The sequence below is a fragment of the Glacieibacterium frigidum genome, assembly GCF_007097155.1.
Taxonomy (GTDB): Bacteria; Pseudomonadota; Alphaproteobacteria; order Sphingomonadales; family Sphingomonadaceae; genus Glacieibacterium; species Glacieibacterium frigidum.
Map to the genome: position 1 here is coordinate 898,044 of NZ_VJWA01000002.1, position 54,899 is coordinate 952,942.

Genomic DNA, 54,899 nt, shown 5'->3' on the forward strand with positions numbered 1-54,899 from the left:
ACGGCCAGCTTTCGTTAGCGCGCAGCGGCTTCCGCCATCGCCAGCACGCCGCGGACGTGCCGCTCGGCGATCACCCGCACGTCGCGGCCGTAGCCGCCGCCCAGCGTCGCGGCGACCGGCACACCGCGGGCGCGGCATGTCGTCACGACATGGTCGTCGCGCAGCCTCAGCCCCTCGTCGCTGAGCGCGAGCCGCCCCAGCCGGTCGTCGGCGTGCGGATCGACGCCCGCTTGGTACAGCACGAGGTCGGGCCGATGCGCGTCGATGAGGGCAGGCAGCTCGTCGGCGAGGATGCACAGATACTCGACATCGCCCGTGCCGTCGGGCAGGTCGACGTCGCGCGTCGAGACGGCCTTGCGGACGGGAAAGTTCTTCGCGGCGTGCATCGAGAAGGTCGCGACGCGCGGCTCGCCGGCGAAGATCGCGGCGGTGCCGTCGCCCTGGTGGACGTCGAGGTCGACGACCAGCAGCCGGTGGACGGCTCCCTCCGCCAGCAGTCGCGCGGCCGCGACGGCGAGGTCGTTGAATACGCAATAGCCTGCCCCGCCCCCCGGCCCGGCGTGGTGGCTGCCCCCGGCGCTGTTGACCGCGAAGCCGCTGGCCAGCGCGAGGGTGGCGGCCAGATGCGTCCCGCCGCAGACCAGCCGCGAGCGGCGCGCGATGCGGTCGGTGACCGGAAAGCCGATGCGACGCTGGATTTCGGGCGCTAGGCTGCCGTCGAGCACCGCGGCGACGTAATCGGGGTCGTGCACCGCCTCCAGCCACGCCGGCGGCGCAGACTCGGGCACGTGCAGGTCGCAATTCGCGCCCTCGAGCAGGCGCATCACCGCGCCGTACTTGTCCATCGGGAAGCTGTGCCCAGGCGGCAGCGGCGCGGTGTAGTCTGAGTGGTGGACGAGCGCGAAGGTCATGCGACCCATCATACTTCGTCATCCCCGCGCAGGCGGGGACCCAATGTCACAGCCACCGCGCTAGGCTGTGATTGCCTAGACCAAGATCGTGACCTTGGGTCCCCGCCTGCGCGGGGATGACGGAAAAGGACGGTCAGCGCGGCCCGTCGCGTCCGGTATTGCTCGGGTCGCCGCCGGCGCTCGATCCGCCGGCGCCGACTGCGCCGATGTTGCCGAACAGATCCTCCAGCAGCGACTTGTCCCGGCCCAGCGTCGGGGTCTTGTCGCTCTCGGGGTCGATGCTGGCGACCTGCTCGAGCCCGCGACGATCGATCGCGCTGACGTTGTTCTTCGCGTCGAACTGGACGCGGATGATCGACTGGGTCTTCGCCTTTGGCGCGGCGAACGCCAGCTGCGTCGTGTTGCGCGACACATAGTACCAGCTGTTGCCGTCGAACTCGCTGGCGAACGTCGGGCGGCCTAGCGTCTTCGCGACCGAATCCTTGTTGTCGACGCCCGGCTGGATCGCCGCGACGAGGGATTCGTCGACGATATAACCCTGGTTCTGCTGGATCCGGCTGCACGCCGGCAGCGCGACGAGCGCCGCGACCACGATGATTGTTGCTGCCCGCATGGGCTGAACTCCTGCACGCGGGCCTGCGCGCACGCTTGCGCCGCCGCTTCGCCGCCTCAATATGGCAAGGCATGACACCCGACAAGCCGCAGCCATGAAATGGCCCTTCCGCCTCCGCAGCGCGCCGCCGCTCGACGCGCTGTACCGCAGCATCGTCGTGCAGGCGCGCGAGCCCGCCTGGTACGAGGCGGGGCAGGTGCCCGACACCACCGACGGCCGCTTCGACATGGTGGCGCTGGTCACCGCGCTGGTGCTGCTCCGGCTGGAGAGCGTCGGCACCCCGCAGGACTCGGTCGACCTGACCGAGCGCTTCATCGCCGACATGGACGGGTCGATGCGCCAGCTCGGCATGGGTGATCCGACGGTCGGCAAGCAGGTCGGGCACATGGTCTCGGCGCTCGGCGGAAGGCTGGGGGCGTATCGCGACGCGCTGGGCGGAAGCGCCGATCTGGCCGAGGCTCTGGAGCGCAACCTGTACCGCGGCACCGTGGCGCCCGAGGCGCTGGCCTGGGCCGAGGCGCGGGTTCGCGACCTGGCGCGCCGCATCGACGCCGTGCCGCTCGACACGCTGCGGCAGGGGAGCCTGTGATGACACCCGAATTCTCGCACATCCTGCACGCCCACGAGATCGGCGCTGCACCGCGGACGCAGAGCCTCGCGGCGACGGAGAAAGAGCGCACGGCGCTGGCGAAGCGCTTCGACCTGCTGGCGCTCGACCGGCTGGAGGCGAATGTCAGCGCGCGCGCCGTCTCGGGCGGAGTGCAAGTCACCGGGCGGTTCCGCGCGGGCGGCGCGCAGGCGTGCGGGCTGACCGGTGCGCCGGTGGCGTTCGACCTCGACGAGCCGCTGGAGCTGCGCTTCACCGCGGTCGCGCACGTCGCGGCGGACGAGGTCGAGCTGACCGACGCCGACCTCGACACGCTGCCGATGGACGGGGACGACATCGACCTGGGCGAGGCGGTAGCGCAGAGCCTGGGCCTCGCGCTCGACCCCTACCCCCGCGCCGACGGCGCCGCCCTGCCCCCCGAGGTCGTGCCCGAGGACCAGGTCGTACCGCTCAAGCGGCCCAATCCGTTCGGGGTGCTGAAGGGCAGCTGAGCCCTCAGAACGGCACGTCGTCGTCGAGGTCGTCGGCGAAGTCGCTGCCGCCGCCGTACGCCGGCTTCTTCGCCGGGCCGCTGTTGCCGTTGAAGCCACCGCCGCCGCCGCCCGAGCGCTCGCCGCCGCCGTAGCCGCCGCCACCCGACCGCTCGCCGTCGCCGCTGTCACGGCCGCCGAGCAGCGTCATGTTGGAGTTGAAGTTCTGCAGCACGACCTCGGTCGTGTACTTGTCGGCGCCCGACTGGTCCTGCCACTTGCGTGTCTGCAGCGAGCCCTCGAGGTACACCTCGCTGCCCTTCTTCAGATACTGGCTGGCGATCTTGCCGATGCCTTCGTTGAAGATCACGACGTTATGCCACTCGGTCTTTTCCTTGCGCTCGCCCGAGTTCTTGTCGCGCCACGTCTCCGAGGTCGCGAGGCTGAACTTGACGACGCGGCCGCCGTTGCCGAACTCCTTGGTCTCGGGATCCTTGCCCAGCCGGCCGACCAAAATGACCTTGTTGACGCCCATGTGCAGTGCCTTTCGATCCAAAAGAACGTATAATGAACATTAAACCGCAGGGTGCGACTCGTCGAGTCCGAAATCTAGGCGTCGCCGCTTGAAAAGGCGACGCCCTTGCGTCACGCTTGCCGCAGCGGCGGGGAGCCCGGGCGAATGAGTAACGAAATCGAAGCGTTCGGGGCGCTTGCGACCGCCGGTCTGGCGGCGTCCGAGCTCGACAAGCCGTCGGTACGCCGCCGCCTGGCGCGCGAGGCCGCGGCCGAAAAGGCGCGCTGGTGGAAGCCGAAGAAAGCGGCGCACGTCGTCGAGGGGCACACCGAGGGCGCCTGCGCCAACTGCGAGACCGTGCTGGTCGGCGATTTCTGCCACGCCTGCGGCCAGCAGGGGCACGTCCACCGCAGCGTCGGCCATGTCTTCGAAGAGTTCCTGCACGGCATCTGGCACTTCGATTCCAAGGCATGGCGCACACTGCCGCTGCTCGCCTTTCGCCCGGGCAAGCTGACCTGGGATTATATCCACGGCAAGCGCGCGCGCTACATCGCGCCGATCGCGCTGTTCCTGCTCAGCATGTTCCTGATGTTCTTCGTCTTCGGCTTCGTCGGCGCACCCGATTTCGGCAGTGCGCCGGCAAAGGGCTCGAATGTTCAGACGGTTGCCGATGCGCGCGAGGCGGTCGACGGCATCAAGGCCGACATCGTCGGCAGCGAGGTCGAGTTGGCCGAGGCGAAGACCGGCGGAGATGCTGAGACGATCCGCACCGCGTCGAACAATCTCGCCGCCGAGCGCCTCGCCTTGCGCATCGCCGAAGCCAATTTGCGCCGCTTCGAGACCGCGGAGGCGAAGCAGACCGACGGCAAGGGCAAGCTGAGCGTCGAGCCCGGCAAGGTCGAGGTCCAGTTGCCCGCCAAGAGCTGGAAGGAGGAGTTGGCCGAGCAGGCGCGCACCGGCCAGCTCAACATCAATTCGGGCATCCCTGGCGCCAATGAGAACATCCGCAAGGCGCTGGAAAATCCCGATTTCGCGCTCTACCGGATCCAGCAGAAGGCGTACAAGCTGAGCTTTCTGCTGATCCCGCTGTCGCTGCCGGTGCTGTGGCTGATGTTCTTCTGGCGGCGCGACACGACGACCTACGACCATGTCGTGTTCACGCTCTACTCGTTGTCGTTCATGTCGCTACTGCTGGTGCTGGCGGTGCTGCTGGTCAAGGCGACCAACGCGCTGGAAGGCATGGGCGGCCCGGCGATCGGCAGCATTGGCCTGCTCACCCTGGTGCCGCCGGTGCACATGTATTTCCAGCTGAAGGGCGGTTACCGCCTGTCGACCTGGGGAGCGCTGTGGCGTGCCGCCGTGCTGAGCCAGGCGACGATCGTCATCCTGGCGCTCTTCGCGACGCTGATCGTCATCCTGGGACTGGCCGACTAGCAGGCGGCCGATCGACGACGAGCAGGCGCGTCCGCTCGCCTGGAGCTATTCCTCGCCCTTCTTGCCGACTTCGTTCGCACCGATATGCATGACGTAGATGATGGCGCCGTTCGCGTCGGTCACATCGACCCGCCAGTCCTCGTCGACCCAGATCTGTTCGGCATGGTCCCTCAAGAGCTCGCCGACGAAGCGCGCCATTTCGAGCCGCAACCCGGTCAGGTCGTCACGCTCGACGTCGATACACTCGGCGATGTGCGATTCGGTCCGGATATTGATGTGATAAAGCGCCATGTGCAGTCCCCAGCCCGTCAATCGCCGGCGAGCAGACGTGCCCGTCGATCAGTGCCCGTGTCCGCCACCAGATAATCAGCCTCGAATTCGCCCGTCTGCGCCAGCCGTTGCCAGTCGTGAATCTTCACGCTGTACCGCTTCACGGTGACCAGCCCCTCCTCGCGAAGCGCCTTGAGCGACCGGTTGACGTGGACGCCGGTCATGCCCGCGGCCTCGGCCAGCCGCTCCTGCGACACCGGAAAATCATATTCCTGCAGGATCTGGCGGTCGCCACCCAGACGGATCGCCATCTCGCAGAAGATGTGCGCCAAGCGCGTTTTTGCGCGCTGCTTGCCGACGTTCACCACCCACTGCATCAGGATCGCCGCGTCGAGCATGGTGTCGCGCCAGAACGCCTCCGCCACCGCCGGGTAGCGCACTGCGAGGGCGCGGATCGCGGTATGCGGCACCTCCAGAATGGTCGTGTTGCACAAGGTCGTCAGCCCGCCGACGGCGATCGGCCGCACTACCGAGTTCAGGTCGACCATGTCGCCGGGAATATGGAACGCGGTGATTTGCCGCTGCCCGTCGCGGGTCTCGCCGAAGCGGGCGACCATGCCCGACGCGATGAAGCAGGCGCAGGAGGTCTTTTCATTGACCTGCACGAAGTCGGTCTGGCCGCGCACTTCGACGGGATGCACGGGCAGGGCAAGGATTGCCTGGATTTCATCGGGGGTCAGGACCGAGCGCGCCAGAAGGCGATCGACGAAAGGCTGAAGATTGGTCGGATCGCTGCGGCTCATTATCGCTCTTGGCTTACGGTGGTCACGCAGACTGCCGACCTCCCTACACGCGCCACTGCGGCACTATCATAAACTAGGTTAACTCGCGTGGCGTCTGGCGGTCGGTCGATCTACAGGCGCATCAGCCAATGTCCAGCGAGGCGATGCGACCGCCCGTCAGTTCGAAGCGGTGATCGAGCATCACCGGACTGCCCGGAAACGTACCCGACACCTCGGCGCGGACGACGACTGCATGACCGGCGGTGCGTTGCTCGAGCGGCCGGACGGTAAACGGGGTTCTGGCATAGGTCTCGACACGCCACGCGCGGATCGCGTCGATCCCGACGTGATCGTGCGCCTCGTCGCGGACATGCGCGTCGTCGGTGAAGATCGCCCGCAGCATGTCGGCGCCGGCATCGGGCGGGGTGCCGAAATAGGCGGCGATGACAGGGGGAATTTCGGGCATGCTGCACTCTCCTGACCGGGCAACGCGAAGGTCGTTGCGACGCCAGTCAGGTCGGCCTAGCCAGCGGGAATGACAAGAACGCACGAAAAAGTAGGGTACTGACCCGTGGGTAAGCCCGTCGAGCACACGCCGCTCTCCGCCGCCGCCGGGGTCGAGGAGGCCATCCGCATGCTGGAGGGACGGTGGAAGCTGGTGATCCTGTTCCACCTGTTCGGCGGCAGGCTGCTGCGCTTTTCCGACCTCGAACGCGCCATTCCCGCGATCTCGCAGAAGATGCTGATCCAGCAGCTGCGCCAGATGGAGTCGGACGGCATCGTCACGCGCACCGTCCATCACCAGGTACCGCCCAAGGTGGAATATGGCCTGACCGAATGGGGTCAGTCGCTGTGCCCGGCGCTCGATGCGCTGCTGCAATGGGCCGAACGGCGGGATGAGCCGGCCGGAAATCCGGCCCGTGCCTACAGCAGCGCGCGGGCGATCCAATAGGTCGCGCCTGCCGCCAGATAGGCCATGGCGAACAGGTAGACGAACATGAACGCCGGCCATTTCCACCCGCCGGTTTCGCGCCTGACCACCGCCAGCGTCGCGAGGCACTGCGGCGCGAAGACGTACCACGCGAGGAACGCCAGCGCGGTCGGCAGCGACCACGACCCGCGCAGCCGCTCGACGAGCGACTGGGCGACCTGATCCTCATCGCCGTCGAGCGCATAGACGGTGCCCAGCGCCGCGACCGCGACTTCGCGCGCCGCCAGGCCGGGGACCAGCGCGATGGCGATCTCCCGATTGAAGCCGATCGGCGCGAAGATCGGCTCGAGCGCGCTGCCGATGCGGCCCGCGGCCGAATAGCTGAGCGGCGTTACGGCACTGCCTTCGGGCGGCTTGGGGAAGCTCGCGAGCGCCCACAACACGACGGTGATCATCAGGATCAGCCCGCCCGCGCGCTGCAGGAAGGCGCCGGCGCGCTGCCACAGGCCGATGCCGATGTCGCGCGGCACCGGCCATTGATACTTGGGCATCTCGATCAGGAAGGTCGGCGTCGGACCCTTGGTCACGGTGCGGCGCAGCGCCCACGCGGCGACCAGCGCGCCCGCCACGCCGAAGACGTAAAGGCCGAGCATCACCAGCCCCTGCAGCCCGAACCAGCCGACGTTCGTCGCCGGGATGAAGGCGGCGATGATCACCGTGTAGACCGGCAGCCGCGCCGAGCAGGTCATCAGCGGCGCGATCAGGATCGTCGTCAGCCGGTCCTTGGGATCGTCGATCGTCCGCGTCGCCATGATGCCGGGGATCGCGCACGCGAAGCTCGACAGCAGCGGGATGAAGGCACGACCGTTCAATCCGACACCCGCCATCAGCCGGTCCATGATGAATGCCGCGCGGACCATGTATCCCGACTGTTCGAGCAGGATGATGAACAGGAAGAGGATGAGGATCTGCGGCAGGAACACCACCACCGCGCCAACGCCCGACAACACGCCGTCGTTCAGCAGGCTGCGCAGCCAGGTGTCGGGCAGCAGCGCACTGACTTGCGCCTGAAGCGCGGCAATCCCCGCCTCGATCCAGCCCATCGGCACCTCGGCGAACGCGAAGACGCTCTGGAACATGACGAAGAGGATGGCGATCAGCAGCAGCGGCCCCGCAACGGGATGCATCGCGACGCCGTCGAGAACCTGCGTCCAGCGCTTCGCCGCACCGTGCTGCGCGGTCACGGTGTCGGCGATGACGCGGGCCTCGCGCTGCAGCAGGCGGATATCGGCCTCGGGGCTCGCCAGCGTCGCGGGCGCGGTGCCGAGCAAGGGACCGATCTCGGCGGCGAGCTCGGTCAGCCCGCGCCGACGCACCGCGACCGTCGGCACCACGGGCAGTCCCAGGATGCGGCTGAGCTGCTCGACGTCGATGCGCGTGCCGTCGCGCTCCGCCAGGTCGACCATGTTGAGCGCCACGACCATCGGCAGGCCGAGACGGCGCAGTTCGAGGACGAAGCGGAGGTGGTTGCGCAGGTTGGTCGCGTCGATCACCGCGACGATCGCGTCGGGCCGCCGCTCGCCCGCCTGGCGGCCGAGGACCATGTCGCGGGTGACGGCTTCGTCGGGAGAGCGCGGAGACAGCGAATAGGTGCCGGGCAGGTCGACGAGTTCGGCGATGCGCCCGTCGGGCAGCGCGAGTCGCCCCGACTTCCGCTCGACGGTGACGCCGGGATAATTGCCGACCTTCTGGCGGCTGCCGGTCAATGCGTTGAACAGGCTGGTCTTGCCGGCGTTGGGATTGCCGACCAGCGCGGCGAGGAGCGCCGTCACTCGGCCGCTTCGGCGAACGCGGCAGCGGCTTCGATCTCTATCATGCCCGCCAGCGCCTTGCGCAGGCCGACCACCATGCTGCCGACCCGCAACGCCAGCGGATCGCCGCCGACGGGCCCGCGGTGGAGCATCTCGACCTCGACGCCGTCGTCGAAGCCCATTTCGTGGAGGCGGCGGACGGTGATTTCGTCACCGCCGACGCCGGCGATGCGCGCGATCACCGCGCGTTCGCCGCGCCGCAGGTCGTTCAGGGTCCGCATGACCCCGATATAGACCCGCGGCGGATGAATTGCGAACGATTATCAGCGAAGACTATTCCTCGACGACGTCGGCGTCCTCGAAGTCCTCGTCGAGATGCTCCTCGATGGCTTCGGCGATCAGGTCGAGCTGGTCGTAGGTGGCGGTCAGCTCGACGGTGTTGCCGTCGTCGCCTTCGATGCGCAGCAGGAACTGCTCGTCGTCCTGGGCTTCGATATTGAAGCGCGCGAGAGTGGCCATGTCGGGTCTCCTGGGGTTGTGCGAGGGCCGAACGTGCGCGTCAGACCAAAGTTGCGAGCGCCGCCCGGTCGAAACCGCGCAGCTCCCCCGTCCGCCCGTCGCGGACCTTCTGCACCCAGTCGGGGTCGACGATCAGCGCGCGGCCGACCGCCACCAGGTCGAACTCCTCCCGGTCGAGCCGCTCGACGAGGGCATCGAGCGACGCCGGCTGCGACGCTTCGCCGCCGAAGCCGGCGATGAAGTCGCCGTCGAGGCCGATCGACCCGACGGTGATCGTCGGGGTGCCCGTGACCTTCTTGACCCAGCCCGCGAAATTGAGGTCCGACCCTTCGAACTCGGGCTCCCAGAAGCGTCGCTGCGAGCAGTGAAACATGTCCGCGCCCGCATCGGCCAGCGGCTGCAGCCACTCGCCCAGCGCGGCGGGGTCGGCCGCCAGCTTGAAGCCGAAATCCTGCTGCTTCCACTGCGAGACCCGGATGATGACCGGATAGTCGGGGCCGACCGCGGCGCGCACCGCCTTCAGGATCTCGGCCGCGAAGCGCCCGCGCTCGGGCAGTGTCTCGCCGCCGAAGCCGTCGTCGCGCTGGTTGGTGACACCCCAGAAGAACTGGTCGATCAGATAGCCGTGCGCGCCGTGCAGCTCGACCGCGTCGAAGCCCAGCCGCTTGGCGTCGGCGGCAGCGCGCGCGAAGGCGGCGATCGCATCGGCGACATCGGCATCGCTCATCGCATCGCCGTTGCTGCGACCCGCCATGTACAGGCCCGACGGCGATTCGGCGGTCACCGGCTTGGACGTCGTCGCGCGGTTCGGCATGCCACCGACGTGCCACAGCTGCGGTGCGATATGTCCGTGCGCGCCGTGCACGGCGTCCGCGACGCGGCCCCAGCCGGGCAGTGCCGCGCCGAAGAAATCGGGGACGTTGGGGTCGTTGACCGCGCCGGCGCGCTCGATGCCCGTGCCCTCGGTGACGATCAGTCCGACCTCGCCCTCGGCGCGCTTGCGGTAATATTCGACGACATCGTCACCCGGGATGCCGCCGGGCGAGAAGCTGCGCGTCATCGGCGCCATGACGATGCGGTTGGGCAGGTTCAGCCCCTTGAGGCTGTAGGGCTGGAATAGCGGATTGGTCATGCAGGGGTCCCCGGATCGTTACCGCGCCGATGTAGGGGGCGCGGGGGCGATCGGGCAAGGCGGCCACCCCCAAGCTTTTCTTTCCGTGCCCCTCCCCCTACACCGCGCGGCTGCCCGAAGGACCCCCACCGTGACTGCCGCGACGCATGCCCAGATTCGACTATCCGCCCTGCTCGGCCTTGCCGGGCCGGTGGTCGCGTCGCGGCTGGGCATAATGGCGATGGGGCTGGTCGATACGATCGTCGTCGGGCGTTATTCGGCGACCGAGCTCGGCTATCACGCGCTCGGCTGGGCGCCGACGATGGTCGTGCTGACCACCTCGATCGGGCTGCTGAGCGGTGTGCAGGTGCTGACCAGCCAGGCGATCGGCGCCGGCCGGGCGAGCGAGACCGGCGCGGTGCTGCGCCGCGGGCTTACCTACGCCTTCTGGCTGGGGATCGCGGCGGGGCTGCTGCTGACCATCGCCGGGCCGCCGCTGCTTCACCACGTCGGGCTGGCGCCGGACCTCGCCGACGGGGCGGGGCCGGTGCTGCAGATCTTCGCGCTGTCGCTGCTGCCGATCCTGGTCGCCGACACCGGCATCTTCTGGCTGGAGGCGCACGGCCGCCCGGTGCGCGGCGCGGTGTGCATGTGGGCGGCGAATATCGTCAACCTGGTCCTCAACCTGTGGCTGGTGCCCGGCGATTCGGGCTTCCCCGTCGACGGCGCGGTGGCGAGCGCCTGGGCGACCTTCATCAGCCGCTTCGCGCTGCTCGCCTTCGTCGCCTGGGTCATCCTGGCGTGGCCCGAGGCGCGTGCGTTGGGGGTGCGCGCCAAGCCGCCGCGCGATGCGCAAGCCTCGGCCCGCCTGCGCCGCATCGGCTATGCGGCGTCGCTCAGCTACTTCGTCGAGACCGCGGCGTTCGCGTCGATGAGCATCGTCGCGGGCTGGTTCGGGGCGATCAGCGTCGCGACCTGGGCGATCGTGCTCAACGTCGCGGCGATCATCTTCATGGGTCCGCTGGGGCTCGCGACCTCGACCGGCGTGCTCGTCGGCCGCGCGTTCGGCGCGCACGACCGGGCCGGGGTGCGCCGCGCCGGGCTGCTCGGCTTCGGCACGACGCTGGCGCTGACGCTCGGCATCTGCGCGGTCGTTGCGCTGGGCAACGAGGCGATCGCCAGCGCCTATACGCGCGACCCCGCGGTGCGCGCGATGACCGCGGCGGCGCTGCTGCTGTCGTGCCTGTTCTTCGTCGCCGACGGGCTGCAGGTCGTCGGCGCACAGGCGCTGCGGGCGCAGAACGACATCTGGGTACCCGCCGCGACGCACTTCTTCAGCTATATCGCGGTGATGATCCCGTGCGCGTACCTGTTCGCGGTGACGATGGACGGCGGCGTCAGCGGCATCGTTTGGGCGGTGATCGTCGCCAGCCTGGTGTCGGCGGGGCTGCTGCTGGGGCGGTTCGCGTGGATGGTCAGGCGGGCCTGAAACCCGTCTGTCGCGCAATCTCGGCCCACATCGCTTCGCCCAGCTTGCGCGTCACCGGACCCGGGTTGCCGTCGCCGATCGTGTGACCGTCGACGCGCACGACGCCGATCACCGGCGCGGTCGTCGCGGTCAGGAAGGCCTCGTCCGCCGCGAAGGCCTCGGCCAGCGTGAAGGGCCGCTCGTCGACGCCGATCTGCAGGTCCCGCGCCAGACGGATGACGCCCGCGCGCATCACCCCGGGGAGGATCCGTGCCGACAGCGGATGGGTGATCAGCCGCCCGCCGCGGACGATCCAGGCGTTGGTCGATGCCCCTTCGGCGACGGTGCCGGCATCGTCGACCAGCCAGGCCTCAAACCCGCCCGCCGCCTTGGCGCTCGCCTTCGCCAGCACGTTGGGCAGCAGGCCGACGGTCTTGATATCGCAGCGCCCCCAGCGCTGATCGTTGACGCTGGCGACCGCGACGCCCTTCGCCTGCATGCCGACGCGGCCTGCGAGATCGAACGGGCGGACCGTCATCACCAGTGTCGGGCGGTCGGGGCGGAAGCCATGGTCGCGCCGCCCGGCACCGCGCGTCACCTGGATATACAGCAGCGCCTCGCGCGCGCGGTTGGCCGCGATCAGCCGCCGCGCCTGCACCAGCAGCGCCGCCGTTCCCAGCGGTGCCGCGATGCCCAGCGCCGACAGGTTGCGCGTCAGGCGCGCGGCGTGCAGGTCCCAGTCGAACAGGCGGCCGTTCGCCACCGCGCAGACCTCGTAGACCGCGTCGGCGAACTGGAAGCCGCGGTCCTCGACCGACACGCTCGCGTCCGCCAATGGCACGTGGCGGCCGTCGACATAGGCGAGGCGCGGCATCCTATCCCCTGCATTGGCGTTGGATGGCGCTTAAAGCGGGTTTCGTTACGAGGGACAATATGACCGACCCGCAGATCATCTGGTTCCGGCAGGACCTTCGCCTCGCCGATCAGGCGGCGGTGGCGGCCGCCGCGCGCGCGGGGCCGGTGATCGCGGTGTACGTCCTCGACGACGAGACTCCCGGCAACTGGCGGATCGGCGGGGCGCAGCGCTGGTGGCTGCATCACAGCCTGGCGGCGCTTGCCGCATCGCTCGAGGCGCAGGGCGTGCCGCTGGTACTGCGCCGCGGGCGCGCGGGGACGGTGATTCCCGAACTTGTCCGGACAAGTGGCGCGGGCGCTGTCCACGCGCTGTGGCACTACGAGCCCTGGGCCCGCGTCCAGCAGGCCGAGGTCGCGGCCGAATGCGAGCTGCAGCTGCACGACGGCAATTACCTGCTGCCGCCGGGCACGGTGCGTACCGGCAGCGGAGGCCCTTTTCGCATCTTCACCCCGTTCTGGCGCGCGCTGCAGCAGCACATGCCGCCGCCCCCGCCGACGCCGGTGCCTGCGCTGACTGCCGCGCCCGTCCCCGACAGCGATACGCTCGCCGACTGGCAGTTGCTGCCGACCAGGCCAGACTGGTCGAAGGGTTTCAATGTCTGGACCCCCGGCGAAGCGGGCGCGCACGCGGCACTCGACGCCTTCGCCGGCAAGGCCGCCGCCTACGACCGCGCGCGCAACTTTCCGGCCGAGGCGGGCAGTTCGCGCCTGTCGCCGCACCTGCATTTCGGCGAGGTATCGCCGGGGCAGGTCTGGCACGCCGTCCCCGACAGCGACTCGTACCGCCGCGAGATCGCGTGGCGCGACTTTGCCGCCGGGCTGATCGACACCTTCCCCGACAGCCACGAGACACCCGGCCGGGCGCAGTTCGTGGACTTCGCGCACCGCGATGCGCCGGATGAACTCCGCGCCTGGCAGCAGGGGCGCACCGGCTATCCGATCGTCGACGCCGGGATGCGCGAGCTGTGGGCGACCGGCTGGATGCACAACCGCGTGCGGATGATCGCGGCGTCGTTCCTGGTGAAGCATTTGCTGATCGACTGGCGCGCCGGCAGCCGCTGGTTCTGGGATACGCTGGTCGACGCCGACCTCGGCAACAACTCGCTCGGCTGGCAGTGGATCATGGGGTCGGGGGTCGACAGTTCGCCGTTCAACCGCATCTTCGCGCCGGTGACGCAGAGCGCCAAGTTCGACGCGTCCGCCTATATTCGCAAATGGGTGCCCGAACTGGCGCGCGTTCCCGAGGCCGCGATCCATGCGCCGTGGGAGGCAGGCGGTGCGCGCGGCTATCCGCCGCCACTGGTCGATCACGCCGTGGCGCGTGCGCGGGCGCTGGCGGCCTACGCGGCGACCAGGGCCTAGCTGTAGAGGGCGAGCCGCGGCATGCCGGGCAGCAGGCGGCGGCGGGCGATCGTCACCCGGCTGACCGGCGCCGCGTCGGCGACGAAGCGCGCCGGGGTCATGCCGACGAACTGCTTGAACTCGCGGATGAAGTGCGACTGATCGTAGAAGGCGTCGCCCGCGGCTTCGGACCAGGTGCGCGCCTCGCCGGTACCCAGCCGCACCGCCGCCTGGAGCGCGCGATACTTGCGCGCGAGAAGCTTGGGCGACGCGCCGTAGTGGCGGCGCGACCAGCGCTCGACCTGCCGCGCCGACATGCCCGACGCCGCGACGAGCGCATCGACACGCGGATCGGGGCTGGCGGTCAGCCAGTCGTCGGTCAGGCGCAGGAACCACGCCGGCACCGCCCGCGGCCGCTCGAGCAGGCCGGTGAAGAAGCGATCGGCCGCCGCCACCCGCGCCGCGTCGTCGCGGGCGTCCGCAATGGCGTCGCAGGCATCGTCGGCGGCGACCCCGCACACCGTGCGCAGCTCGACGGCATCGTCGGCGAGTTCGTCGGCATCGGGACCGATCAGTGCGCTCCATCCGGCCGGCATCAGCCCCGCGCCGAAGCAGCCAAAGGGCCCGGTCGCACAGGTCTCGACAGGTGCCGCGGTCGGCCCCGACAGCAGCGCGGGCGGGCCGGCGACAGTGCGGCCGTCGGCGAAGCGGTAGGACAGCGTGCCGCGCACGACGAAGCGGACCTGGCCGAGTTCGGCGCGCATCCGGTCGCACAGCAGCGGGAGATCGGTCTCGCACCAGTAATAGGAGGAGACGAGGCCACGCAGCGCGGGCGCGGGGGCGAAGTAACGAACCTGGACCATGCGCGACGCCAACCCCGTTTGCGCGCGCGCCCACGGCCGATTATCGGCGGAAAGCGACGCGGCGTCAGACGGATACCCGGCCCGGTAACCCGTTCCGGCACTAAACGATTCGCCTGTGCGGGGGAAGTCCTATCGCGCGTCGGCGTAGATGCGGACGAGGGCGTGGAGATAGTCGCGCCCGTCGAGCACCGAGGTGACGCGGATCCGCTCGTCGAGGCCGTGGACGCCGCCGCCGTCGTCGTCGCGCAGGATCCCCGGCACGCCGTAGGACGGGATGCCGACCGCGGCGAGATAGATCGAGTCGGTCGCGCCGGTCGACATCGTCGGGATCATCGGGATTTCCGGGAAATGCTTCGCCGCCAGCCGCTCGGCGGGCTGCACGACCTTGGGATCGAGCGGCGTCGGCGTCGCCAGCGGCCCGCGTCGCGGCTTTGAGGTGATCGTCACGTCCGGGTCGCCGATCGCCGCGGCGAGGGCGGCCTGCGTGCCCTCGATCGTGTCGCCCGGGAAGATGCGGCAGTTGACGTTGCCCCGCGCGCGCTGCGCCAGCGCATTCTCGGCGTGGCCGGCGTCGAGGAGGGTGACCACGCAGGTCGTGCGCAGCGTCGAGTTGAGCAGCGGGTCGCGTGCCAGCAGCGCCTCCGCCGCGCCGTCCTGCGGGTTCGCGGCGATGCGCGCCATCGCGGCGCCGACCGGCTCGGCATACAGCGCGGCGGCGCGGGCGAAGAACGCCTGGGTCACCGGCGTCATACGGACCGGGAACTTGTAGGCCTGCACCTTGAGCACCGCCGCGGCGAGGCCGGTCACCGCATTGTCGGCGCGCGGCACCGACGAGTGGCCGCCGCGGTTGCGCACCTCGAGCGTGTAGTTGTGCGCCATCTTCTCGCCGACCTGCAGCGCCAGCGAGCGCGGCTTGCCGCTCGCATCGACCCGCCCGCCGCCGCCCTCGTTGAGCGCGAACTCGGCGTCGATCAGGTCGCGGCGGTTGGCGGCCAGCCATTCGGCGCCGTTGAACACGCCGGTCGTTTCCTCGCCGCAGGTCAACGCCAGCTTGACGCTGCGCTTCAGCCGCGGCTCGGCCTTCATGCGGATCAGGCTGTCGGCGAAGATCGCCGCCATCGCCTTGTCGTCGGCGGCGCCGCGCGCATAGAAATAGCCGTTCTCCTCGATCAGGGTGAACGGGTCGCGCGTCCAGTCGGCCTTCTTCGCCTCGACGACGTCGAGGTGCGCGAGCAGCAGGATCGCCTTCGCCTTGGGGTCCTTGCCCGGCAGGACGGCGACCAGCCCGCCCTCCTTCGGTGCCTCGGGCACGCTGAACAAATGCAGGTCGGCGTCGGCGAAGCCCGCCGCCTTGAGCCGCGCCGCGACGCGCTCGGCGGCCAGCGTGCACGACCCCGCCGACAGTGTCGTGTCGGTCTCGACGAGCTGCTTGTACAGGTCGCGGAACGCCGCCTCCCCGGCGCGCGGCGCCTGCGCGGAAGCGGAGCCCGCCGCGAGCGTGGCGGCGATAATGGTGCGGACGATCATGCGATTTCCCCCTGTTTGCGATCAGCGTAGCGCAAAGCACGCGGCTTGCCAGTGCCGGGGCGGACGGGGCAAACAGCGCGCATGATCCAGCTTCGCGCCGCACTCCTCCTCCCCCTCCTCGCCGCCGCCCCGCTCGCCCCCGACCGCCATGCCTGGCTGGAGGAGATCGAGGGCCCGCGCGCCATCGCGCAGGTCAAGGAATGGAACGCCGACGCCGCGAAGATCCTGACCGCCAGCCCGGGCTTCGCCGCGACGCGCGACCGGGCGCGCGCACTGCTGGAGGACGACCAGAGGATCGCGACGCCGAATACGGTGAACGGCGAGACGGTGCTCAACCTGTGGCAGGACGGCAAGAACCCGCGCGGCCTGTGGCGCGCCGCATCGCTCGACAGTTTCGCGAGCGGCAAGCCGGCGTGGCGGGTGCTGATCGACGTCGATGCGCTGGGCAAGGCCGAGGGCAAGTCGTGGGTGTGGAAGGGCGCCGACTGCCGCGCGCCGAGGTACGACCGCTGCCTCGTGTCGCTCGCCGACGGCGGCACCGACGCGGTGGTGGTGCGCGAGTTCGACATCGCAGCTGCGAAGTTCGTCGAGGGCGGCTTTGCGCTGCCCAACGCCAAGACCAACGTCGACTGGGCCGGCGACGACGCGCTGTATGTCGCGACCGATTACGGCGCGGGCAGCCTGACGACCTCCGGCTATGCGCGCATCGTCAAGCGCTGGCAGCGGGGCACGCCGCTCGCATCGGCAACGGTCGTCGGCGAGGGGATCGAGAAGGACGTGCGTGTCGGCACGCGGGTCTTCAACGACGGCGGCACCGCCTATCCGGTGTTCGAGCGCGGCGTCGATTTCTTCAACAGCGAGGTCAGCCATATCGCGGGCGACAGGCTGATCCGCTCGCCGCTGCCGACCGACGCCGAGATCGAGGATGTTCTCGACGGCCGAATGATCGCGCGGCTGCAGTCGCCGTGGCAGGGCCGCGCGGCGGGCACGCTGGTCGCCTATGCGATCGCCGACGTCGTCGCCGGCAAGGCGCCGGTGATCGAGACGGTGCTGGTGCCGACCGCGCGCCAGTCGATCGAGCAGGTCGCCGCCGGTAAGGGCGTGGTGTGGGTCAAGCTGCTCGACGACGTGTCGGGCAAGCTCGTCGCGCTGACGCGCACCGCGTCGGGCTGGCAGGCGGCACCGCAGCCGCTCGCCGCGAACTCGACCGTCCAGCTGAATGCGGTCGCGGGCGTGCGCGATCTCGCCTTCGTCACCGTCGAGGGGATGCTGACCCCGCCGACGCTCTATGCCGTCGTCCCCGGCGTGCCCGCACGCGCGGTCCAGTCGCTGCCGGCGCGCTTCGACGCCAGCGCGATGACCGTCGAGCAGCGCTTCGCCAAGTCCAAGGACGGCACGCGCGTCCCCTATTTCATCGTCCGCAAGAAGGGCGTTCGCGGCCCCGTGCCCGCGCTGGTCCACGCCTATGGCGGTTTCCGCGCCGCGCAGACGCCGACCTATCTGGTCGAGCAGCCGTACCGAGCCGGCCCCGTCGCGCTGTTCCAGGTCGAGCGCGGCAACGCCTTCGTACTGGCGAACATCCGCGGCGGTGGCGAATACGGCCCGGCGTGGCATCAGGCGGCGCTGCGCGAGAAGCGCCAGAACGCCTTCGACGACCTGCACGCCGTCGCCGAGGACCTGATCCGCACGAAGGTCAGCGCGGCGAAGCGCATCGCCATCTCGGGCCGCTCGAACGGAGGTTTGCTCGTCGGCGTCGCGATGGAGCAGCGCCCCGACCTGTACGGCGCGGTGATCATGGGATCGCCGCTGATCGACATGCAGCGCTATTCGAAGCTGTCGGCGGGCGCCTCATGGATGGGCGAGTACGGCAACCCCGATGTGCCCGCCGACTGGGCGTTCATCGGCAAATACTCGCCGTACCAGAACGTCCAGGCGGGCAAGAACTACCCTGCGCCGTTCATCTACACCTCGACCAAGGACGACCGCGTTCATCCGGGCCATGCGCGCAAGTTCGCCGCCGCGCTGGGCGAGACGGGTACGCGCTTTTACTATGACGAGGCGATCGAGGGCGGCCATGCGGCAGGCGCCGACCGGCTGGCCGATGCGCAGCGCGCCGCGCTGATCGACGCTTATTTAACGCGCGAGTTGAGTTCGAGCTCGGCGTCGACGAGCGCGCCCCAGGCGGCGAGGGTGCGGTCGAGCCGATAGGCCTCAGCGCGCTCGCCGGGCAGCACGCGGCCCTTCGCCGGGCCGGTCTGGCGCAGCAGCGCCGCCGACCACGCGGCGGGGTCGCCCGGATCGGCGATCAGCCCGTAGCGCTCACCGTCAAGCACCGCGGCCGCATTGCCCGCCGTCGCCGAGGCGACCACCGGCGTGCCGCAGGCGAGTGCCTCGAGCAGCGCGTTCGACGCGCCTTCCCACCACGACGGCAGCGCGAACACCGCGGCTCGCACCAGCCAGGCGAACGGATTGTCGGTGACGCCGGGCAGAGCGACGCGGTCGGCGATTCCGAGCGACTGGGCACGTGCCACCAGCTCGTCGCGCGCCGCGTCGCTGCCGCCGCCGAGCAGGACGAGGTTTAGTGGGCGGACGCGGTTGGCGCGCGCCACCGCGTCGACCAGCAGGCCGAGGTTCTTCTGCGGCACCAGCCGCCCCATCGCGAGGACGAACGGGTCGGCCCCGGCGGCGGCGAAGGGGTGCGGGCACGGCGACGCGGCACGCGCGCGGATGCGGTCGAGGTCGACGCCGTTCTCGATTACCACAGCCAGGCCGCTGGCGTGCGCCTTGGCCAGCCGCGCGTCGCCGAGCAGATGCGCCGAAACCAGCACGATGCGGTCGGCATCACTCAGCAGCGCCGCCATCTGGACATCGTCGCCGACCTTTGCCGGCATGCCCTTCGCCCGCCCGCCGCGGTTGTGGTCGATATCGTTCGAAAAACGGTAGATGCGGCGCAGACCGGTCAGTCCGCGCAGCGCCGCGAGGAACAGCGGATGGCCGCGATTGCCCGCCGAGATGACGATCTGCGGCGCCGTCGCGACGATCCGCGCGCGCAGCCGCCGCCCCAGCCCGATCAGCGCCAGCGGCCCGATCCGCCCCGCCCCGCCCAGCGTCGTGACCGCGATGCCATGCTCGTGCATCACGCCGCTGCGGCAGGTGATCAGTTCGACATCGTGGGTCTTCCCGAGCGCGTTCGCCAGCGCGAAGGCATTGCGTGCGACACCCGTCGCCGACAGGTCGAAGACGAAAATGGCGATGCGGGCGCGGGGCGGCATGACGGCGGTGTATCGACCACCGCGCCGCCTGCGCGCAAGCGCCGTGCTTGCATCGCCGGGCGCTTTCGGGTTCAACGCGCGGCCATGCTCAGGCTCTTGTCCTTTATCTTCACGTGGTGGAACGGCCCCGGCCTCGGCACGCGACTCTCGACGTGGCGCACCGGCACCGAGGTCGGTCGCGACGAGCAGGGCAATGTCTATTACGGATCGAAGGCCGGCCGCCGCTGGGTGATCTACAACGGCGCGCCCGAGGCGAGCCGCATCCCGCCCGAATGGTATCAGTGGCTGCACAAGACTGTCGATACGCTGCCGTCCGAGACCAAGCCGCGCGTCTGGGAAAAGCCCTGGGTGCCCAACCTGACCGGAACGAGTGGAGCCCATGCCCCCTCCGGGTCGTTGAGCGTCACCGGTAAGCGCGCCCGCGCGACCGGCGACTATGAGGCATGGACACCCGAATAAATGCGTACCCTGTTGAAAGATAACGTGATCGAGGCCCTCGTCGGGCTCCTCGTGCTGCTTGTCGCGGTCGGTTTCGTGGTGTTCGCCTACCAGCGCACCAACGCCGGCACCGCGGGCGGCTACACGGTCGCGGCGCGCTTTCCGAACGTGACGGGCGTGTCGGCGGGCACCGACGTGCGCGTGTCGGGCATGAAGATCGGCACCGTCACCGGCAGCCGCCTCGACGAGAAGACTTTCCAGGCCGTCCTCGACCTGTCGATCGACCCCAAGGTCAAGCTGCCGATCGATTCGAGCGCGGCGATCACCAGCGAGGGGCTGCTCGGCGGCAACTACATCTCGCTGACGCCGGGCGGCGATCCCGAGACGCTGAAGCCCGGCGACGAGATCACCGACACGCAGGGTGCGACCGACCTGATGGGGCTGATCGGAGGCTATATTAACGGCACCGGCAACAAGGCGGCCGCGCCCGCCGAGGGGGCTGCCGCGCCTGCTGCTGGCCCGCCGGCCGCCGTGACTCCGCCGGCGCAATGATCCTGCTGGCGTTCGCCGCGGCGGCGGTCGCCGTGACGCCGATGGCCGAACGCGTCGTGACCCTGAGCGCGCTCAACAAGCGCAGCGGGCGCGCCGAGACCTTCACCGCCAAGCCCGGCGAGCAGGTGTCGTTCGACGCGCTGACCGTCCGCGTCCGCGCCTGCGAGACGACACGGCCCGAAGAGCCCAAGCTGACCGGCGCGTTCCTGCAGATCGACGAGCGGCTGCGCGGCGGCGCGGCGCGGCGCCTGTATTCGGGCTGGATGTACGCCGAGAGCCCGTCGCTCCACCCGCTCGAGCACGCGCTCTACGACGTGTGGGTCAGGAGCTGCAGTATGCGCTTTCCCGCCGTCGGCCCCGATACGGTGGTTTCGGGTCGCGCCGCGAAGAGCGAGTCGAGCGCGAAGAAGTCGCCCGAGGCGGCGAGCGCGCCCTCCAACTGAACGCGGTAGGCGGCACGCGGCACCTCGACCGCGCCGAAGCCCGCGAGGTGGCTGGTCAGGAACTGCGTGTCGAGCAGGTGGAACCCGCCGACGCGCAACCGAGCGACGAGATGGACGAGCGCCACCTTCGACGCGTCGCGCACCCGGCTGAACATGCTCTCGCCGAAGAACGCCGCGCCGAGCTTCACCCCGTACAGCCCGCCGACGAGCTCGCCGTCCTGCCGGCACTCTACCGAATGCGCGTTGCCGCGCGCGTGGAGCGCACCATAGGCATCGAGGATCGTCGCGTTGATCCAGCTGTCGGCGCGGTCGGGCGCGGCGGCCGCGCAGGCGCGCATGACGCCCGGAAAATCCTCGTCGACGGTCACTTCGAACCGATCCTGCCGCACCGTCTTCGCAAGGCTGCGCGGGCAGTGGAAGCCGTCGAGCGGGATGATCCCCCGCTTCTTCGGCTCGACCCAGAACACGTCTTCCGCATCGACCGAATCGGCCATCGGAAAAGCGCCCAGGCGATAGGCGCGGAGCAGCAGGTCGGGATCGAGCCGCGCGCTCACCCCGCCCACACCCCCGGCCGCATGCGGTGCCAGCCGAGCGCATTCTCCAGCTCGTAGGCGAGTTCGAGCAGCACGCGCTCGCCGCCGGGGCGCGCGACGAACTGGATGCCGACCGGCAGCCCGCCCGCGAAGCCGATCGGCAGGCTGATCGCGCACGCGCCGCTGGCGTTCTCGATGGGCGTATAGGCGACATAGGTCTGCAGCAGCGCGCGCATCTCGTCATAACTCTTGCGCGGCGACAGCGTGCCGAGCCTGAGCGGCGGCAGGGCGAGCACCGGCGTCATCAGCACGTCGAAATCGTCGAATTGCGCGGTGTAGCGGCGCTCGAGGTCCTGCATCGTCGCAACCGCCGCCTCGAGCACGGGCTTGGCGAGCCCCGCGCCCTTGGCCGCCCAGGTCAACGTCGCTGGCTCGATATCGGCCTCGGTCACCGCGCGGCCCAGGAAGTCGGCCGCCGCCTTCTGCCGCGCCGCCGCGCCCGACGACCACAGCTTGTTGAACGCATCCGCCACCGCCGGGCCGTCGAACGCCGGGCGCGCGTCGCCGTAGCCGTGGCCGAGCTTGATCAGCAGCCGCCGCGCATCGTCGAACACGCGCCCCACGCCCGGCGCCGGCTCGACCCCCAGGCCGCTCGCCCTGAGCCCCCGGATGCGCAGCCTCGCCTTCGACGGCCCGGTCACCAGCCCGACGGGCGGATAGGCGGCGTCGGCACCGCGGACCTCGCACGCCGCGAACCACGCTGCGGTGTCGCGCACGGTGCGGCTGACGCAGCCGTTGACGCCGAAGTCGGTGACCTTGCGCGCGCCCTGCTCGCCCTGCATCCGGGCGCGGGACGGCTTGAGTCCGACCAGGTTGCAGCACGACGCCGGAATGCGGATCGACCCGCCGCCGTCGTTGGCGTGCGCCACTGCGACGACGCCTGCCGCGACCGCCGCCGCACTGCCCCCCGACGACCCGCCGCTCGAATGCCCCAAGTTCCAGGGATTGCGCGTCAGCCCGGTCGCCAGCGGCTCGGTGGTCGGCAGCAGGCCGAACTCGGGCAGCGTCGTGCGCCCGATCGACACCAGCCCGGCGCGCGCGATCGACGCCGCGATCGCCCCGTCAGCCTTGCCGACGCGCTTGGCGAACGCCCGGCTGCCGCTGGTAAACGGCAGGCCGCCCTGTTCGATATTGCCCTTGATCAGCGTCGGCACCCCGCCGAGCGGTCCTGCGGACGGCGCCCCGTCGCGGGCGCGGGCGAAGTTCTCCGACGCCAGCACGTTGAGCCGCGGGTTGATCCGCCCCAGCCGCGCGATCGCCGCGTCGACCAGCGCGCGCTGGGTCACGGTGCCTGCCGCTACCGCCGCCGCCTGCGCCACCGCATCGGCGGGCGGTGCGGCCCGGGCATCGACCCCCGACAGCGGGGCGACCGCCGCCAGCGTCGCGCCATGCCGCAGGAAGCCGCGCCGATCGATCGTCATCCATTTCCCCTCGGACGTTTCCGCGCACCGCAGCGCATGCGCACGCGCTTTGCAAGCCGGTTGGTTGCGAGCGCCCCCGCCAGCGCCTACATTGGAACCATGAGCGATCCCGTCCTGATGCCTGCTGCCGCCGCGCGCGTGAAAGCGATCGCCGCACGCCAGGGCAAGCCCGGGCTGATGCTGCGCCTCGCGGTCGACGGCGGTGGCTGCGCGGGCTTCCAGTACCGCTTCGCCCTCGAAAGCGAGCCCGGCCCCGACGATCTGGTGACCGGCACCGACGGCGTGACGATGCTCGTCGATGCGGTGTCGCTGCCCTTCCTCGACGGCGCGCAGGTCGATTTCGTCGAGAAGATCGGCGCCGCGGCGTTCGAGGTCCGCAACCCGCTGGCGACAAGCGGCTGCGGCTGCGGGACCAGCTTCTCGATCTAGAACAGCAGCCGCGCGGCGAGCGCCGCGAGCAGCGCCGGCGGCATGACCAGCGCGCCGACCTTCAGGAACTGCCAGAAGCCGACATCCAGCCCCTCGCGGCGCAGCGCGGTCAGCCACAGGATCGTCGCGAGCGACCCCGTCACCGACAGGTTGGGGCCGAGGTCGACCCCGATCAGCAGCGCATCGACGACCCGCGCCGGGGCCTGCGCCTCGGCGACCGCGGTGCTGGCGATCAGCCCCGCGGGCAGGTTGTTGACGAGGTTCGACGCGAACGCGACGACGACTCCCGCGACTGCTGCAGTCTGGTCCGCCGATACCTCCAGCCCCCGGCGCAAGGCGTCCGCCAGCCACGCCGTTCCGCCGCCCTGCGCGACGCCGGCGACCAGCACAAACAGGCCGCCGACCAGCGGCACCACCGACCAGGACACGCCGGCGAGCACCGGCATGAGCGCCGCGCGCCGAAGCGCCACCACCGCGGCGACGGTCAGCACACCCAGCGCGAATGTCGGCAGGCCGAGCGGAGTGTCGAGGGCGGACGCGATCAGCAGCCCCGCAGCAGCCACCCCGATCCCCGCCAGCGCGGTACGGCCGCTCGGCGACAGCAGCGACGGCTCGCTTCGCGCTGCACAGGCACCGCCCAGGCGGCGCGCCTGCGTCCAGCGCAGTACCGCGAAGGTCACGCCGATCGACGCGATCGACGGCAGTGCGAACCGCGCCAGCCACTCGCCGAGCGGCGGCATCGCCGCGCCGTGCATCACCAGATTGGCGGGGTTCGAGATCGGCAGCACGAAGCTCGCGGCATTGGCGACCATCGCGCAGGCGAACAAATGCGGCAGCGGATCGACCCGCGCCGCGCGCGTCGCGGCGATCACCGCGGGCGTCAGTACGACAGCGGTCGCATCGTTCGACATGAAGGTCGTGACCACGACGCCGATCGCGTAGACGAGCGCGAACAGCCGCCGCGGCGACCCCGCCGCCCGGTCGACCGCATGGCCCGCGAGCCAGTCGAATACGCCCTCGCGCCGCGCAACCTCCGACAGCAGCATCATGCCGATCAAAAACAGATAGACGTCGAGGCCGCCGGCGACCGCCTGCAGCGCCGCCTGCCACGGCAGCAGCCCACCCGCCAGCAGCAGCACCGCCCCCGCCACCGCCCACACCGCCTCCGGCAGGCGGAACGGCTGCGCGACGATGCAGGCGACGGCAGCGAGTACGATCGCCCAGGTGGCGATGTCGGATGGAGTCGGCGGCACGTCCGCCCCGACTAGAATGTCCGCGACAGCGGCGCCAGCGCGGCTGGGCGCATGAGAACGAATAGGGTATGAGCTTCGGACCGCCCACATGACCCATCGCCGGATCATCCACGTCGACATGGACGCCTTCTACGCGTCGGTCGAACAGCGCGACGACCCCGGCCTGCGCGGCCGTCCCGTCGCGGTCGGCAGCGCGCAGGCGCGCGGCGTCGTCGCGGCCGCCAGCTACGAGGCGCGCGCCTTCGGCGTGCGCTCGGCAATGGCGTCGGTGACCGCGCTCCGGCGCTGCCCGGCGCTGGTCTTCGTGCCGCCGCGCTTCGACGTCTACCGCGCCGTCTCGCTACAGATCCGCGCGATCTTTGCCGACTATACCGACCTGATCGAGCCGCTGTCGCTCGACGAAGCCTATCTCGACGTCACAGAGGATCGGCGCGGCATCGGCTCGGCGACCGCGATCGCGACCGAGATCCGCGCACGCATCCGCGAGACGACCGGTCTGACCGCCTCGGCGGGCGTGTCGTACAACAAGTTCATCGCCAAGCTCGCGTCGGATCAGAACAAGCCCGACGGGCTGTGCGTGATCAAGCCCGCGCAGGGACCGGCATTCGTCGCCGCGCTGCCGGTCAAGCGCTTCCACGGCGTCGGGCCGGTGACGGCGGCCAAGATGGCGCGGCTCGGCATCCTGACCGGCGCCGACCTGCGCGACCGCGACCTCGATCAGCTGACCCGCCAGTTCGGCAGCAGCGCCGGCTATTTCCACCGCGCCGCGCACGGCCACGACGACCGCCCGGTGCGCAGCGACCGGCCGCTGAAATCGGTCGGCGCCGAGCGCACCTTCGACCGCGACCTGGCAAGCGAGCCCGACCTGCTCGCCGCCCTCGACCCCGTCGTCGATGCCGCCTGGCGGCGGATCGAGCGCAGCAGTGCGACCGGGCGGACACTGACCCTCAAGGTCAAGTTCGCCGACTTCCGCATCATCAGCCGCTCGATGACGCGAACCACGCCGATCGCCAGCCGCGACGACGTGGCGTCGGCCGGAGCCATGCTGCTGCGCGCCCTGCTGCCCGTCCCGATGGGCGTGCGCCTGCTCGGCCTGACGCTGTCGGGACTGGGGACGGCGACGCCCGGTGAACCAGCGGATCTCGCGCTGGACATCTGACGCTGCGGAAATTCGAACTCGGCGAGGCTGGTGCCCGAGGGCGGAATCGAACCACCGACACGGGACTTTCAACCCCATTTGGTGGGTAGCCTAAAGGCGCCTGAACGGTTCCGACAGGCTCATTGCGTCTGCCTAAGGATCGATGCCGGCGGTCGCCATAGCGGCCCGCTCGAAGCTGGCGACGTCGATCAGGCCAAGGCGTGGATATTCGAGGTCGATGATGAGATACAATGTGATCGTCATTGTCACCGCAAAGCTCAGCATGTGCAGCCAGTCGCGCCGCGCGCTGCTCATCCCATAGTCGAGGCCAGGTTGGCGGAAGGCGTACTGGTCGCAGATCGCGACGCCGCAACGCGTCGTGCCGACCTTGAAGCCCGAGGTCGGCCATTCGACCGGACGCTTCGCATCGCCCCAGAGGAAGAGCTGATGCAGCGGCAGCTCGATCCCGTATTCGGCGGCGGCCCGGTCGAGCAGGACGGCCAGCGAGCCGCTCAACGGCATGTCCGCATAATAATTTATCTCAGGCGCCGACACCGTCAGCTTGAGGCCATCGTAATAGAGTTGGCGTTGTTGCGACCCGGTCGAGACCTCGGCGAACATCCTGTCGGGCAAAGCGACGACGTAGCGCAACCGAGCGTCATATTCGAGGCTCTGGCCATCCTGCGCTACGTCTCCGGTGCCGTCGGCCGTCACCTCGAAGCTCTTCAGCGACCGCAGATACGTCCCCATCGACGACAGCGCGGCCTTGGCCTCCGGGGTCAGCCCGGGCTTGCTCACCGGTGCCGGGACCGGCTTGGCGACGGCGGCGACCGAAATTGCTCCGGCGACCACCGCAAGCAGAAGTGAAGCACCGGCCAGCATGAGTGCTGGTCGATCGCCAGAAGCCGCATGGCGGCGTGTTTGCAGCTGAATTCGCATGATTGTTCCCCCGTTCCGATGCGAGTCGTCGCCCGTCGGTGCGGTGGCAAATGTCCGAAATCTGACAGTCTGCGTTTAATCTGTGCCTTGTTGCCGCGAACGGCATCGATGCTCGTCGTGCAATTCGGTTTGAGTGCTTCTGCCGACCCGGGTCATCGAACGCCGGGTCGGCCACGACTGACTCACGTAGTCCAGACAGCCGGATCGGGTTCGCTGCCGATATGGGCCAGCCCGTGCGCGATCGAGGTAAATTCGCCGCCTGTGGCAATGCGCTCCGCGCCAAAATGGCGGTCGAACATCGCCCTGATCGCGGGGATGAGTGAGGAGCCACCGGTCAGGAACACCCGGTCGACCGCGTCCGGCCCTATGCGGGCGGCGGCGAGGGCGTTGATCATCGTCGTCTCGATCCGCTGCAGATCGTCGGCGATCCATCCTTCGAATTCGTCGCGCCGCACCTCTGCGGCGATCGTCACGCCGCCACCTTCAAAGTGGAACGCAGCCCGGTCGTCGACGGAGAGTTCGCGCTTGAGCCGGCCAACGGCGTCATAGAGGGGAAGGCCCTGCTCGGCTTCGATCAGCGAAATCATGCGCCTGATCGCGTCCGGGTCGAGGGCGTCGCGCTGCAGTCGGCTGAGGTCGCCCAGGGTACGGCGATTACGCATGAGCGCCAGGCGCGACCAGTCGCCGAAATCCGCGAACCAGCCGTTCGGAATATCGAGCGTCTTCCCCATCGACCGGTACTGGCCGCCCTTGCCCAGCATCGGGAGGACGAGCCGGTCGACGATGCGGCGGTCGAACTGGTCGCCCGCGATGCCGACGCCCCCCGACGCCAGGGGCGCACATCGCCGCGTCGCGCCAGGCTCGGCCACCGACACCACCGAGAAGTCGGTCGTGCCGCCGCCGAAGTCCGCGACCAGCACCGTCGCCGGCTCGGTCAGCCGCGTGGCGTAGCTGAACGCTGCACCCAGCGGCTCGTAGACGTAGTGGAGTTCGACGCCGAACTCCCGAAGCATGAGGTCGTAGCGTTGGCGGGCGAGCACCGGGTCGGGCCGCGCGCCGGCATATTCGACCGGGCGGCCGACGATGATGCGACGGGGCCTCTCGTCCAGCCGTCCGCCCGCATGACCGACCAGACGCTGCAGGAACAGGCGGCCGAAGTCCTCGAAGCGGAACGCCTTGCCGAAAATCACCGCGCGTTCGAACGTCGCGCTCGCGGCCACGGTTTTGAATGATTGAACGAAGCGGCTGTCGAGCGGCGACTGCAGATACTCGGCGATTGCCCAAGGCCCGGCCTCGCACGCGATGCCGTCGCGCGCGCTCTCGTCCTCCCAGAAACAGAGCGCGGAACGGAACACCGCATCGCGCTTGTGCGGTCCCGTAAACTCGACCAATTCCGAACTGCCCGCACCGTCGGCGAGCGCCACCACGGTGTTGGTCGTGCCGAAGTCGAGCCCAAGCGCGCCGGCCGCTGGATCGCCGTTCATGAGACATGCTTTCATCGATCTGGTGGGGCGCAGCATGGCTAGCGCCCCGATGGCCTGGACGGCAGAACACCGCACCGCGCCACATCGATGAGGCCGTTGACGTATAATCGCCGCAAAATCAGCGATTGAACAGGACTTACACCAAGCCTCTGCCGACTGAGCGTTAGACCAGCCTAGCGCTTGAAAACGCTGGTGCCCGGGGGCGGAATCGAACCACCGACACGGGGATTTTCAATCCCATCTGGTGAGTAGCTCGAGACTGCCCAAACGTGCCTAAATAGTTGAACTGCAACGATTTATGAAATCGTAGAGTGGCCTGAGCATACCCAGTTTGGCCTAGGGTTGCTCGGCCCGATTACACAGGAATTACACACGCTCCAGTATCTCGCCGCTCACAGGATAAGTTCGTTGGAGAAGCTCTGCGTGCGCAATTGGTGTCTTCGTCTGGCGGCTAACACACCGATTGCACCCTGCGCAGAGTGTCCTTGATTTCGAGCAGATCGGCAGATCAAGCGGAGGATGTGGGCGCGTTCATGCGGCCACGGTTGACCTCGGCGCAGATGCCCAGTCTCTCTGATCAGTCGCAAGACGATGATCCTGTGCCGGAATCCGTACCCTCGATGCCCTCCATTTCGGAAAGGGCATCTGCTAGCTGGTCGGGCAAATCGCGTTGGGTGCTGTAAATGCGCCTGAGCCCCTCACCGAGCCGGTCTAGCCGCTTGTCGACCGTCTGCGAAAGCCCGACTGGCAGGGTGTCATCGTCATTACGCCGATCTGCCACCGCTCCACCTTCGAAGTTGATGTAGATCAACGCGCCTCGTGGCGGCCGGGATGCAAGTCTCGCTAGAATTTCATTAATTTGCTCGTCGGTATGCCGAACCCGACAATATCTTTCCGGAGGCGCAACGCAATCCTGTGAGCGATTGGCAATCTGGGATGCATGATCCGAATGAACGAGGAGTTTGGCGGAGACACGGCACAAGTTGAGCGACTACACACGCCGCATAAGTGCTATGAACTGGCGATGTAGCGGGCCTCGGTGCGTGGTTGCGAACCGCATCGACTGTCACGACGCTGGCCTAGTAACCGCAGGATCATGCCACAAGATAATGGACATGCGCAAGATGCTGAAGTTATCTACGGTCTGACTTCCGAAAAAAGGGTCAGAATCGATCAACTAACGATAGTAATAACGTCACTGAATGGGACGGTGCTCAATATTTTTCCGTCGCAGTCTTCAATATCGATCCGGTGACTGAGCACTAATCGACGGGTTTCCTTGATCGTCTCGCCGATTAAGGAGGCCGCTTGGTCAACGGTATGCGACCGAGCGGCCTTTAGGTCTTGCAACTCTATTCCTTCTTCATCACGTGCATCAATGTCATTGTGCAGGTGCAAAAAATATCTCGGCATCTACGATCCTCTGCGCGAACGACTTCGGGGATAGTTCGGATTGACCAGTGGTGGCTGTGTATTTGCTCTGACTCGGTCGAGATGCAGATAACCAGGATCAAAACCGCCGATCTGACGGAGTCGCGGGACGTCCGAAAGCGTCATGATCCGGCTGGCGATTGCCACCAAACCCTCGGCACGCAGGACCTGCATCGTGCGGTTGACGTGTACCGCCGTCAGGCCAACCGCGTCAGCAATCTGCTCCTGGGTCGGTGGGAAGTTGAAGCTGACTTCGTATTCCCTCTCCTGCGCGCCGACGCGTAAGCTCAATTCGCAAAACAGGTGAGCAAGCTTTTCCTTGGCGGATCGCCGGCCCAGGGAAAGCGCCCATTTTGCCAGGATCGCGTTTTCTACTAGCGCCAGCCACGTAAACGCGCGCGCAATCCCCGAATGTTGTGTAGCGAGTGCCAAGGCCAATTCACGCGGTAAGGCTACGATCGTTGCTGCAGTCATTGTCCGCACGCCGCAGTCCGGCCGATCAATCAACAGAGCTTCGAGATTGCATAGATCGCCGGGCACCAGAAGCGCCGAGAAGTGACGACCGCCGCCGATAGTCGTTGCGTATCGGCAAGCCCATCCTTCAACAATAAACAGTAGGCTGTCGGCTAGTTCACCCTCGCTCACCAGATCGACATGAGCGTTGACCGATCGCCGCGACGTGACCGCCTGTTGCAGAGCCCGTCGTTCTTCAGATGATAAATAGTATGAGTTCCACAGGCGGGTGCATTTGAGCGGTTCGTCGTCCGATACGCGTTTGATGGCGCAGCTCCGCACTGTCGGCCATTTCCCCAGATGAAATGGTTCAGGGCGGTACAGAACAGAAGCCGAGCGACATGTCTGTTGGCTACGCAACATAAGCGGGGCTCATTGAGCCTGCTCTGCGGCGATCAATCAGTCGCAAATCCTGCATCTACCGTGGCGAAGCTGAAGGAAGCCGCTGGCTGGATCGGTCGTATCGAAACGCATTTCCGTTATTCCTGGGTGAAGGCTTCCCGGATTAATTCAGGTTCGCGCGGGAACGACGCGAGCCGCCTACGAGCCGCGCATGGCCATTTTCTTCACCCACTCCAGCCTCGGCTCTGATCTTGCGGAAGACCGGGAAGGAAATGAATTTGATGACCTGCAGAGCGCTCGCCGAGACGCGTTGATGGCAGGCCGATTGATCGTCGCGGATGAAATCAGGATGGGCTCGAACGCCGTCGACCTGAAGCTGTATGTCGATGACGAGCGCGGCAATCGCGTTGCGACGCTTACCTATACTGCAATGGTTGTGAGCCTGTGACGGTCTAGACGCTCCAAGCTATGTTACAGCCCGGCCTAGTTGAGTGGCTGTCGGCGACTCGCCAATCGAAGGTCCGGTTTTCAGCAACAGAGCGACCGGCCGACCGGTCGCGGCAAAGCAGAAGGTCATTCTCGACCGGTAGGATCTGGCGCCGGCGAGCACCGACAAATGCCGCTTCAATGGCCCGGAACGATCGGCGACTTCAGAACGACAAACCGCTGGCTCGTCAGACGATTGTAGGGGTCAGCCACCGACGCGGCTCGCGAGGCCTGGGCACATCTTTCGCCACGCCAGACACAGGATCCTGTTACCGCATGTGCCATGTCTGTTGATTATCTGACGATCCGGCTCACGCCTGTTGCCTACCCAACAGACACGAAACTGGCGAGATAGTCGCTCGTTAGACGTAACCGCCCTGCGGCTGGGACGGAGCTTCCCAGTATGACCAAACCCCAAGTTGACGAGACGGTTCACAAGAACCAGCTGCTCGGCGCGTTCACGGCCGACGCGCTCGACCGGATCATGCCTCACATGAAGCGAGTCGACCTGAAACTTGGAGCCGTGGTGTGCGAGGCTGGAGCCAGCCTATCTCACGCGTACTTTCCCGAAGGAGCCGTTTTGTCGCTCCTCACCGTCCTGGAGAACGGGTCGGAAATCGAATGCGCAAACATCGGCCGCGAAGGAGCGTTCGGCCTGTTCTCGGCAATGTACAGCCGGACGTCGTTTAATCGATGCACGGTACAGCTCGAAGGGCCAATGCTCCGCTGTCCTATCGAGCCGCTGCAGAAGGAGTTTCACGGCAGTTCCCAAATGCAGGACCTGTTCGTCAGCTATTCGGAGACGCTGTTATCGCAGGTCATGCAGACCGTTGCGTGCAACTCTCTGCACACGGTCGAAGAGCGTTTGTGCCGATGGCTGTTGATGATGCACGACCGAGCCGAGGGTGAGAAACTGACATACACTCACGAGTTCCTCTCGCGGATGATGGGAGCGAACCGGACATCAGTCACCCAAGCTGCCCAGTCGCTGCAGAACAAGGGCCTCATAGCTTATCGCCGAGGATTGATGCAGGTCGTCGACAGGGCGGGTCTCGAGGCAGCCGCGTGCGAATGCTATGCGATTGTCAGAACACGGTTCGATGCTTTTCTCACCCCACCTTCCAGTGCTGCCGCTGGTGACAACGCTGGTCGCACACAGACTTCATAATTCTCCGCAGCCAATGCCACGAAATGCGATGCCGACAACCGGGCTTTCTCGTCGAGCGCAATCGATTTCCCTGGATGCTTGCGGTGGCCTTGCTGAGAAATCGATAGTCGGTAGACAGCGGCGGCTGCGGTAGCCTCAAGCCATATCGGTGGGCATCACTGCCAGCAGCGTATATGGGTCATCGAGCCACGAGGCCTCGCGCGGCTTGTAACGTGCCATACAATCCACTCAGTGATACGGTACCGCGATCCGCGCGCAGCCTCGTGCGATGCGAACGGAGCGCCATCGAAATCGCTGGCGCTCGTGGCTAGAAGAAGGTTCCAATGCACTCTGTGTTAATCAAAATGCGCGTGCTGGGAACTGTGATATCGGGGCAAGGGGCGGCATAGTGGAGGAAGATACGGGAGCGCCGAAAATCGAAGAGCTGCTAGCCACCCCGGCGCTAGTAGACGCACTTGAGAATGACCGTTTTAGACAGTTCCTCGATCACGTCCCTGTCGCAATTGCAGTGTCCGAACTGCATCCGTCGGAAAACATCACATACTGCAATCTTGAATTCGAGCGACTGACCGGGCTTCCGGCGGCCGAGATCGCCGGAACGAACTGGTCCGCATTGCCGGGCGTCGCGGCTCCCCGTCATGACGACACACTCCTCAGTGACGCCGTGCAGGCCGGTGAGGAGTATCTCGGCACGTTCACCATTGAACGGGACGGTGAGAGCTTCAACGTCGACGCTTGGTCGAACACGATCGAGAATGACGAAGGCACGCCCATCTATCGTTTGGTCGCATTGGCCGGCTCGGGCGCGGAAACACGATCGGCCGACGAGCGGCATGCTCAACAGTTACGGTCGAAGGACGAGCTGCTTTTGGAGCTGCAGCACCGGGTCAAAAACAATCTTCAGATGATTACGGCTTTGATCCGTATGGAGGCCCGGAATCTCGGCGACAGCGAGGCAGGTTCGCGTTTCGATAATCTCGCCGGCCGGATCAGCTCGCTCGCGATCCTATACGATCTGCTGGACGGGAGAGGCGCAGGAGATGCTGTCGATCTCGGCGTCTATCTCAGTCAGATCGCCTCGTCGGTCATGCAGGCCCACGCACAGGAGGGCGTACGTCTGGAACTCAAAGTCGACACTTGGCCGGTCTCCATCAACGTTGCGATGCCTGCGGGGTTGGTCGTCAACGAACTCATGACGAATGCCCTGAAGCACGCGTTCGTGGGCCGCGATGGCGGTATCATCGCGCTTTCGAGCCTCGTCGACGAGGCCGGTTGTCATGTCGTGATTTCGGATGACGGCGTCGGTCTGCCGGCCGACGCGATTTGGCCAAAACCTGGCAAACTCAGCGCCGTGATCGTCCGGTCACTCCAGAATAATGCAAAGGCAAAGATCGACGTGAGCTCGGCGCCCGACGGGGGCATGCGAGTCACCATCTTTTTCGCGCGTGAAGCGGCCGCCCCTGAGGCGCAGATCTAAGGCGAGCGAGCGCGGTCGCTTGCGCCATGAGCACAATCATCAGGCTCGAAAATCTGCTCCGACAGATGTCGTTACAAAGTTTGGACAGGCAGACTGCCGAGCTTCGGAACTATGGGCGTGATTACGCGCTGAGAATTTGGACGCAGTGATGGTCGCTGGATGCGTGAAGAGCACGCTTGCCCGCCAGAATCATGATTTTCTCGGCTTAGCTCGATATCTCACAGGGTAAGTACGGTACGCCGGCAGTACATGCCGTTAAACAAGTTGGGTCATAGTGATCGGCCGTCATACGGCGGATCGACAAGGCCACCGAGAACATGACGGCAGCATTCCGGGGTGCCGAGATGGCGCTTCTGACAGATATCCATCCCTCACTCCGATCGCGAATTGCGTCACTGATCGAACAGCGAATTCACGAAGGCGTCAGATCGGCGACGGAACTGGCGCTTCGAAATACCCATCTGGCGCAGGAAGGTGGCCGGATCGGCATCTTCGACATCGATATGGCAACGGGGGATTCCCTCGGGTCGCCTATGTGGGCGGAGCTCCTCGGCCAGGAGCGCACCGCGTGCTCGATTACGCGACGGGCTTGGATCAAACTCCTTCATCCCGAGGATCGCGACCGTGAACTCGATAGCGTCGCGTCAATGGTCCAGACGGGCGCGGATACCTCGGCCGATTACAGGATAATCCTGCCGACCGGCGAGGTGCGTTGGCTTCACTCGCGCAATCTGGTCACGCGCCGAAGTAGCGACGGGGCAATGGAATCTGCATACGGCACGTTGCAGGACATCACCGAGCGAAAGGCCCTGGAGGCGCAAGTCCTGCGGGCGGCATATCACGATGATCTCACCGGATTGCCGAACCGTCGTTACTTCATGGAGCAACTGACTGCGGCGTGCCCGGATGCATCACGCAACCACCGCGTCTGCCTGGCAATCTACGACCTCGATTTTCTCAAGCGAGCAAACGATCAGCATGGGCATGATGCTGGCGACGTATTGTTGAAATCTGTGGCCGATCGACTTCTGGAAGTAGGTGGTAATCAGGCGGTCGTGGCGCGACTAGGAGGGGATGAGTTTGCGCTGCTGCTCCGCACCGATGACCCCTCGAAATTGCGCAGCCTGGCCGAAAAGTCGCTCGCGGCGCTTCGCTCTCCCATCAATTTTCGGGGGTGCACGTTGAGCTCGGCGGCGAGCGCCGGTGGCGCAATCTCCAGTCGTGGCTCGACTCTCGCAGCAGCCTTGTTCCGGCAGGCTGACCAGGCACTGCTCTGTGCCAAGCGGGGCTCCAGAGGCAGCTACGTGCAGCACCGTCGCCATGCGGCGCCCCGCGCACTTCGGTTGTCGAATAATGCCGACCGGCGAAGGATCGAACCGGTCGCGAGCCGGGATCCGGGCCCCAGTTAGGTTTCGCAGTTGAGCGGCGACGATAGGAGCGAATGCGCGCAACACTGTGCGAAACGGATGCACCGCAGAGAACCCTCATCTGCAGTCAGGCACGCCCCACTTCTTCCACTCGAGGCGCGACTTCGAATCATCAGGGCTCGATGAGGCTCACCGTCAAGATACTAAAACCTGCGGCCAAAACCTTCACATTAGCTTGCGTGACGAGAGCCGCGTATGGGGCCGAATGACAACAACAGCCAGCGACCTGAAACCCCTCCTCTGGGAAGCAAAAAACCTGGCGCGGGCGGTCGAGGCTGCCGGCGTCACGCTGTGGTCTTGGAACGTCGATACCGACGCCCTGGCGATGGATGATCGGGCCTATGACCTGTGGGGGATAGCGCGCGGCATCGATGTCCAGTTCGAGGATCTCTCCGCCCATATCCATCCTGCCGATCGTGATCGGGTGCGGGCCGCGTTTACGGCAACACGTTCGCTGATCGGCGCATACGAGATCGATTTTCGGATCATGATTGGCGACGAGTTGAAGTGGATTTCTGCAAGGGGACAGGGCGACGATGCCGGGATCGTCCAGCGCGTCATGTTCGGCGTTTTCCTCGATGTCACTGGTCGCAAGCAAGCGGAGGAAGGTCGCGAACTTCTCGCTGGCGAGATGAGCCACCGGGTCAAGAACCTGCTGGCAATCGCGACGGGTCTTACGGCCATCACCTCGCGATCGACCACGACGAGCAGGGAGATGGCCGATGAACTGACGCTCAGGCTGACCGCCCTCGGCCGCGCGCACGATCTGGTTCGGCCGGTTCCCGGTCAGACCGAAGCAGCGTCGGCTTTGCTGGGTGACCTGTTGACCGTCCTCCTGGCCCCCTACGACGATCTCGGGGCGTTCAGCGGCCGGATCCGAGTATCCGTGCCGCGCATGCGGGTCGGCGAACAGGCGACGACGACGCTGGCACTGGTCGTGCACGAACTGGCGACGAACTCACTGAAGCATGGCGCATTATCGGTCGACACCGGGATCCTCGATGTCTCGTGCTCGGCTCACGACGACGCCGTCACGGTTGTCTGGACCGAGAGCGGTGGGCCAGAAGTCACGCCGCCTAGTGGCGACCGCTACGGCTATGGCAGCAAGCTCGTCGAGCGCAGCATGTCAGGCCAACTGAAGGGATCGATCGTTTACAACTGGGCACCAGAGGGCGTCGTGGCCACGCTGCGAATGAACCCTGATCGTCTTGCTGTCTGACATATCCCTGGCCATCTCGTGCGCCGATGTCCGCGCATGAAGTGGACCTTTCGAACATCGCAGCCGCGACCTTGATCAGGCGATCTGAGGATACGCACGCGATGATCGACGGCGATACCGGCACGCTGCTCGTCGTGCACACAGCGCCCGCCCGAGGCCATCACCATGGTCACGACCTAGCTCGGCGTCCTGTACACCGCCGGCGCATTTGTCCAACCCTTCACATCCTGCTGGCCTTCATCGGCGCTGACATTGCTGGTATGCGACGTCAAGATGCGGGTTTGCAGCGGCTCAACTGACGATTGAATCAACCTCGTTAGGTTGGTACGGGCATCAATCGAATAATTCTACGGAACCCCAACAAGTTTCTACAAAAACAAAATGACCACTTGATTTTGATAATACATTAAATATAAAGTTTCCGAAATCCTTCATTGGACTCGGTCAAATGTCTTTCTAAGCTCTGTTTTTGCTATCTTCTCCAAAGTTGATCGCGGCAAGCTTTCTACTATACGAATATTATGCGGCCGCTTGAAATCGGCTAGCTGCTGTCGGCAGGCCGCCGCGATACGATCTGCGAGATCGTCGCCGGTGCCGGGCTTCGGGATCACGAAGGCGGCAGGCACCTCGTCGAGCATCGGGTGCGGCATACCCACGACGGCGACTTCGGCGACGCCATCCACAGCAGCGATAGCGCCTTCGATCTCCGAGGCCGCGACGTTTTCGCCGCCGATCTTCAGCATGTCTTTCGACCGGTCGGCAAAAAACAGTGAGCCGTCCTCGCCCAAGCGGACACGGTCGCCGGTGATGAGCATGCCCTGTGCGTTGAAAGCAGCGGCCGTGGCGTTGGGGTCGTCGACATATTCGGCGAACAGTGACAGCCCGCGCACGCCTCCGACGAGCAGGTCGCCAACCGCACCCGGCTGCACCGGTCGACCATCCTCGCCGACGATATGAATTGTGTATCCGGGCGACGGCCGGCCCATCGCCATCGGCGTGTTGTACATGTCTGTCGTACCGACGACGCCATGGGTGATCGTCTCGGTCATGCCCCACCATCCGAGTGTCTTCACACCGAAATGCGCGTCCCAGGCTGGCGCCCCGACGCCGTTGCCCCAGAAGCGATAGCTGTGCTGCGGGGGAACGGGTTGTTCGAGCAGCGCCTTGGCGCAGAAGGGCACCATCGATGTCCAGGTCGCGCCATGGCGGAGCGACACCGGCCAGAAGCGCGAGGCCGAAAAGCGCGGCATCAGGACGATGGCAGCCCCCGCCCATAGTGAGGCAAGCACCGAGTAGACCTGCGCGTTGGTATGGAACAGGGGCAGATAGGTCAGGTGGACGTCGTCGGCGCGCAGGCCTTCGTGCATCGCCGAGATCCGCGCACCCCACAACGCATTGGCATGCGTCCACAGCACTGCCTTGGGGCGCGCCGTCGTCCCCGATGTGTACTGGATACCGAAGGGCGCCCAAGGGTCGTGCGGACGTGAGGCCAGGCTTTCGGGGTCGCCGTCAATCGCCGCGAAAGGCAGATAGGACTCAGGGGCTTCGCCGGTCGAAACTATGGCCCGCCAGGCCACGTCCGGCGTAGCCGCGCGCACCATATCGCCGAATTGCGGCTCGGTGATCGCCGCGACGGAGCGGCTGTGCGCGGCGAAATAGATCAGGTCGCTTTCGGTCGAGCGCGTGTTGGTGGTGACCGGCACGACACCGGCATAGGCACAGCCGAGCCAGGCGATGAGCCCCTCGGGACAATTGTCGAGGTGGATCAGGACGCGCTCGGACGGCATCACGCCTTTGGCTTGCAGCCCGGCTGCGAAGCGCCTGACGCTGTCTGCGAAATCCCGGTACGACCAGCGTTGCGACTGGCCGTCGAACGGCTCCCAGATCAGGAACGGGTGCTCGCCCCGCTCGGCCGTCTTGGCGTCGATCAGGCTGCGGATGTCCATGGCTTCGAATGGGGTGATCGGCCGGGACATTCACCGTCTCCTCGTTTGCGGTGCTTGCCGCGCCACTGTCGTCAGTTGAGCCGGTCGTGCTGCCCGAACCGGTCGAGGACGCCGCCCGGACCCAGGATCGCGTCGATGGCCGGCACGGTCGCGCCGAGCCCGCGCAGGGACATGCGCAACATGTCGGCCAGCAGGTCACGGGAGGCGATGTCATCGGCCTCGCTCTCGACGATGTTGCCCATCACGATCTGACAGGCGCCGAGCCAGTAGAGTACGCCTGCGGCCTCCGACGGGATCTCGATCGCCCCGGCGGCGCGCGCGTCGCGCAGGTCGTGCAGCAGTCCCGCGTTGATCGGGTGGTCGTCGAGCGACGTGCCGTTGAACGAGCGAGCGAGCACGGCCGTCCGCTGCGGATTGGCGAGGGCATAGGCCGCCGCCGCCACCATGCCGCCCGCGAGACGCGCGAGCGGGTCGGCGACGCCGGCATTCAGCCGCCCGACCCAGTCCTCGACGTCGATGCGGATAACGCTCGCGACGACAGTCGCGAACTGCCGCTTGTCGGTGAAATGGTTGAAGAACGAACCCTTGGCGACACCGGCAGCGGCGACGAATTCGTCGATTGAGATCGCGTCGATCGGCCGATCGACCAGCAACTCCATGCCGGCGGCGAGCAACGCGAAACGAGTGCGTGCGGCACGCGGCGAAAGCAATGGCTCGGTCATCGCCCCTCATAATCCTACTTGACTGGAAAGTCATCTAAGCGCACATGACCGATTAGTCAACTGACGGATTGCGGGGGCAACAGGGTGAGCGTGATCCGGATCGAGGACATTGCGCACGTGCGCTTTGCCGCGCCTGACTTCTCTACAATGCGGGCGTTCCTCGAGGATTTTGGCTTGTCGTGCAGTGAATGGAATGGCTGCCTTTATGGTCGCGCGACCGACGGACGACCCTTCGTTCACGTCACCCAGCCTGGCCCGGCGAAGTTTCTCGCGGTCGGATTTCGCGCTGCATCTGTCGATGATCTGAAAGCTCTTGCAGGGCACGACGGCGTCTCGGTCGAGGATGCGGACGAGCCTGGCGGCGGCAAGATTGTCCGGCTGACTGATCCTGATGGCTATGGTGTCGAGGTTGTCGCGGGGCAGAAACAGGCCGACACCTCGGCGACGAGTGTCGATCATGCTTACAACAGCATTGCCGCGCGTCCGCGCCTTCGCGCGGCGGTCCGGCTCGACCCTGCCCCCGCACACGTCCACCGCATCGGCCATGCCGTGCTGAAGGTCAGCGACTTCCGGCGGTCCGAGGCCTGGTACAAGGAGCGCTTCGGCTTTCTGACGTCGGACGAGATCGAAGCCGCCAGCGACGTTCCCCTCGGCGCCTTCATGCGCTGCGACTGCGGCGACCGGCCCACCGATCACCACACCTTATTCCTCGCGCAGCTGCCGGGCGAACTCGGGCTTCTGCACGCGGCGTTCGAAGTCGCCAATCTCGACGACCTGATGCTCGGCCATCAGCACCTTAAGGCGCGCAAGCGCCAGCCGGCGTGGGGCGTGGGGCGGCACATCATGGGTAGCCAGATCTTCGACTATTGGAAGGATCCGTTCGGCAACGAGCTCGAACACTGGACCGATGGCGACCTGTTCACTGCCGCCGACCCGCCGAACAAGATGCCGATGAGCGCGCTGCTCGCCGTCCAATGGGGCGCGCCGCACCCGATGTTTGCCGGAAAAGCCCCACCGCCGCCGGCGCTCGTCGCCTTCGTGACCGGATTATTTCTGCGCTTCAAGCGGCTGCTCCGCCGCGAGCCGAAAAGGATCACCGCATGAAACTCGCCACCTACACCGACGCCGGACAGACGCGCACTGGCATCGTCGTCGGCGACAGGATCATCGACACCGGCGTCGCGGGCACGATGATCGACCTGATCCGCGATTGGGAGGCTTTGCAGCCCGCACTCGCAGCAAAGGCCGCCGCCGGCGGGGGCGTGCCCTTGGCGTCGGTCCGGCTCGAGGCACCCGTCCAGCGGCCGGGCAAGATTTTCGCGATCGGCCTTAACTATGCCGACCATATTGCCGAATCGAAGATGGCGACGCCCGAGCGCCAGGTCTGGTTCACCAAGGCACAGACCTCGGTCAACGCCCCCTTCGACCCGATCCAGATCGCGCGGACGACCGCGACTGCCGACTATGAAGTCGAGCTGGTCGCGATCATCGGCACAGGTGGAAAGCACATCGCGGCAGCGGACGCGCCCGCCGTCATCTTCGGCTATTGCGTCGGCAACGACATCACCGAACGCATGTGGCAGCACGCCGGGCCACAATGGTCGCTCGGCAAGAGCTTCGACACGCATGCGCCGATGGGACCTTGGATCGTGACTGCCGACGAGCTCGGTGACCCGCACGACCTCGGCCTTCGCTGCTTCGTCAACGGCGAGAAGCGGCAGGATTCGAACACCAGCCATCTCGTTTTCAACATCTGGCAGCAGGTCGAGCATCTGTCGGTCGGCATGACGCTCGAGCCAGGTGACGTCCTGTTCACCGGCACGCCGGGTGGGGTCGGCGCCGCGATGAACCCGCGCAGGTTCCTGACTGCCGGCGACGTCGTGCGCTGCGAGATCGACAGGCTTGGCGCGATCGAAGGGGTGATGCGCGACGAGGGCTGAGCAGCGCGCGCGCACATCCCGAAACACGGGGGGCGCCGCCGGGGGGAGGACGACGATGACGGAAGCCAGGCGCGACTATGACGTGCTGATTGCGGGCGGGGGACCGACGGGGATCACGCTCGCGCTGCTCCTCGGGCAGGCAGGCGTATCTGTCCTCGTCGTCGAGAAAGAGGCCGCGATCTACCCGCTGCCGCGCGCGGCGCACATCGACCATGAGACGATGCGCGTCTTTCAGCAGGTCGGTGTCGCCGATCGCCTCATGGCGACCTGCCGCCATACCGACCGCTATGATTTCCTCAACGCCAAGGGCAAGGTCCTGATGCGCTTCGACGGCGCGAGTGCGATCGGGCGCGGCGGTTGGCCGGCGGCGAACATGATTCACCAGCCGTCGGTCGAGGCCGCGCTGCGCGACCGGCTGAGCAATTTTCCCAACGTCGAACTGCGCTGCGCGACCGCCTTGATCGGCTACCGCCCCATGGCCGACGCGGTCGAGGCAGATTTGTCGAGCGCGATAGGGCCCGGAACGATCCGCGCGCGCTTTCTGGTCGGGGCAGACGGTGCGCGCAGTCCGGTGCGCGAGGCGGCGGGCATCGAGTTCGACAACCTGGGGTTCGAGGAGCCCTGGCTCGTCGTCGACGCGATCGTCACCGATCCGTCGCGGCTTCCGACCGCCAATTTGCAGATCTGCGACCCCGAACGGCCGACGACGTGCGTCCTGATGGGCGAAGGCCGCCACCGCTGGGAATTCATGATCAAGCCGGGCGAGGACCCCGCCGAGGTCAGCAGCGACGCGTCGGTGGCGCGGATGCTCGCCCCGTGGAACGTCGAGGGTGCGGTCACGATCGAACGCAAGGCCGTCTATACCTTCCGGGCCCGGGTCGCGCGGCGCTGGCGGAGCGGCAATGTCCTGCTGGCCGGGGACGCCGCCCACCAGACGCCGCCGTTTGCCGGACAGGGGCTCTGCTCGGGCATCCGCGACGCGGCGAACCTGAGCTGGAAGCTCGCGGCGGTGATCGCCGGATCAGCGTCGCAAGCGCTGCTCGACAGCTATCAACCCGAACGCGAGCCCAATGCGCGCGCGACGATCGCGATGGCCATCATGATGGGGCGGACGGTGTGCGCGACGAGCCGCTGGTCGGCGTTCGTGCGCGACACTAAGTTTCGCCTTGCCCGGGCGTTGCGTCTGACGCCGAGCGGACCGCCGGCCTATCCGCCCATCTCAACCGGCACGATCCTGGCGGCAACGCACGGGGCCGGCAGCTATTTCCCGCAGCCGTGCGCCACCGCCGATCCGGCGCTGAAGCTCGACGATGTTCTCGGGCCCGGCCCCTGGCTAATCGCACGGGAAGCGGCGCCGGCTGCGGACAGGCTGGTCGCGACCGGGCTGGATGCGGCCGGCGTCGCGCCGTTCAGGGCAGCGATCACAGCCTGGCTCGACAGTCATGCCGCCGATGCCGTGCTGGTGCGGCCCGATCGCTACGTCTTCGGCACCGGCCGCCCCGGCGATCTGGCTGCCGCCTGGCAAGGGATCATCGGCCAAGCCTAGCAGGCCGACGCTCTCAGCCCGTCAGAAGCGCCGCATCCATCAGGAAAACCCGGTTCGTCATGCGCGCCGCAGTCTGATCGGCGGCATCCGACGGTGCGCCAAGCCCGCGCATCAACATCGCCAGCATTTCCTGCGTCATCGGCACCGCCAGCACATCCTGTTCCAGTTCGAGCAGATGCGCGACGATGACCTGGGTGACGGCGCCGGTGATTGTCACGGCCGCTTCGATCGAGCCGAAGCGGAACTGACCCGATGCGCGTCCCGCCTCCAGATCGGCGACGAGGCCGACGTTAAGCGCCTGTTCTTCGGTGAAGGTTAGTGCCGCGACGTTCGCAAAAAACCTGGCATGCAGCGGATCGAGCAGGGCCATGCGCGCGTGCACTGATACGCCCTGCGCCAGTCGCTCGGCGGGGCTTTCGACCGAAGCGTTCACCCGGGTGACGATGGTCTCGAAGATTTCGCGCGACTGCCGCCGCAACTCGAGCAGGAAGGCATCCCGGTCGGCGAAATGATTGTAGAAGGACTGCTTGGCCGTCCCCGCAAGGCCGACGATCTCGTCGACGCCGAGCGCGCCGATCCCCTGCCGGCCGACGAGATCGAACCCGGCGCGCACGAGCCGCTCGCGCGTCTTGACCCAGCGCTTGTCCTTTATTGGGGCGGGTTGGATTTCGGTCACTCCTGAACGCTCCCTAGCCCTGCGACGAACCGGCAATGCCCCCACCCTCTGCTAAGTCTTGGCCCTAAAGTCCATCAGATTTCTCGGATCACGCTTTTCGACTTGCGCTTGTTGCGACAGCGGCATAAGATAATGGACAATTCGGCTAAGAACGCAGCCCGTAGGGTGAAGCGGCCAGAAGAGGCCATTGGGGGGATACCATGCGCAATCACACCATCACGCTGGGGCTTTGTGCAGCAGCCTGCCTCGCTGCCCCTTCACTCGCGCAGGACGCAGCACCGGCTGAAACCGCTATGGCGAGCGACGACGAGATCGTCATCACCGCCCGCAAGCGCTTTGAAGCGTTGCAGGACGTGCCGGTCTCGATCGGCGTCGCCACCGCCGAAATGATCGCGAAAACCGGCACGACGTCGCTGCTCCAGATTCAAAGCATCGCCCCCGGCCTCAATCTCGCCAAGGCGCCGACGGGCAACGAGATCGGCGTGACGATCCGCGGTCTCGGCTCGGCACCGGGCGATTCGGCGTTCGACAGTTCGGTCAGCCTGTTCATCGACGGCGTCTATGCGCCGCGCTCGCGCGAGTTCGCCTCTGCGCTGTTCGACGTTGAACGCGTCGAAGTCATTCGCGGCACGCAGGCCGCCCTGCTCGGCAAGAACACCAGTCTCGGTGCGATCAATCTCGTAACGCGCAAGCCGGGCGACAGCTTCGCGCTCGAACTCCGCGCCGGCTATGATTTCGAACTGAAGTCGCGGGTCATCGCGGGCGGCGTCGACATCCCGCTCGACGCGACGCTGGCGCTGCGCGTGTCAGGGCAAAGCACCTTCGACGGCGGCTGGACGCGCAATACGATCAGCGGGAAGAACAACCCGAGCCGACACGACGATGCGATCCGCGCCGTGTTGCATTGGGAGCCCAGCGCCGCGTTCGATGCTACCGCCTATTATCAGTACAGCTTCGGCCGCGACACCGGCACGCCGTCCGAATTCATTGCCGCCAATCCCACGGCGGCGCTGCTGCAGGGGCTCGCCGGCGCGCCGAACACGCTCGACTTCGCGCTGAACCGGCAGAATGCGACGTACATCGGTGCGCCGGGCGGCGAGCAGACCGCGCGGCTCCGCGTGCATCGTGGCGGGCTGACGATGAACCTCGACCTCGGCGGGCCGACGCTGACCTCGGTGTCGAGCTATTCGACGTTCAAAGAAGCCGATCTCAACGATGCCGACTTCCAGGCCGGCAACTATCTCAACCGCACCCTGGACGAGACCAGCCGCCAGTTCAGCCAGGAGGTCCGGCTCGTCTCGCCGGGCAAGCAGGTCTTCGACTATGTCGTCGGCGCCCTCTATCTCGACAACACACTGCGCAACGCAAGCGTGGTGACCGCCAACTATCCCTTCGGTCCTCCACAGGCGCCGACGGTGCCGATCGCGGGATCGTTCCGCAACGCCTTCGACCAGCAGACCCGGGCGGTATCGGCCTTCGCGCAGGGCACGCTGCGCGTGGCGGAGGGTTTCCGCCTGCTCGGCGGCCTGCGCTACACCAATGAGCGCAAGACGATCGACTTTGCGCGCACGGTCCTTGTACCGGGCCTCTTCAGCATCGCCATCTACCCGCCCTATGCGCCGTTCACATTGAAGCGGACCGAGAACAACGTCGACTATTCCGCCGGGCTGCAGGTCGACCTCGCGCCCGATGTTCTCGCCTATGCGAGCTATGGCCAAGGCACGAAGAGCGGCGGCTTCGCGACTAGCGTCACCTTTCTCGACCAGTCGCCCTACGATTCCGAGCGCGCTCGCACCGCCGAAATCGGAATCAAGTCGCAGTTCGCCGACCGGACGGTCACGCTCAATGTCTCGGCCTTCAGTACTAATGTCGACAATTTCCAGGTCGTGACCTTTAACGGCCTCGCCTTCACCGTCGCCAACGCCGATCTGCAGAGCCGGGGGTTTGAGCTCGAGGCGAGCTGGCGGCCGGTCAGGGGTGTGCGTCTGTTCGTCAGCAACACCTATGCCGACGCCAAGGACCGCCGCACCAGTGCCCCCATCCCGCTCGCGCCCAAGTGGAGCGGCTCGGCCGGTTTCGACGTGCGGACGCCGCTGTCGGGAAGCATCGACGCGCTCGCCAATGGCTCGGTCGACTACCGCAGCAAGCGCTATTACCAGCAGGATCCGAACGCCGTCCCGCCCGGGGCGGCGTTCACCACCTACAACCTGAGCGTGGCGCTTGCCGACCGTGACGACCGCTGGGAGCTCCGTGCGATCGGCCGCAATCTGACCGACGCGAACGCCGCCGCCTTCATCTTCCCGACGCCGATCATCGGTGGTCCGAACGGCATCTCGGAGCGTGGGCGGTCGATCATGGTGCAGGGGACGGTGCGCTTTAGATGATGCCCGTGCTGATCCAGCAGAGCGCCTCTGGCGGGCTTTGCCTTCCCGATCAGAGAAACACTGATGGGTGACGGCGTTGGCGCCCTACGTGTCGGCGAATTTTCGACTGGCAAGGCGCACGAGCGGGTCACTGCATGGGAGCCAGGCCGCAAGCTTGCGTTCACCGTCGTCAAACAGCCTGCAATGACGGAAGAGATAAGTCCCTGTCGCCGCGTCCACGCCACGCACCTCAATGGCTATTTCCAGACCAGGGACACGAGTTTCGAAATCGAGAAGCGTCCTGGCGGCGTAACGCGCTTGATCGCCCGCGCATCACACGTCCTGCGTCTCGACCCCGCCCTGTACTGGGAGCCGATGGCGCGCAGGGCGATCCACGAGAATGTCACGCGCGTGTTGTCCAGCATGAAGGTCAAAGCCGAAGCAGTGCAGCCGCGTTCGCTGCCAGACCGGTAGAGCGACGGCTCGCGGGACGTATCCGGGCATTCCCTCGAGAGGCGGGCGTACGCGATTGACCTCACAGGGTGATCTCAGCGCCGGTGCGGGTTGCTGGAAACCCAGTTTGCAGAAAGCTTGTCAACGTCAATCTCGGCGTACGTCGGCCCGAACGTGAGCGGCTGCCATGCCGGATGCCATAAAGGCCTCACCCGCCATTTCTCACAGACATCCTGCTCAAAGAACTTTGCATGCTCGCGCGTGAGGTTCCGTGGCGGGGGCATACCGGCCTTGACCCACGTGTGGATCTCGATCTCAATAGCCGTATCTGCCGCAAAGTCCCAGTATTCACGCCGAAATTGCTCACGTTCCCTTGCTTCGTAAGCCGCTTGGTAGAAGTCAGTCATATTGATTTCCGGCGCGCTCAAGATTGGCAGAAAGCCCCGGAGCCGCTCGATCGTATCTGTGTCATATGAGAACGGGTCGTTGTCCTTGCGGGCTTCGGTAAAGTGAAGCCAGTCATCGGAACTGGAGATAGCATAGGATGCCATGTAATTTTTTTTGCAGGCGCCTGCGATCTCCGCTGCATCGTTCCGGGCCATTTCCTTTATCGACGGTGATACACCCGATATGCCCGTAGCCGAGTGATTAAACTCATCGAACAACGCAGTTCGATATTGCTGGACCGCGCCAGCGGCTGGATCGAGGTAGGCGAGCGCGACTGCCGTATTCACGCCTGGCGGTAACTGATTGACGTCTGCCAGGGGGTGATTCTCAGCAGCCAGGTCACCGTCCGGAATTGAATTCGCCCAACTTTGAACGGCGCTACGTAGCGCCTTGGCCAAGTGCAGCCGGAAATCTTGATTGCCGCCGAGGCGCTGCAGGCTTCTCTTTTCGGCCGCCAAGAAATGGTCATTGACCGTTACCATGACAGGCCAGCCGATGCCTATTGCCGCCTTGGCCGCAACGCCCACTCGGAGTTCGCGTACGACCATGCTCGCCACGATCAGTCGCAACGCATCTTGGTAAGCGAGTTTGTACAATTCACGCTCGCCCGCAGGCAGCGTCTTATCAATTAATCCTTCGATCAATTCACGCTGGCGTTTGATAAACCGCGACGGCGAACCTTTACCTGCTGCACGGCCATATGTGGTTTCCGGCCGGAGTTCGAACGAGCCTTTTCCGAACGCCGCCACCCAGCTCGTCAAGTCCGGCTCGTCGCCGACGAGCGCCAGGACAACGTCCCGCAGCCATTCCTCTTTAGCGCTACCCGGATTCTCGAACATGCCGATGATCTGGGTAGCGAGCCTGTTCGCCGCTGTTGGGTCGCGGCCCCACGACTCGCGATACGTTCGCAGCATCTCCGCGCTGAACAGCGCTTCCAGGTTCAACGACATCATTCCTGTTGCCTCGCTCACGGGATGACGTGGTCGTCGACCTCGTCAAATCTGCCGTGACAAAATTGGTCATTAAGATGACACGCTTTCCAATCGTCACGGGACAAGTGGTTAGGCGCAATACCGTAAAAGTGTCGGGGCACTTTTACTTTTGCGGGCGGGCGCCCGGCGGCGGCTGCAGCCGCCGGGTCCTTTGCACCGCTGCGACGGTGCGACGGAAGACGTTAACGAAATCTGGCCTCTCAGCCGTCGTCGTCAGCGCGCTCGTTCGCTACGATTATGGTTCGCAGATGATCGCCACGATCCGATTATGCTGATCGCCGGTCAGAAGATCCAGATCCATCCAACCCTTGCCGCACTCCTTGAAAAGCCGTGCGATAAACGCGCCAGAACGTTCGTACAGGCCAGTCGACTTGAAAAAGTCTCGGTCCTTCTCCAGGCCAACGAGCATCTCTCTCGTCGGCTCGAGTTCGGCGTTCACAACCTCCAACTTGACCGACGACACGTAGAGCTTCAGCTTGTCTTCAGCGACCTCCTGGCGCAGTTGGCTACGCTTCAAGATCAGCGCCCGCGCAATGTCCTGCGGATAGTTCGTGTCCATCTTTGGGCTCTGCAGGCGCCGACGGGCATCTTCGGAAGCGCCGTGACGACGCGACGCTCGCTGCTTCCGCAGGTGCCTGTTACGCTCGGCGAAAACGGCGACCTGGGCCATAACCTCGCTTTCTGCCGCCTGAAGATCCTCCTCGGGCAGGCCAACGAAGGGCGTGGTCTTCGTCTCGTCGATCTCAGCGATCAATGCCTGTGCGCTATGAGCGCGCTGTGCTTCCGTGTTCATGTCGTTCTCCTGATTTCAAGCCACGTACGTTCTGGCTTGGCGATCAGGGGGCTGCCCACACTTCCGGCGGGTGGTTGAAGTATCGGATTACCAAGTGCCCCTGCCAGGGTGTTGGCGGCATCGCCGGACGGCTTGGTCGAATTCGCGGCGGTAGATAGATCGTCAATCGCAGGACGGGAAGTCGGCAGACCGCATCGATGCTGAGCGCAACAATTCCGATCGCGCAGAGCGCAATCAACATCCAGATGAGACCGGCCAGCAGCGATACCATTTCCATTCGTTGGAACAGAAACGGAACCTCTGCAACAGCTAATTGTAGCGGCAATCCGATTTCTATCTCAGCACCCGGGCACGACGCGGTCGCTACGTCGCAGCACTATCGCTGCACGCGAAGCGGTCTCACTTTTTCATTCCGTCGAACTCTCGTCCTTGCGGCTGCTTCGCTTGCATCGAGCTTGTAGTTCCAGTCTTCGACGGAACTCTGGTCGCCGGTCATCAGGCTACCGGCAGCGTCCGACAACCGGATGAGTAATCCATTCTACCTCGCTGGAGCAGCGCCGGCGCTTCTTGCAGGTGGACATTACCCGCTCGTCCGGGTCGTTCTTTCGCCATCGACACGCCAGTTCGTCGCCGACGACTTGGCGCGGAGCAGGATCGGCACACCGTGCTTGAGGCTAAGGTATGTGTGGAGTTCCGATGGCACGGCTAGCTCGGTCTCGAGCCTGACTTCCGACGTCATCCGGTCCTCGGCCGCATCGACGCGCGAGAGGACGAACGGGAAAGTCTCGATAACGTCCCGGCCGTCGCTGGTCAGCTTGAAATAGCCGTGCCCGTTCAGGACGAATGTCTCGGCCGATACGCCGACCGCAATCGCATACGCTTCCAGCGGCGCCTGCGTGTCGGTGGCCGGTACGACGATGGCCGCATTTGCTGCGCCCCTTCGGACAGCTGCCGTGGCGAGGACCGTCCGCCGCGCCCGCGCCAACGCCTCGGCACGCGCCGGAATCGATCCGGGAGCAAGATCGACGAATGGGCGACCGGCACCATCGAACCGCGCCTCGGCAAGAACGCGCGGCAACGGCGAAGCGTCGAAGGCGAATACACGGTAGCCGGCGACGTCGACGACCGCCGCCAGATTGTCGTCGGCGATCCCCTGGCTCGCAAAGGCCGACCGCGCCGCCTCGGTAGCGAGGTCGAGATGGAAGATCAGGCTGCCGCGCCGGGCGGCAACCTCGGCCGCCTCGCCCAGGCGCCGCCATGCCTCGTCCGTCTGCATCGCCTCTTCCTCGTCCGCCGATCATGCCGATTGCCTTGCGCTTTTGAAGCAAGTCGACCGGCTTGGGATAGTCGGAACGATTATCGCCACGCGGCGCCCATGCTGCGATGTTCACGAGGTACGACCTAGCAAGAGTATCTGCGATGGGACTGAGTTTTCCCTCCATACCGGGCCTGTCGACGGTCCGCGACGCTGTCACCAGTACGGTCAGCAGCGCCACGAGCAATGTGCGCGACTTCGGTGCCGCTGCGGTCGAGCGGACGGCGGCATTGGGCCGAGACGGTCTGGACCTCGGTCGACGCGCAGTCGACGCCGTTGCGTCGATCGACGTGCGCGAGGCGGCTGCGACGGTGCGTAGCGCGATCGGCGACGCGACCGAATCAGCACGCGGTGGGATCAAAACGGGCGTCGAATGGGCTGGCCAGCAGACGCATCAGGCGGCCGAATTTGCACGTAGCCACGTCACGGGCGACGATATTGCCTCGCAGGCCCTGCGCGGTGTGATCACCATGGGCGAAACCACGACGCGCTTCCAGCTCGGGATAGTCGGCGGCGTGACGCGCGAGGTCGTCGGGTTGGCGGGGACGGTTGGCGAGCTCGCCACGACTTCGGTCGAGATGCAGTTGTCGCCTGAAGCGCGCATCGAATACGGGACGGCGATCGCCAACGGCATCGGGGATGCGGCAGGCGCGACACGCGACTATGTCGCGAGTGCCGCCAACGATCCGTCGCGCGTTGTTAGCGACCTCGGCGACGCCGTCGAGGGCGGCAAGGGCATCGTCGACGGTCAGCTCGACCGCTACGGCCAGGCAATCCGCGAGGGTCGCGGTCCGGAAACCATCGGTATGGATGTCGGTACCGTCGCGACATACGTCGTGCCCGTCGGCGGCGGCCCTGTGCGCGGTGCGGTTACGACCGCGACTCGGGGCGCGGGCGAGGCTGCGGTTCGTACAGGTGCTGAGACAGCGGTCCGGGGTACTGCCGAGGCCGTCGCGCCGCGTGTCGCAGGCGATGTGGCGGCGTCGGGTGTGCGTGCGGGAGAGGCGGCGACGGGGGCACGGGCTGCCGAGGCAGCAGCAGGGGCGGGTCGCACCTTGGAAGCGGTCAGCGCCCAGTTGCGCGAGGTCACGCAGGTCGGCCTTGCCGAAATGCGGGCGGCGGGGGTCAGCAACAACAAGCTCGGACCGGCGATCTCCGCCGTGATGGACACCCGGACCGGGGAAATCTCGAAGGTTGTTACCAACAATCTCGACGGCGATCTTCCCACGTCCTTTAATGCCGTTCTGGACGCACGGCTGCCGACCGCCCAGAAGGTCGATTACATCAAGACCGCCGGTGCTGGATCGCATTCCGAGATTTATGCAGTGAACGAGATGCTTAATTCCGGATCGCGACTCGAAGATCTCGTAGTATATACGCAGGAGGTGAAGGGTGCCCGTGCCGGCGAGATCAAGCCGCCCTGCCCGCACTGCGCCGTCCTGCTCGAGGGTGTGACCTATGCCAAGTGATGTTCAGGACCTGCCACGGGCAGACTATGACGATATCGAGCTCGACGACGATCTCGCATCGCTGAACGGGGTGCCGTTCACAGGGATCGTCTACTCGACCTTTGACGACGGTCGTCTCGAGTCCGAGGCGCACTATGTCGAGGGCCTGCCGCACGGGCTCCGCGAGGTCTACTATCCCGACGGTCAACTCGAATCCCGCAATATCGCCGTGCGCGGTAAGGGTTCAAGCGAGTCTTGGAAGTGGCACCCGAATGGTAAGATGGCCGCGTACCGTCGCAACGTCGATCAGCGACCCGTCGAGTTCAAGCGATGGGATGAGCACGGCACGCCGATCGAGGGCTGATTAGCCCGTCAACGCTTTCATCGCGACGCGCACGGCGTGGTCGGCGGCGCGCGTTGTTTCCGGCAGCCGGAACCTGGGCGTCAGGCGGAGGGTCCATTCGCGCGCCGTTGCGAGCGCGATGCGGTGGCCCGTCGATACGAATACAGGTTTCACCCTGGGCTGCGTCCGCAGTGCCGATCCGACGATCTCGTCGGCATCGATCAGCGGCGCGTACGCACCACGCTCGTCCGCCGGCATCACGAAGTCGCCTGTCAAACAGGTCTTCGCGCAGCCGATCGTTGGGATGTCGCGTACCACGCCGAGATGGCTAGCCAGTCCGAAACGGCGTGGGTGGGCAACGCCCTGCCCATCGCACACGACCAAGTCGGGGCGCACGGACAAGCGGTCGAACGCCTCGAGTACGATCGGCAGTTCTCGGAACGAGAATAGTCCGGGGATGTAGGGGAAGTCCGCCACGCCGGTTGCTGTTGCGATCTCCGTCACGGTTAACGTGTCCGCGTCGAGCGTGACGGCGGCACATGTCACGCGATCGTCGACCGTCGAATAGGCGACGTCGACCCCGGTGACGCGACGGACCGTCCCGAACTCGTCGGTCCGCACGACGCGCGCCGCGAGCCGCTTCTGCAGGTCGGTCGCCGCGTCGATCGACAGCCCGGGCGGGCAAGAAGGCGAAGCCGCAGTCACGACGGACACCCTACCAGACTCCGCAGGCGATGGCCTCACAACCGGCGCACTGATGGGAGGGCGCCCCTACGTTTCCTGCCAGCGACAGGATGTGCGGGGCATTGAGGGAGCGCTTTTGCGTACCGATTACGCAGTTGTGCGGCTGCTGCTCGGCACGACGATTTACAGAAAAAATGTTGAACTTGAGATGATTGGGCGAGGGCCCAGCAGCAATGAAAAAGGGCAGGTCCTCTCCGGGTGTTCCCCGGGAACCAGAATGGCGCGCCCGCGCCAGAGGAAGACATGAAGACCGTTTCGCTCGACCTATCGACTATCTCAAATCCCGCCGCGACCGCTCAGCACCCCCAGAATATTGGAGGGGACGGCGGTGTTAAGAACTGGGCCATCCACGAGATCATCGCCGTTTCCGCGCTCGTCGTCGAACGCGATCCCCGACGTGGGTTGATCTTCCAGCTGTCCAGCTTCTCCAGGGCAGACCGGTCCGAAGCCGGTATCGTCCGTGAGATCGATCGCATCTGCGGCGATGGTGTCCGTACCCTGCTGACGTATAACGGTCGCGGCTTTGATCTCCCGCTCCTTCGCCTCCGCGCCGTCGCGAACTGGGCCGACGCACCCAACCTGCACAAGATCACGAGCGAGATCCCTCACGCTGGCGCCGTCCATCGTGACATGTCGGATATTGTGACCTCGCGGGGCGCCGCACCGAAGCCCCGCCTCGCTGACGTCTGCGCTGCCCTTAACATCCCGTCCAAGGAGGACCTTCACACCGAGGCCGTCGTATATGTTCATCAGGACCGCTGGGATCGAGCCGCGAGACTCTGCGAGATCGATGTGATCTCCACTTGGCTCGTAAACCTGCATCTCGAAGCCCATGAGTCGACTGACTTGCACCGCGTGCAGGACGGATGGACGGCGCTCGCCGAGTGGATTGCGGCTGACGAAACGCGCCTTGCACGCCTGGATTGCTTCACCCGTCTGCCGGAGTTCGGCTGCCCGCCCATCGGCTCAGGTGTTTTCGGCGATCGCCCTCTTGCCGAGGTGGCGTTCTGATGACCCGCCGCCCCTTCGTATGCCTTCCTGTCTCCGGCCAACCGGTCGAAACCGGAACCCATAGGTTTGCCGATGCTTCGGCGACCAGCACCGCACTTCGCGAATCCGCCTATCTCCGGCGGACCCGCTATATCCGGGACGATGGTTCGGCTTGGTTCGACTTCACGCTTCGCGGTGCCGATCTCGTTGCGATCAAGATGATCAGGCCGCAGCATGCCCCGTCTTGGACCACCTCCCCCTTCAGGGTCTGGTCGATGGCAGACTGTGCCGCGCGAGGCGTGTCAGCTTCCGATAACATCCGTGCCTGGCAGATCGTGGCTGATCTCCCTCCGACTATGTCGCCGGGCAGGTGGCTGGATGACGCGATCAAACTTGTGACGCACGCATTCAGACAGAGCGATGCTATCGTCGAGATCGCGCTTCACGCGCCGATCGGCCAAGTCCCGCACGCGCACATCCTCGTCACCGCCCGGCATCTCGTGGCCGATCGGTTTGGAACCTTCGACCCAACGCGGGCCGGCATCATTTCGGGGCAGCTGAAGAAGAGCTGGCTACGCTGGCTCCGGAGATATCGTTCGGCTCTGATCCCTGGCTGACAGGCTGACACCGGATCTGTGCAGCCGAGCAAGGCCGGCTGCACAGACCCTCTTTGACTGAAGCGCGAGCTCCCGCTGGCCCCTCTCGAAATTTTCTACAGGCCCCGGGCCTGAGAAGGTTAGCTCGTGGCGATCGCGGTCGCCGAGCCGATGCCGCGCCGGCGTCGGCCGTGTCGAGATCGCTTCGTCAAGCTCCAGCGGCTCGCTCAGGTTCGTATAGTCAACGAAGATCGCGCGGCTCTGCTGCTACCCCGCCCGGTAGACCCCGAAGCGCGGCGGCACGAAGACCAGCGACAGCTGAGCGCAGTCACCGACGCCATCGCCGAGGCACGCCGAAGGCTCGGGCTTGGTAGCTGGCGGTCGCGACGACGCCGCGCGCCTGCGCGCTGCCGCTCGCGACGGGCCGACCGCGCAGCGCAAGGGCGTTCCGCCGCTCCACAGAGGCGTAAATGGCGTCTATTTCGCCGTGGACGATCCGTCGGTAGGTCACCCTGTCGGAGCGTCTAAAATGCGCATCTCAGCGTCAGGGTAAGCATCTGACATGGCGCACACCGTGTCGAAGTCGCCGCTGAGCCAGGCCGTGTATTCGTTCGGCGCCAGAATCATCGGCATGGCCTTGGGATGAATACGGCCGACCAGCTCGTTCGGTGCGGTCGTCAGGAAAGCGAACCGGTCGACCTCTTCAGTTGGCCGCCACACACCAGCGAACGCAAACACCTCCTGCGCTGGGAGATCGAACCAGACCTTGCGTTTGCGTTTCGTCACCGGGTCGGGCTCGGCCGTCCACTCCGAGAATGCAGTGACCGGGACCAGGCAGCGCCGGTCAGGGCGGCTCAGCGCGGTACGCCAGAACGGCGAAGCCAGGTTGCGGACGTTGGTGACCGGGCGCGACGCCACGACCGGCGGCGGGAAGCCCCATCGCATCGTCGTGATCCGCCTCGCACCGTCTGCATCGACTCGGATGACGGGAGCGTCGCGGTCGGGATAGATCTCGTTGAATAGCGGCAGGTTCGGCGAGTTGTCAGGAGCGACCGCGAAGAGGCGTCGCATCGCCTCGACGTTCGAGGTTATTCGATAGAGATTGCACACCGCGTGCCTCGCTTATCCACACGATGAAGTTGCCGCCGACATCGCGCTTCACCATCGTGCCGCATGGGGAGAGCAATGCCACCGCCGCACACAATCCACAAGTTTGTTCACTGCATGTTCTTGTCGGCGTCGAGGTCTCCGACTAAGCCGCGCGGATGGCAGGGCCGGTCCGATCTTTCGACGATCTGAGTATGAAAGGTGCCGATCTCGTCGTCGCCTGCCGCGCCTGCGGCCACGATCGCACCATTGCGATCGAGCAGGTCATGGCCGTGTTTCACAGGCGTAGATGGTCAACCGACTGGTCGGCAGCACATCAGCGCTTCAGGTGCCGCAAGTGCGGCTCGAAGGACGTCCAGCTCGGCG

At 66.2% G+C, this 54,899-nt stretch carries 58 protein-coding genes and 1 pseudogene; 27 read left to right on the forward strand and 32 right to left on the reverse strand.

Annotated features, from left to right (window positions below):
- Nucleotides 1-14 precede the first annotated feature (14 nt).
- Nucleotides 15-911 (reverse strand): histone deacetylase family protein, encoded by an 897-nt coding sequence (locus tag FMM06_RS13780; RefSeq protein WP_407925200.1) that lies wholly within the window; start codon nt 909-911, stop codon nt 15-17.
- A gap of 133 nt (nt 912-1,044) precedes the next feature.
- Nucleotides 1,045-1,524, reverse strand: a complete 480-nt coding sequence (locus FMM06_RS13785) for an outer membrane protein assembly factor BamE (RefSeq protein WP_144334919.1) — start codon at nt 1,522-1,524, stop codon at nt 1,045-1,047.
- Nucleotides 1,525-1,618: 94 nt separating this feature from the next.
- Between FMM06_RS13785 and FMM06_RS13790 the strand changes: the two genes are divergently transcribed.
- Nucleotides 1,619-2,113, forward strand: a complete 495-nt coding sequence (locus FMM06_RS13790) for a ubiquinol-cytochrome C chaperone family protein (protein ID WP_144334920.1) — start codon at nt 1,619-1,621, stop codon at nt 2,111-2,113.
- Nucleotides 2,113-2,622 carry a YceD family protein gene (locus tag FMM06_RS13795; RefSeq protein ID WP_144334921.1) on the forward strand — a complete coding sequence of 170 codons (510 nt, stop codon included), beginning with the start codon at nt 2,113-2,115 and terminating at the stop codon, nt 2,620-2,622. Before FMM06_RS13790 ends, FMM06_RS13795 begins: the two co-directional genes overlap by 1 nt.
- 4 nt (nt 2,623-2,626) lie before the next feature.
- On the opposite strand, the gene ssb is transcribed toward FMM06_RS13795, so the two are convergent.
- The gene (gene ssb, locus FMM06_RS13800; RefSeq protein WP_185965190.1) at nt 2,627-3,136 is read right to left on the reverse strand and encodes a single-stranded DNA-binding protein; all 510 of its coding nucleotides are present in this window, start codon (nt 3,134-3,136) and stop codon (nt 2,627-2,629) included.
- A gap of 144 nt (nt 3,137-3,280) precedes the next feature.
- Between ssb and FMM06_RS13805 the strand changes: the two genes are divergently transcribed.
- Complete coding sequence (locus FMM06_RS13805) at nt 3,281-4,549, forward strand: DUF3667 domain-containing protein (RefSeq protein ID WP_144334922.1); 1,269 nt, start codon at nt 3,281-3,283, stop codon at nt 4,547-4,549.
- A gap of 45 nt (nt 4,550-4,594) precedes the next feature.
- On the opposite strand, the gene FMM06_RS13810 is transcribed toward FMM06_RS13805, so the two are convergent.
- The 3 genes from FMM06_RS13810 to FMM06_RS13820 all read right to left on the reverse strand — a co-directional run bounded on the left by FMM06_RS13810 (nt 4,595) and on the right by FMM06_RS13820 (nt 6,067).
- Entirely contained in the window at nt 4,595-4,840 is a 246-nt protein-coding gene (locus tag FMM06_RS13810) for a DUF6894 family protein (protein WP_144334923.1), read from the reverse strand.
- A 17-nt stretch (nt 4,841-4,857) separates the two neighbouring features.
- A complete protein-coding gene (locus FMM06_RS13815; protein WP_144334924.1) occupies nt 4,858-5,622 on the reverse strand; it encodes a Crp/Fnr family transcriptional regulator in 765 nt (254 codons plus the stop codon).
- A 121-nt stretch (nt 5,623-5,743) separates the two neighbouring features.
- Nucleotides 5,744-6,067: a nuclear transport factor 2 family protein gene (locus tag FMM06_RS13820; protein WP_144334925.1), complete on the reverse strand. Its 324-nt coding sequence runs from the start codon at nt 6,065-6,067 to the stop codon at nt 5,744-5,746.
- A 105-nt stretch (nt 6,068-6,172) separates the two neighbouring features.
- Here FMM06_RS13820 and FMM06_RS13825 point away from each other — a divergent pair, with 105 nt between their 5' ends.
- A complete protein-coding gene (locus tag FMM06_RS13825; RefSeq protein ID WP_235889318.1) occupies nt 6,173-6,553 on the forward strand; it encodes a winged helix-turn-helix transcriptional regulator in 381 nt (126 codons plus the stop codon).
- Here FMM06_RS13825 and feoB read toward each other — a convergent pair.
- The 4 genes from feoB to FMM06_RS13845 are packed head-to-tail and all read right to left on the reverse strand — an operon-like array spanning nt 6,526 to nt 9,994.
- Entirely contained in the window at nt 6,526-8,364 is a 1,839-nt protein-coding gene (feoB, locus tag FMM06_RS13830; RefSeq protein WP_144334926.1) for a ferrous iron transporter B, read from the reverse strand. The two genes, FMM06_RS13825 and feoB, sit on opposite strands and share 28 nt — an antisense overlap.
- The gene (locus tag FMM06_RS13835; protein WP_144334927.1) at nt 8,361-8,624 is read right to left on the reverse strand and encodes a FeoA family protein; all 264 of its coding nucleotides are present in this window, start codon (nt 8,622-8,624) and stop codon (nt 8,361-8,363) included. The genes feoB and FMM06_RS13835 overlap by 4 nt, the downstream gene beginning before the upstream one ends.
- Before the next feature lie 52 nt (nt 8,625-8,676).
- Nucleotides 8,677-8,862, reverse strand: a complete 186-nt coding sequence (locus tag FMM06_RS13840; protein WP_144334928.1) for a hypothetical protein — start codon at nt 8,860-8,862, stop codon at nt 8,677-8,679.
- A 40-nt stretch (nt 8,863-8,902) separates the two neighbouring features.
- Nucleotides 8,903-9,994: an NADH:flavin oxidoreductase gene (locus FMM06_RS13845; protein WP_144334929.1), complete on the reverse strand. Its 1,092-nt coding sequence runs from the start codon at nt 9,992-9,994 to the stop codon at nt 8,903-8,905.
- Nucleotides 9,995-10,124: 130 nt separating this feature from the next.
- On the opposite strand from FMM06_RS13845, the gene FMM06_RS13850 reads away from it, so the two are divergent.
- The gene (locus FMM06_RS13850) at nt 10,125-11,462 is read left to right on the forward strand and encodes an MATE family efflux transporter (RefSeq protein ID WP_235889319.1); all 1,338 of its coding nucleotides are present in this window, start codon (nt 10,125-10,127) and stop codon (nt 11,460-11,462) included.
- Here FMM06_RS13850 and FMM06_RS13855 read toward each other — a convergent pair.
- Nucleotides 11,449-12,315: a D-amino-acid transaminase gene (locus FMM06_RS13855; RefSeq protein WP_144334931.1), complete on the reverse strand. Its 867-nt coding sequence runs from the start codon at nt 12,313-12,315 to the stop codon at nt 11,449-11,451. The two genes, FMM06_RS13850 and FMM06_RS13855, sit on opposite strands and share 14 nt — an antisense overlap.
- A gap of 59 nt (nt 12,316-12,374) precedes the next feature.
- Here FMM06_RS13855 and FMM06_RS13860 point away from each other — a divergent pair, with 59 nt between their 5' ends.
- Complete coding sequence (locus tag FMM06_RS13860) at nt 12,375-13,718, forward strand: cryptochrome/photolyase family protein (RefSeq protein ID WP_144334932.1); 1,344 nt, start codon at nt 12,375-12,377, stop codon at nt 13,716-13,718.
- Here the strand turns inward: FMM06_RS13860 and FMM06_RS13865 are convergent.
- Both FMM06_RS13865 and FMM06_RS13870 read right to left on the reverse strand, forming a co-directional pair.
- A complete protein-coding gene (locus tag FMM06_RS13865) occupies nt 13,715-14,560 on the reverse strand; it encodes a helix-turn-helix transcriptional regulator (RefSeq protein ID WP_144334933.1) in 846 nt (281 codons plus the stop codon). The genes FMM06_RS13860 and FMM06_RS13865 overlap by 4 nt on opposite strands.
- A gap of 129 nt (nt 14,561-14,689) precedes the next feature.
- Nucleotides 14,690-16,087, reverse strand: a complete 1,398-nt coding sequence (locus FMM06_RS13870) for a M20/M25/M40 family metallo-hydrolase (protein ID WP_144334934.1) — start codon at nt 16,085-16,087, stop codon at nt 14,690-14,692.
- A gap of 81 nt (nt 16,088-16,168) precedes the next feature.
- On the opposite strand from FMM06_RS13870, the gene FMM06_RS13875 reads away from it, so the two are divergent.
- Nucleotides 16,169-18,295: a prolyl oligopeptidase family serine peptidase gene (locus FMM06_RS13875; RefSeq protein WP_144334935.1), complete on the forward strand. Its 2,127-nt coding sequence runs from the start codon at nt 16,169-16,171 to the stop codon at nt 18,293-18,295.
- Here FMM06_RS13875 and FMM06_RS13880 read toward each other — a convergent pair.
- Complete coding sequence (locus tag FMM06_RS13880) at nt 18,217-19,359, reverse strand: glycosyltransferase (protein ID WP_144334936.1); 1,143 nt, start codon at nt 19,357-19,359, stop codon at nt 18,217-18,219. The genes FMM06_RS13875 and FMM06_RS13880 overlap by 79 nt on opposite strands.
- Before the next feature lie 84 nt (nt 19,360-19,443).
- On the opposite strand from FMM06_RS13880, the gene FMM06_RS13885 reads away from it, so the two are divergent.
- The 3 genes and pseudogenes from FMM06_RS13885 to FMM06_RS17275 form a co-directional block, all read left to right on the forward strand.
- Nucleotides 19,444-19,818: an NADH:ubiquinone oxidoreductase subunit NDUFA12 gene (locus FMM06_RS13885; protein ID WP_144334937.1), complete on the forward strand. Its 375-nt coding sequence runs from the start codon at nt 19,444-19,446 to the stop codon at nt 19,816-19,818.
- 24 nt (nt 19,819-19,842) lie between these two features.
- A complete protein-coding gene (mlaD, locus tag FMM06_RS13890) occupies nt 19,843-20,349 on the forward strand; it encodes an outer membrane lipid asymmetry maintenance protein MlaD (RefSeq protein ID WP_235889320.1) in 507 nt (168 codons plus the stop codon).
- Nucleotides 20,350-20,390: 41 nt separating this feature from the next.
- A pseudogene (locus FMM06_RS17275) lies at nt 20,391-20,621 on the forward strand (DUF2155 domain-containing protein); the annotation flags it as partial.
- A gap of 35 nt (nt 20,622-20,656) precedes the next feature.
- On the opposite strand, the gene aat reads toward FMM06_RS17275, so the two are convergent.
- Both aat and FMM06_RS13905 read right to left on the reverse strand, forming a co-directional pair.
- A complete protein-coding gene (gene aat, locus FMM06_RS13900; RefSeq protein WP_144334940.1) occupies nt 20,657-21,346 on the reverse strand; it encodes a leucyl/phenylalanyl-tRNA--protein transferase in 690 nt (229 codons plus the stop codon).
- Nucleotides 21,343-22,806 (reverse strand): amidase family protein, encoded by a 1,464-nt coding sequence (locus FMM06_RS13905; RefSeq protein WP_144334941.1) that lies wholly within the window; start codon nt 22,804-22,806, stop codon nt 21,343-21,345. The genes aat and FMM06_RS13905 overlap by 4 nt, the downstream gene beginning before the upstream one ends.
- Nucleotides 22,807-22,905: 99 nt before the next feature.
- Here FMM06_RS13905 and FMM06_RS13910 point away from each other — a divergent pair, with 99 nt between their 5' ends.
- Nucleotides 22,906-23,235 carry a HesB/IscA family protein gene (locus FMM06_RS13910; RefSeq protein WP_144334942.1) on the forward strand — a complete coding sequence of 110 codons (330 nt, stop codon included), beginning with the start codon at nt 22,906-22,908 and terminating at the stop codon, nt 23,233-23,235.
- On the opposite strand, the gene FMM06_RS13915 is transcribed toward FMM06_RS13910, so the two are convergent.
- Nucleotides 23,232-24,488 (reverse strand): arsenic transporter, encoded by a 1,257-nt coding sequence (locus FMM06_RS13915; RefSeq protein WP_235889321.1) that lies wholly within the window; start codon nt 24,486-24,488, stop codon nt 23,232-23,234. The genes FMM06_RS13910 and FMM06_RS13915 overlap by 4 nt on opposite strands.
- Nucleotides 24,489-24,576: 88 nt before the next feature.
- Here FMM06_RS13915 and dinB point away from each other — a divergent pair, with 88 nt between their 5' ends.
- Entirely contained in the window at nt 24,577-25,647 is a 1,071-nt protein-coding gene (gene dinB, locus FMM06_RS13920) for a DNA polymerase IV (RefSeq protein WP_144334944.1), read from the forward strand.
- A 132-nt stretch (nt 25,648-25,779) separates the two neighbouring features.
- Here the strand turns inward: dinB and FMM06_RS13925 are convergent, their stop codons facing one another.
- From FMM06_RS13925 to FMM06_RS13940, 5 genes are all read right to left on the reverse strand, one after another.
- Nucleotides 25,780-26,565, reverse strand: a complete 786-nt coding sequence (locus FMM06_RS13925; protein WP_144334945.1) for a DUF2092 domain-containing protein — start codon at nt 26,563-26,565, stop codon at nt 25,780-25,782.
- A 182-nt stretch (nt 26,566-26,747) separates the two neighbouring features.
- Nucleotides 26,748-28,085 carry an Hsp70 family protein gene (locus tag FMM06_RS13930; protein WP_235889322.1) on the reverse strand — a complete coding sequence of 446 codons (1,338 nt, stop codon included), beginning with the start codon at nt 28,083-28,085 and terminating at the stop codon, nt 26,748-26,750.
- Nucleotides 28,086-28,626: 541 nt separating this feature from the next.
- Nucleotides 28,627-28,860, reverse strand: a complete 234-nt coding sequence (locus FMM06_RS13935) for a hypothetical protein (RefSeq protein WP_144334946.1) — start codon at nt 28,858-28,860, stop codon at nt 28,627-28,629.
- A 362-nt stretch (nt 28,861-29,222) separates the two neighbouring features.
- Nucleotides 29,223-29,462 carry a DUF6894 family protein gene (locus tag FMM06_RS17435; protein WP_407925201.1) on the reverse strand — a complete coding sequence of 80 codons (240 nt, stop codon included), beginning with the start codon at nt 29,460-29,462 and terminating at the stop codon, nt 29,223-29,225.
- Nucleotides 29,463-30,356 carry a Crp/Fnr family transcriptional regulator gene (locus FMM06_RS13940; protein WP_144334947.1) on the reverse strand — a complete coding sequence of 298 codons (894 nt, stop codon included), beginning with the start codon at nt 30,354-30,356 and terminating at the stop codon, nt 29,463-29,465.
- A 190-nt stretch (nt 30,357-30,546) separates the two neighbouring features.
- Between FMM06_RS13940 and FMM06_RS13945 the strand changes: the two genes are divergently transcribed.
- From FMM06_RS13945 to FMM06_RS13970, 6 genes are all read left to right on the forward strand, one after another.
- Nucleotides 30,547-30,783: a DUF6894 family protein gene (locus FMM06_RS13945; protein WP_144334948.1), complete on the forward strand. Its 237-nt coding sequence runs from the start codon at nt 30,547-30,549 to the stop codon at nt 30,781-30,783.
- Between the two features lie 441 nt (nt 30,784-31,224).
- Complete coding sequence (locus FMM06_RS13950) at nt 31,225-31,989, forward strand: Crp/Fnr family transcriptional regulator (RefSeq protein ID WP_144334949.1); 765 nt, start codon at nt 31,225-31,227, stop codon at nt 31,987-31,989.
- Between the two features lie 388 nt (nt 31,990-32,377).
- Entirely contained in the window at nt 32,378-33,466 is a 1,089-nt protein-coding gene (locus FMM06_RS13955; protein ID WP_235889323.1) for a sensor histidine kinase, read from the forward strand.
- Between the two features lie 317 nt (nt 33,467-33,783).
- On the forward strand, nt 33,784-34,875 hold the full coding sequence (locus tag FMM06_RS13960; RefSeq protein ID WP_144334951.1) for a sensor domain-containing diguanylate cyclase: 1,092 nt from the start codon (nt 33,784-33,786) through the stop codon (nt 34,873-34,875).
- Between the two features lie 223 nt (nt 34,876-35,098).
- On the forward strand, nt 35,099-36,112 hold the full coding sequence (locus FMM06_RS13965) for a sensor histidine kinase (RefSeq protein WP_144334952.1): 1,014 nt from the start codon (nt 35,099-35,101) through the stop codon (nt 36,110-36,112).
- A 26-nt stretch (nt 36,113-36,138) separates the two neighbouring features.
- A complete protein-coding gene (locus FMM06_RS13970; protein ID WP_144334953.1) occupies nt 36,139-36,411 on the forward strand; it encodes a hypothetical protein in 273 nt (90 codons plus the stop codon).
- Nucleotides 36,412-36,543: 132 nt separating this feature from the next.
- On the opposite strand, the gene FMM06_RS13975 is transcribed toward FMM06_RS13970, so the two are convergent.
- A complete protein-coding gene (locus tag FMM06_RS13975; protein WP_144334954.1) occupies nt 36,544-38,088 on the reverse strand; it encodes an AMP-binding protein in 1,545 nt (514 codons plus the stop codon).
- A gap of 41 nt (nt 38,089-38,129) precedes the next feature.
- Nucleotides 38,130-38,780, reverse strand: coding sequence for a TetR/AcrR family transcriptional regulator (locus FMM06_RS13980; RefSeq protein ID WP_144334955.1), 651 nt, complete (start codon nt 38,778-38,780; stop codon nt 38,130-38,132).
- Nucleotides 38,781-38,870: 90 nt separating this feature from the next.
- On the opposite strand from FMM06_RS13980, the gene FMM06_RS13985 reads away from it, so the two are divergent.
- The 3 genes from FMM06_RS13985 to mhpA are packed head-to-tail and all read left to right on the forward strand — an operon-like array spanning nt 38,871 to nt 42,266.
- Complete coding sequence (locus FMM06_RS13985) at nt 38,871-39,884, forward strand: VOC family protein (protein ID WP_235889324.1); 1,014 nt, start codon at nt 38,871-38,873, stop codon at nt 39,882-39,884.
- A complete protein-coding gene (locus tag FMM06_RS13990) occupies nt 39,881-40,720 on the forward strand; it encodes a fumarylacetoacetate hydrolase family protein (protein ID WP_144334957.1) in 840 nt (279 codons plus the stop codon). Before FMM06_RS13985 ends, FMM06_RS13990 begins: the two co-directional genes overlap by 4 nt.
- 55 nt (nt 40,721-40,775) lie before the next feature.
- Complete coding sequence (gene mhpA, locus FMM06_RS13995; protein ID WP_144334958.1) at nt 40,776-42,266, forward strand: bifunctional 3-(3-hydroxy-phenyl)propionate/3-hydroxycinnamic acid hydroxylase MhpA; 1,491 nt, start codon at nt 40,776-40,778, stop codon at nt 42,264-42,266.
- Between the two features lie 13 nt (nt 42,267-42,279).
- Here the strand turns inward: mhpA and FMM06_RS14000 are convergent, their stop codons facing one another.
- A complete protein-coding gene (locus FMM06_RS14000; protein ID WP_185965192.1) occupies nt 42,280-42,942 on the reverse strand; it encodes a TetR/AcrR family transcriptional regulator in 663 nt (220 codons plus the stop codon).
- Nucleotides 42,943-43,142: 200 nt separating this feature from the next.
- On the opposite strand from FMM06_RS14000, the gene FMM06_RS14005 reads away from it, so the two are divergent.
- A complete protein-coding gene (locus tag FMM06_RS14005; RefSeq protein ID WP_144334960.1) occupies nt 43,143-45,326 on the forward strand; it encodes a TonB-dependent receptor in 2,184 nt (727 codons plus the stop codon).
- Nucleotides 45,327-45,389: 63 nt separating this feature from the next.
- Nucleotides 45,390-45,779, forward strand: coding sequence for a hypothetical protein (locus tag FMM06_RS14010; protein WP_144334961.1), 390 nt, complete (start codon nt 45,390-45,392; stop codon nt 45,777-45,779).
- A 74-nt stretch (nt 45,780-45,853) separates the two neighbouring features.
- Here FMM06_RS14010 and FMM06_RS14015 read toward each other — a convergent pair whose 3' ends face one another.
- The 3 genes from FMM06_RS14015 to FMM06_RS14025 all read right to left on the reverse strand — a co-directional run bounded on the left by FMM06_RS14015 (nt 45,854) and on the right by FMM06_RS14025 (nt 49,266).
- Nucleotides 45,854-47,149 carry a hypothetical protein gene (locus FMM06_RS14015; RefSeq protein WP_144334962.1) on the reverse strand — a complete coding sequence of 432 codons (1,296 nt, stop codon included), beginning with the start codon at nt 47,147-47,149 and terminating at the stop codon, nt 45,854-45,856.
- 283 nt (nt 47,150-47,432) lie between these two features.
- The gene (locus FMM06_RS14020) at nt 47,433-47,990 is read right to left on the reverse strand and encodes a hypothetical protein (protein WP_144334963.1); all 558 of its coding nucleotides are present in this window, start codon (nt 47,988-47,990) and stop codon (nt 47,433-47,435) included.
- A 580-nt stretch (nt 47,991-48,570) separates the two neighbouring features.
- A complete protein-coding gene (locus tag FMM06_RS14025) occupies nt 48,571-49,266 on the reverse strand; it encodes a hypothetical protein (protein ID WP_144334964.1) in 696 nt (231 codons plus the stop codon).
- Between the two features lie 143 nt (nt 49,267-49,409).
- On the opposite strand from FMM06_RS14025, the gene FMM06_RS14030 reads away from it, so the two are divergent.
- Together FMM06_RS14030 and FMM06_RS14035 are read left to right on the forward strand one after the other, a co-directional pair.
- Complete coding sequence (locus tag FMM06_RS14030; protein WP_144334965.1) at nt 49,410-50,774, forward strand: YwqJ-related putative deaminase; 1,365 nt, start codon at nt 49,410-49,412, stop codon at nt 50,772-50,774.
- Nucleotides 50,764-51,117: a toxin-antitoxin system YwqK family antitoxin gene (locus FMM06_RS14035; RefSeq protein WP_144334966.1), complete on the forward strand. Its 354-nt coding sequence runs from the start codon at nt 50,764-50,766 to the stop codon at nt 51,115-51,117. Before FMM06_RS14030 ends, FMM06_RS14035 begins: the two co-directional genes overlap by 11 nt.
- On the opposite strand, the gene nfi is transcribed toward FMM06_RS14035, so the two are convergent.
- Entirely contained in the window at nt 51,118-51,810 is a 693-nt protein-coding gene (nfi, locus tag FMM06_RS14040) for a deoxyribonuclease V (protein WP_207790291.1), read from the reverse strand. It lies immediately after the preceding gene.
- Nucleotides 51,811-52,083: 273 nt separating this feature from the next.
- Between nfi and FMM06_RS14045 the strand changes: the two genes are divergently transcribed.
- Together FMM06_RS14045 and FMM06_RS14050 are read left to right on the forward strand one after the other, a co-directional pair.
- Nucleotides 52,084-52,851 (forward strand): hypothetical protein, encoded by a 768-nt coding sequence (locus FMM06_RS14045; RefSeq protein ID WP_144334967.1) that lies wholly within the window; start codon nt 52,084-52,086, stop codon nt 52,849-52,851.
- On the forward strand, nt 52,851-53,447 hold the full coding sequence (locus tag FMM06_RS14050; protein WP_144334968.1) for a MobA/MobL family protein: 597 nt from the start codon (nt 52,851-52,853) through the stop codon (nt 53,445-53,447). Before FMM06_RS14045 ends, FMM06_RS14050 begins: the two co-directional genes overlap by 1 nt.
- A gap of 307 nt (nt 53,448-53,754) precedes the next feature.
- Here the strand turns inward: FMM06_RS14050 and FMM06_RS17380 are convergent, their stop codons facing one another.
- From FMM06_RS17380 to FMM06_RS16860, 3 genes are all read right to left on the reverse strand, one after another.
- A complete protein-coding gene (locus FMM06_RS17380) occupies nt 53,755-53,937 on the reverse strand; it encodes a Y-family DNA polymerase (protein WP_328591559.1) in 183 nt (60 codons plus the stop codon).
- Complete coding sequence (locus FMM06_RS14060; RefSeq protein WP_144334969.1) at nt 53,934-54,536, reverse strand: SOS response-associated peptidase; 603 nt, start codon at nt 54,534-54,536, stop codon at nt 53,934-53,936. The genes FMM06_RS17380 and FMM06_RS14060 overlap by 4 nt, the downstream gene beginning before the upstream one ends.
- Before the next feature lie 107 nt (nt 54,537-54,643).
- Entirely contained in the window at nt 54,644-54,814 is a 171-nt protein-coding gene (locus FMM06_RS16860) for a hypothetical protein (protein ID WP_185965193.1), read from the reverse strand.
- Nucleotides 54,815-54,899 lie beyond the last annotated feature (85 nt).

Excerpts from the sequence above, each read along its gene's own strand:
- FMM06_RS14020 (WP_144334963.1), bottom strand. The coding sequence starts at position 47,990 with ATGAACACGGAAGCACAGCGCGCTCATAGCGCACAGGCATTGATCGCT.
- FMM06_RS13815 (WP_144334924.1), bottom strand. The coding sequence starts at position 5,622 with ATGAGCCGCAGCGATCCGACCAATCTTCAGCCTTTCGTCGATCGCCTT.
- ssb (WP_185965190.1), bottom strand. The coding sequence starts at position 3,136 with ATGGGCGTCAACAAGGTCATTTTGGTCGGCCGGCTGGGCAAGGATCCC.
- FMM06_RS14010 (WP_144334961.1), top strand. The coding sequence starts at position 45,390 with ATGGGTGACGGCGTTGGCGCCCTACGTGTCGGCGAATTTTCGACTGGC.
- FMM06_RS13795 (WP_144334921.1), top strand. The coding sequence starts at position 2,113 with ATGACACCCGAATTCTCGCACATCCTGCACGCCCACGAGATCGGCGCT.
- mhpA (WP_144334958.1), top strand. The coding sequence starts at position 40,776 with ATGACGGAAGCCAGGCGCGACTATGACGTGCTGATTGCGGGCGGGGGA.
- FMM06_RS13965 (WP_144334952.1), top strand. The coding sequence starts at position 35,099 with ATGACAACAACAGCCAGCGACCTGAAACCCCTCCTCTGGGAAGCAAAA.
- FMM06_RS14005 (WP_144334960.1), top strand. The coding sequence starts at position 43,143 with ATGCGCAATCACACCATCACGCTGGGGCTTTGTGCAGCAGCCTGCCTC.
- FMM06_RS14035 (WP_144334966.1), top strand. The coding sequence starts at position 50,764 with ATGCCAAGTGATGTTCAGGACCTGCCACGGGCAGACTATGACGATATC.
- FMM06_RS13990 (WP_144334957.1), top strand. The coding sequence starts at position 39,881 with ATGAAACTCGCCACCTACACCGACGCCGGACAGACGCGCACTGGCATC.
- FMM06_RS13820 (WP_144334925.1), bottom strand. The coding sequence starts at position 6,067 with ATGCCCGAAATTCCCCCTGTCATCGCCGCCTATTTCGGCACCCCGCCC.
- FMM06_RS13905 (WP_144334941.1), bottom strand. The coding sequence starts at position 22,806 with ATGACGATCGATCGGCGCGGCTTCCTGCGGCATGGCGCGACGCTGGCG.
- FMM06_RS13930 (WP_235889322.1), bottom strand. The coding sequence starts at position 28,085 with ATGCTGCGCCCCACCAGATCGATGAAAGCATGTCTCATGAACGGCGAT.
- FMM06_RS13975 (WP_144334954.1), bottom strand. The coding sequence starts at position 38,088 with ATGTCCCGGCCGATCACCCCATTCGAAGCCATGGACATCCGCAGCCTG.
- FMM06_RS13785 (WP_144334919.1), bottom strand. The coding sequence starts at position 1,524 with ATGCGGGCAGCAACAATCATCGTGGTCGCGGCGCTCGTCGCGCTGCCG.
- FMM06_RS13875 (WP_144334935.1), top strand. The coding sequence starts at position 16,169 with ATGATCCAGCTTCGCGCCGCACTCCTCCTCCCCCTCCTCGCCGCCGCC.
- FMM06_RS13855 (WP_144334931.1), bottom strand. The coding sequence starts at position 12,315 with ATGCCGCGCCTCGCCTATGTCGACGGCCGCCACGTGCCATTGGCGGAC.
- dinB (WP_144334944.1), top strand. The coding sequence starts at position 24,577 with ATGACCCATCGCCGGATCATCCACGTCGACATGGACGCCTTCTACGCG.
- FMM06_RS13880 (WP_144334936.1), bottom strand. The coding sequence starts at position 19,359 with ATGCCGCCCCGCGCCCGCATCGCCATTTTCGTCTTCGACCTGTCGGCG.
- FMM06_RS13925 (WP_144334945.1), bottom strand. The coding sequence starts at position 26,565 with ATGCGAATTCAGCTGCAAACACGCCGCCATGCGGCTTCTGGCGATCGA.
- FMM06_RS13805 (WP_144334922.1), top strand. The coding sequence starts at position 3,281 with ATGAGTAACGAAATCGAAGCGTTCGGGGCGCTTGCGACCGCCGGTCTG.
- FMM06_RS13840 (WP_144334928.1), bottom strand. The coding sequence starts at position 8,862 with ATGGCCACTCTCGCGCGCTTCAATATCGAAGCCCAGGACGACGAGCAG.
- FMM06_RS14045 (WP_144334967.1), top strand. The coding sequence starts at position 52,084 with ATGAAGACCGTTTCGCTCGACCTATCGACTATCTCAAATCCCGCCGCG.
- FMM06_RS14025 (WP_144334964.1), bottom strand. The coding sequence starts at position 49,266 with ATGCAGACGGACGAGGCATGGCGGCGCCTGGGCGAGGCGGCCGAGGTT.
- FMM06_RS13810 (WP_144334923.1), bottom strand. The coding sequence starts at position 4,840 with ATGGCGCTTTATCACATCAATATCCGGACCGAATCGCACATCGCCGAG.
- FMM06_RS13885 (WP_144334937.1), top strand. The coding sequence starts at position 19,444 with ATGCTCAGGCTCTTGTCCTTTATCTTCACGTGGTGGAACGGCCCCGGC.
- FMM06_RS13780 (WP_407925200.1), bottom strand. The coding sequence starts at position 911 with ATGACCTTCGCGCTCGTCCACCACTCAGACTACACCGCGCCGCTGCCG.
- FMM06_RS14030 (WP_144334965.1), top strand. The coding sequence starts at position 49,410 with ATGGGACTGAGTTTTCCCTCCATACCGGGCCTGTCGACGGTCCGCGAC.
- FMM06_RS13950 (WP_144334949.1), top strand. The coding sequence starts at position 31,225 with ATGACCAAACCCCAAGTTGACGAGACGGTTCACAAGAACCAGCTGCTC.
- FMM06_RS17435 (WP_407925201.1), bottom strand. The coding sequence starts at position 29,462 with ATGCCGAGATATTTTTTGCACCTGCACAATGACATTGATGCACGTGAT.
- FMM06_RS13910 (WP_144334942.1), top strand. The coding sequence starts at position 22,906 with ATGAGCGATCCCGTCCTGATGCCTGCTGCCGCCGCGCGCGTGAAAGCG.
- FMM06_RS13835 (WP_144334927.1), bottom strand. The coding sequence starts at position 8,624 with ATGCGGACCCTGAACGACCTGCGGCGCGGCGAACGCGCGGTGATCGCG.
- FMM06_RS14050 (WP_144334968.1), top strand. The coding sequence starts at position 52,851 with ATGACCCGCCGCCCCTTCGTATGCCTTCCTGTCTCCGGCCAACCGGTC.
- FMM06_RS13870 (WP_144334934.1), bottom strand. The coding sequence starts at position 16,087 with ATGATCGTCCGCACCATTATCGCCGCCACGCTCGCGGCGGGCTCCGCT.
- FMM06_RS13945 (WP_144334948.1), top strand. The coding sequence starts at position 30,547 with ATGGCCATTTTCTTCACCCACTCCAGCCTCGGCTCTGATCTTGCGGAA.
- FMM06_RS13865 (WP_144334933.1), bottom strand. The coding sequence starts at position 14,560 with ATGGTCCAGGTTCGTTACTTCGCCCCCGCGCCCGCGCTGCGTGGCCTC.
- FMM06_RS13940 (WP_144334947.1), bottom strand. The coding sequence starts at position 30,356 with ATGTTGCGTAGCCAACAGACATGTCGCTCGGCTTCTGTTCTGTACCGC.
- FMM06_RS13970 (WP_144334953.1), top strand. The coding sequence starts at position 36,139 with ATGTCCGCGCATGAAGTGGACCTTTCGAACATCGCAGCCGCGACCTTG.
- FMM06_RS13860 (WP_144334932.1), top strand. The coding sequence starts at position 12,375 with ATGACCGACCCGCAGATCATCTGGTTCCGGCAGGACCTTCGCCTCGCC.
- FMM06_RS13960 (WP_144334951.1), top strand. The coding sequence starts at position 33,784 with ATGACGGCAGCATTCCGGGGTGCCGAGATGGCGCTTCTGACAGATATC.
- FMM06_RS13845 (WP_144334929.1), bottom strand. The coding sequence starts at position 9,994 with ATGACCAATCCGCTATTCCAGCCCTACAGCCTCAAGGGGCTGAACCTG.
- FMM06_RS13980 (WP_144334955.1), bottom strand. The coding sequence starts at position 38,780 with ATGACCGAGCCATTGCTTTCGCCGCGTGCCGCACGCACTCGTTTCGCG.
- FMM06_RS13790 (WP_144334920.1), top strand. The coding sequence starts at position 1,619 with ATGAAATGGCCCTTCCGCCTCCGCAGCGCGCCGCCGCTCGACGCGCTG.